The 56,387-nt window shown below is 70.9% G+C and carries 53 protein-coding genes (2 of these 53 running past the window's edge); 32 read left to right on the top strand and 21 right to left on the bottom strand.

What is annotated here, in order from left to right:
• Window positions 1–1,050, bottom strand: the 5' portion of a protein-coding gene (locus ACZ66S_RS09105; protein ID WP_469900734.1) for a 3-oxoacyl-ACP reductase. The gene continues 231 nt to the left of window position 1, outside the view; 1,050 of the gene's 1,281 nt are visible here — the first part of the coding sequence; its start codon is at window positions 1,048–1,050; its stop codon lies off the left edge, out of view.
• Between the two features lie 90 nt (window positions 1,051–1,140).
• Between ACZ66S_RS09105 and ACZ66S_RS09100 the strand changes: the two genes are divergently transcribed.
• Together ACZ66S_RS09100 and ACZ66S_RS09095 are read left to right on the top strand one after the other, a co-directional pair.
• Window positions 1,141–2,427, top strand: coding sequence for an acetyl-CoA C-acetyltransferase (locus ACZ66S_RS09100; protein ID WP_469900732.1), 1,287 nt, complete (start codon window positions 1,141–1,143; stop codon window positions 2,425–2,427).
• Window positions 2,428–2,653: 226 nt separating this feature from the next.
• The gene (locus ACZ66S_RS09095; RefSeq protein WP_469900731.1) at window positions 2,654–4,576 is read left to right on the top strand and encodes an AMP-dependent synthetase/ligase; all 1,923 of its coding nucleotides are present in this window, start codon (window positions 2,654–2,656) and stop codon (window positions 4,574–4,576) included.
• Here ACZ66S_RS09095 and ACZ66S_RS09090 read toward each other — a convergent pair.
• Window positions 4,558–4,752 (bottom strand): DUF397 domain-containing protein, encoded by a 195-nt coding sequence (locus ACZ66S_RS09090; protein WP_469900729.1) that lies wholly within the window; start codon window positions 4,750–4,752, stop codon window positions 4,558–4,560. The two genes, ACZ66S_RS09095 and ACZ66S_RS09090, sit on opposite strands and share 19 nt — an antisense overlap.
• Entirely contained in the window at window positions 4,749–5,603 is an 855-nt protein-coding gene (locus ACZ66S_RS09085; protein WP_469900727.1) for a helix-turn-helix domain-containing protein, read from the bottom strand. Before ACZ66S_RS09085 ends, ACZ66S_RS09090 begins: the two co-directional genes overlap by 4 nt.
• Before the next feature lie 117 nt (window positions 5,604–5,720).
• On the opposite strand from ACZ66S_RS09085, the gene ACZ66S_RS09080 reads away from it, so the two are divergent.
• Window positions 5,721–6,137, top strand: coding sequence for an ATP-binding protein (locus tag ACZ66S_RS09080; RefSeq protein ID WP_469900725.1), 417 nt, complete (start codon window positions 5,721–5,723; stop codon window positions 6,135–6,137).
• Window positions 6,138–6,159: 22 nt separating this feature from the next.
• Here ACZ66S_RS09080 and ACZ66S_RS09075 read toward each other — a convergent pair whose 3' ends face one another.
• Complete coding sequence (locus tag ACZ66S_RS09075) at window positions 6,160–7,050, bottom strand: LysR family transcriptional regulator (protein ID WP_469900724.1); 891 nt, start codon at window positions 7,048–7,050, stop codon at window positions 6,160–6,162.
• 164 nt (window positions 7,051–7,214) lie between these two features.
• Here ACZ66S_RS09075 and ACZ66S_RS09070 point away from each other — a divergent pair, with 164 nt between their 5' ends.
• Window positions 7,215–7,769, top strand: a complete 555-nt coding sequence (locus ACZ66S_RS09070; protein WP_469900722.1) for a DUF6817 domain-containing protein — start codon at window positions 7,215–7,217, stop codon at window positions 7,767–7,769.
• Between the two features lie 74 nt (window positions 7,770–7,843).
• Here ACZ66S_RS09070 and ACZ66S_RS09065 read toward each other — a convergent pair whose 3' ends face one another.
• Together ACZ66S_RS09065 and ACZ66S_RS09060 are read right to left on the bottom strand one after the other, a co-directional pair.
• Entirely contained in the window at window positions 7,844–8,140 is a 297-nt protein-coding gene (locus ACZ66S_RS09065) for an AzlD domain-containing protein (RefSeq protein ID WP_469900909.1), read from the bottom strand.
• 14 nt (window positions 8,141–8,154) lie between these two features.
• Window positions 8,155–8,823, bottom strand: coding sequence for an AzlC family ABC transporter permease (locus ACZ66S_RS09060; RefSeq protein WP_469900721.1), 669 nt, complete (start codon window positions 8,821–8,823; stop codon window positions 8,155–8,157).
• 68 nt (window positions 8,824–8,891) lie between these two features.
• Here ACZ66S_RS09060 and ACZ66S_RS09055 point away from each other — a divergent pair, with 68 nt between their 5' ends.
• Window positions 8,892–9,443, top strand: coding sequence for a helix-turn-helix domain-containing protein (locus ACZ66S_RS09055; protein WP_469900719.1), 552 nt, complete (start codon window positions 8,892–8,894; stop codon window positions 9,441–9,443).
• A 109-nt stretch (window positions 9,444–9,552) separates the two neighbouring features.
• Here the strand turns inward: ACZ66S_RS09055 and ACZ66S_RS09050 are convergent, their stop codons facing one another.
• Entirely contained in the window at window positions 9,553–9,756 is a 204-nt protein-coding gene (locus ACZ66S_RS09050) for a cold-shock protein (RefSeq protein WP_003992177.1), read from the bottom strand.
• A 285-nt stretch (window positions 9,757–10,041) separates the two neighbouring features.
• On the opposite strand from ACZ66S_RS09050, the gene ACZ66S_RS09045 reads away from it, so the two are divergent.
• From ACZ66S_RS09045 to ACZ66S_RS09025, 5 genes are all read left to right on the top strand, one after another.
• Entirely contained in the window at window positions 10,042–10,890 is an 849-nt protein-coding gene (locus ACZ66S_RS09045; protein ID WP_469900718.1) for a menaquinone biosynthetic enzyme MqnA/MqnD family protein, read from the top strand.
• 38 nt (window positions 10,891–10,928) lie between these two features.
• A complete protein-coding gene (locus ACZ66S_RS09040) occupies window positions 10,929–12,749 on the top strand; it encodes a serine/threonine-protein kinase (protein ID WP_469900716.1) in 1,821 nt (606 codons plus the stop codon).
• The gene (locus tag ACZ66S_RS09035; protein ID WP_469900714.1) at window positions 12,746–13,474 is read left to right on the top strand and encodes a prepilin peptidase; all 729 of its coding nucleotides are present in this window, start codon (window positions 12,746–12,748) and stop codon (window positions 13,472–13,474) included. The genes ACZ66S_RS09040 and ACZ66S_RS09035 overlap by 4 nt, the downstream gene beginning before the upstream one ends.
• A 71-nt stretch (window positions 13,475–13,545) precedes the next feature.
• A complete protein-coding gene (gene mqnC, locus ACZ66S_RS09030) occupies window positions 13,546–14,745 on the top strand; it encodes a cyclic dehypoxanthinyl futalosine synthase (protein ID WP_469900713.1) in 1,200 nt (399 codons plus the stop codon).
• Between the two features lie 7 nt (window positions 14,746–14,752).
• Entirely contained in the window at window positions 14,753–15,301 is a 549-nt protein-coding gene (locus ACZ66S_RS09025; protein WP_469900711.1) for an amidohydrolase family protein, read from the top strand.
• 57 nt (window positions 15,302–15,358) lie between these two features.
• Here ACZ66S_RS09025 and ACZ66S_RS09020 read toward each other — a convergent pair whose 3' ends face one another.
• A complete protein-coding gene (locus tag ACZ66S_RS09020) occupies window positions 15,359–16,387 on the bottom strand; it encodes a chitinase (RefSeq protein WP_469900709.1) in 1,029 nt (342 codons plus the stop codon).
• A 368-nt stretch (window positions 16,388–16,755) separates the two neighbouring features.
• Between ACZ66S_RS09020 and ACZ66S_RS09015 the strand changes: the two genes are divergently transcribed.
• Genes ACZ66S_RS09015 through ACZ66S_RS09000 form a run of 4 tightly spaced genes read left to right on the top strand, consistent with a single transcriptional unit; the run spans window position 16,756 to window position 21,405 of the window.
• Complete coding sequence (locus tag ACZ66S_RS09015) at window positions 16,756–17,040, top strand: hypothetical protein (protein WP_469900708.1); 285 nt, start codon at window positions 16,756–16,758, stop codon at window positions 17,038–17,040.
• Window positions 17,041–17,057: 17 nt separating this feature from the next.
• A complete protein-coding gene (locus ACZ66S_RS09010) occupies window positions 17,058–19,361 on the top strand; it encodes a bifunctional polysaccharide deacetylase/glycosyltransferase family 2 protein (RefSeq protein ID WP_469900706.1) in 2,304 nt (767 codons plus the stop codon).
• Window positions 19,361–20,713 (top strand): acyltransferase family protein, encoded by a 1,353-nt coding sequence (locus ACZ66S_RS09005; RefSeq protein WP_469900705.1) that lies wholly within the window; start codon window positions 19,361–19,363, stop codon window positions 20,711–20,713. The genes ACZ66S_RS09010 and ACZ66S_RS09005 overlap by 1 nt, the downstream gene beginning before the upstream one ends.
• Entirely contained in the window at window positions 20,710–21,405 is a 696-nt protein-coding gene (locus ACZ66S_RS09000; RefSeq protein ID WP_469900703.1) for a demethylmenaquinone methyltransferase, read from the top strand. The genes ACZ66S_RS09005 and ACZ66S_RS09000 overlap by 4 nt, the downstream gene beginning before the upstream one ends.
• Window positions 21,406–21,423: 18 nt before the next feature.
• Here ACZ66S_RS09000 and ACZ66S_RS08995 read toward each other — a convergent pair whose 3' ends face one another.
• A complete protein-coding gene (locus tag ACZ66S_RS08995) occupies window positions 21,424–21,741 on the bottom strand; it encodes a PASTA domain-containing protein (protein WP_469900702.1) in 318 nt (105 codons plus the stop codon).
• 110 nt (window positions 21,742–21,851) lie between these two features.
• On the bottom strand, window positions 21,852–22,376 hold the full coding sequence (locus tag ACZ66S_RS08990) for a GNAT family N-acetyltransferase (protein WP_469900700.1): 525 nt from the start codon (window positions 22,374–22,376) through the stop codon (window positions 21,852–21,854).
• Window positions 22,377–22,499: 123 nt separating this feature from the next.
• Between ACZ66S_RS08990 and ACZ66S_RS08985 the strand changes: the two genes are divergently transcribed.
• The gene (locus tag ACZ66S_RS08985; protein ID WP_356587867.1) at window positions 22,500–23,786 is read left to right on the top strand and encodes a geranylgeranyl reductase family protein; all 1,287 of its coding nucleotides are present in this window, start codon (window positions 22,500–22,502) and stop codon (window positions 23,784–23,786) included.
• A gap of 163 nt (window positions 23,787–23,949) precedes the next feature.
• Here the strand turns inward: ACZ66S_RS08985 and def are convergent, their stop codons facing one another.
• Both def and ACZ66S_RS08975 read right to left on the bottom strand, forming a co-directional pair.
• Window positions 23,950–24,585: a peptide deformylase gene (gene def / locus ACZ66S_RS08980; RefSeq protein ID WP_469900697.1), complete on the bottom strand. Its 636-nt coding sequence runs from the start codon at window positions 24,583–24,585 to the stop codon at window positions 23,950–23,952.
• A 135-nt stretch (window positions 24,586–24,720) separates the two neighbouring features.
• Window positions 24,721–25,527 (bottom strand): C40 family peptidase, encoded by an 807-nt coding sequence (locus ACZ66S_RS08975; RefSeq protein WP_469900696.1) that lies wholly within the window; start codon window positions 25,525–25,527, stop codon window positions 24,721–24,723.
• A 734-nt stretch (window positions 25,528–26,261) separates the two neighbouring features.
• On the opposite strand from ACZ66S_RS08975, the gene ACZ66S_RS08970 reads away from it, so the two are divergent.
• The 14 genes from ACZ66S_RS08970 to nuoN are packed head-to-tail and all read left to right on the top strand — an operon-like array spanning window position 26,262 to window position 42,300.
• A complete protein-coding gene (locus ACZ66S_RS08970) occupies window positions 26,262–26,621 on the top strand; it encodes an NADH-quinone oxidoreductase subunit A (protein ID WP_007383963.1) in 360 nt (119 codons plus the stop codon).
• A 14-nt stretch (window positions 26,622–26,635) separates the two neighbouring features.
• Complete coding sequence (locus ACZ66S_RS08965; protein WP_007383964.1) at window positions 26,636–27,190, top strand: NuoB/complex I 20 kDa subunit family protein; 555 nt, start codon at window positions 26,636–26,638, stop codon at window positions 27,188–27,190.
• On the top strand, window positions 27,187–27,930 hold the full coding sequence (locus ACZ66S_RS08960; RefSeq protein WP_469900694.1) for an NADH-quinone oxidoreductase subunit C: 744 nt from the start codon (window positions 27,187–27,189) through the stop codon (window positions 27,928–27,930). The genes ACZ66S_RS08965 and ACZ66S_RS08960 overlap by 4 nt, the downstream gene beginning before the upstream one ends.
• Entirely contained in the window at window positions 27,927–29,249 is a 1,323-nt protein-coding gene (locus tag ACZ66S_RS08955) for an NADH-quinone oxidoreductase subunit D (protein ID WP_469900693.1), read from the top strand. Before ACZ66S_RS08960 ends, ACZ66S_RS08955 begins: the two co-directional genes overlap by 4 nt.
• Complete coding sequence (nuoE, locus tag ACZ66S_RS08950; RefSeq protein WP_469900692.1) at window positions 29,246–30,106, top strand: NADH-quinone oxidoreductase subunit NuoE; 861 nt, start codon at window positions 29,246–29,248, stop codon at window positions 30,104–30,106. Before ACZ66S_RS08955 ends, nuoE begins: the two co-directional genes overlap by 4 nt.
• Window positions 30,106–31,452 (top strand): NADH-quinone oxidoreductase subunit NuoF, encoded by a 1,347-nt coding sequence (gene nuoF, locus ACZ66S_RS08945; RefSeq protein WP_469900691.1) that lies wholly within the window; start codon window positions 30,106–30,108, stop codon window positions 31,450–31,452. The genes nuoE and nuoF overlap by 1 nt, the downstream gene beginning before the upstream one ends.
• On the top strand, window positions 31,449–33,953 hold the full coding sequence (locus ACZ66S_RS08940; protein WP_469900689.1) for an NADH-quinone oxidoreductase subunit G: 2,505 nt from the start codon (window positions 31,449–31,451) through the stop codon (window positions 33,951–33,953). The genes nuoF and ACZ66S_RS08940 overlap by 4 nt, the downstream gene beginning before the upstream one ends.
• Window positions 33,950–35,314: an NADH-quinone oxidoreductase subunit NuoH gene (gene nuoH, locus ACZ66S_RS08935; RefSeq protein WP_469900688.1), complete on the top strand. Its 1,365-nt coding sequence runs from the start codon at window positions 33,950–33,952 to the stop codon at window positions 35,312–35,314. Before ACZ66S_RS08940 ends, nuoH begins: the two co-directional genes overlap by 4 nt.
• Window positions 35,307–35,948, top strand: a complete 642-nt coding sequence (nuoI, locus tag ACZ66S_RS08930; protein WP_020120587.1) for an NADH-quinone oxidoreductase subunit NuoI — start codon at window positions 35,307–35,309, stop codon at window positions 35,946–35,948. The genes nuoH and nuoI overlap by 8 nt, the downstream gene beginning before the upstream one ends.
• Window positions 35,945–36,802 (top strand): NADH-quinone oxidoreductase subunit J, encoded by an 858-nt coding sequence (locus ACZ66S_RS08925; protein ID WP_469900686.1) that lies wholly within the window; start codon window positions 35,945–35,947, stop codon window positions 36,800–36,802. Before nuoI ends, ACZ66S_RS08925 begins: the two co-directional genes overlap by 4 nt.
• Entirely contained in the window at window positions 36,799–37,098 is a 300-nt protein-coding gene (nuoK, locus tag ACZ66S_RS08920) for an NADH-quinone oxidoreductase subunit NuoK (protein ID WP_003974374.1), read from the top strand. Before ACZ66S_RS08925 ends, nuoK begins: the two co-directional genes overlap by 4 nt.
• Window positions 37,099–37,112: 14 nt before the next feature.
• Window positions 37,113–39,077: an NADH-quinone oxidoreductase subunit L gene (nuoL, locus tag ACZ66S_RS08915; RefSeq protein ID WP_469900685.1), complete on the top strand. Its 1,965-nt coding sequence runs from the start codon at window positions 37,113–37,115 to the stop codon at window positions 39,075–39,077.
• Between the two features lie 5 nt (window positions 39,078–39,082).
• Window positions 39,083–40,654: an NADH-quinone oxidoreductase subunit M gene (locus ACZ66S_RS08910; RefSeq protein WP_469900683.1), complete on the top strand. Its 1,572-nt coding sequence runs from the start codon at window positions 39,083–39,085 to the stop codon at window positions 40,652–40,654.
• Window positions 40,651–42,300: an NADH-quinone oxidoreductase subunit NuoN gene (gene nuoN, locus ACZ66S_RS08905; RefSeq protein ID WP_469900682.1), complete on the top strand. Its 1,650-nt coding sequence runs from the start codon at window positions 40,651–40,653 to the stop codon at window positions 42,298–42,300. The genes ACZ66S_RS08910 and nuoN overlap by 4 nt, the downstream gene beginning before the upstream one ends.
• A gap of 72 nt (window positions 42,301–42,372) precedes the next feature.
• Here the strand turns inward: nuoN and ACZ66S_RS08900 are convergent, their stop codons facing one another.
• Entirely contained in the window at window positions 42,373–42,933 is a 561-nt protein-coding gene (locus tag ACZ66S_RS08900) for a hypothetical protein (protein ID WP_469900681.1), read from the bottom strand.
• Window positions 42,934–43,180: 247 nt separating this feature from the next.
• Between ACZ66S_RS08900 and recQ the strand changes: the two genes are divergently transcribed.
• A complete protein-coding gene (gene recQ, locus ACZ66S_RS08895) occupies window positions 43,181–45,193 on the top strand; it encodes a DNA helicase RecQ (RefSeq protein ID WP_469900907.1) in 2,013 nt (670 codons plus the stop codon).
• 164 nt (window positions 45,194–45,357) lie between these two features.
• Here recQ and ACZ66S_RS08890 read toward each other — a convergent pair whose 3' ends face one another.
• The 8 genes from ACZ66S_RS08890 to fahA all read right to left on the bottom strand — a co-directional run bounded on the left by ACZ66S_RS08890 (window position 45,358) and on the right by fahA (window position 54,767).
• Window positions 45,358–48,147 carry a fumarate reductase/succinate dehydrogenase flavoprotein subunit gene (locus tag ACZ66S_RS08890; protein WP_469900679.1) on the bottom strand — a complete coding sequence of 930 codons (2,790 nt, stop codon included), beginning with the start codon at window positions 48,145–48,147 and terminating at the stop codon, window positions 45,358–45,360.
• 11 nt (window positions 48,148–48,158) lie between these two features.
• Window positions 48,159–48,926, bottom strand: a complete 768-nt coding sequence (locus ACZ66S_RS08885; RefSeq protein WP_469900678.1) for an ABC transporter ATP-binding protein — start codon at window positions 48,924–48,926, stop codon at window positions 48,159–48,161.
• Window positions 48,910–49,791 carry an ABC transporter permease gene (locus ACZ66S_RS08880; RefSeq protein ID WP_469900677.1) on the bottom strand — a complete coding sequence of 294 codons (882 nt, stop codon included), beginning with the start codon at window positions 49,789–49,791 and terminating at the stop codon, window positions 48,910–48,912. The genes ACZ66S_RS08885 and ACZ66S_RS08880 overlap by 17 nt, the downstream gene beginning before the upstream one ends.
• Entirely contained in the window at window positions 49,788–51,125 is a 1,338-nt protein-coding gene (locus tag ACZ66S_RS08875; protein WP_469900676.1) for an ABC transporter substrate-binding protein, read from the bottom strand. The genes ACZ66S_RS08880 and ACZ66S_RS08875 overlap by 4 nt, the downstream gene beginning before the upstream one ends.
• Before the next feature lie 16 nt (window positions 51,126–51,141).
• Window positions 51,142–51,369 (bottom strand): 4Fe-4S dicluster domain-containing protein, encoded by a 228-nt coding sequence (locus ACZ66S_RS08870; RefSeq protein WP_053852588.1) that lies wholly within the window; start codon window positions 51,367–51,369, stop codon window positions 51,142–51,144.
• Between the two features lie 65 nt (window positions 51,370–51,434).
• Complete coding sequence (locus tag ACZ66S_RS08865) at window positions 51,435–52,220, bottom strand: GntR family transcriptional regulator (protein WP_469900674.1); 786 nt, start codon at window positions 52,218–52,220, stop codon at window positions 51,435–51,437.
• 214 nt (window positions 52,221–52,434) lie between these two features.
• On the bottom strand, window positions 52,435–53,376 hold the full coding sequence (locus tag ACZ66S_RS08860) for a M56 family metallopeptidase (protein WP_053852586.1): 942 nt from the start codon (window positions 53,374–53,376) through the stop codon (window positions 52,435–52,437).
• Window positions 53,377–53,531: 155 nt separating this feature from the next.
• Window positions 53,532–54,767 (bottom strand): fumarylacetoacetase, encoded by a 1,236-nt coding sequence (gene fahA / locus ACZ66S_RS08855; protein WP_469900673.1) that lies wholly within the window; start codon window positions 54,765–54,767, stop codon window positions 53,532–53,534.
• 275 nt (window positions 54,768–55,042) lie between these two features.
• Between fahA and ACZ66S_RS08850 the strand changes: the two genes are divergently transcribed.
• Both ACZ66S_RS08850 and ACZ66S_RS08845 read left to right on the top strand, forming a co-directional pair.
• Window positions 55,043–56,281, top strand: a complete 1,239-nt coding sequence (locus ACZ66S_RS08850; protein WP_469900671.1) for a carboxylate--amine ligase — start codon at window positions 55,043–55,045, stop codon at window positions 56,279–56,281.
• Between the two features lie 50 nt (window positions 56,282–56,331).
• On the top strand, window positions 56,332–56,387 hold the 5' portion of the coding sequence (locus tag ACZ66S_RS08845; protein WP_469900670.1) for an FAD-dependent oxidoreductase. The gene runs 1,147 nt beyond the window's last position; only the first 56 of its 1,203 coding nucleotides appear in the window; the start codon lies at window positions 56,332–56,334; the stop codon falls past the right edge of the window.

The raw sequence follows: 56,387 nt of genomic DNA, 5'->3' as shown, positions 1-56,387 counted from the left end.
AAGCGCCCGGGGTGCCAGGGAGCGCACCAGTCCGACGACACCGGCCTTGCTCGCGCCGTAGTTCGTCTGCCCGGCATTGCCGGCGAGCCCCGCGATGGACGCGGTGGCGACGATCCGCGCGCCCCGCCGCAGCGTGCCCGTCCCCAGCAGCGCGTCCGTCGTGCGCAGCACGCTCGCCAGGTTCACGTCGAGCACCGAACTCCAGCGCTCCGCGGGCATGTTGACCAAACGCCGGTCCCGGGTGACGCCCGCGTTGTGGATGAGCACGTCCAGGCCGTCGGGCAGCGCCTCGGCGATCCGCGCGCCCGCGTCCGGAGCCGTGATGTCCAGCGCGAGGGCGCTGCCCCCGAGCCGCCCGGCCAGCCGCTCCGCGTCCGCCGCCGCCCCCGGCACGTCCAGTACGACCACCCGCGCCCCGTCCCTCGCCAGGGTCTCGGCGACCGCCGCGCCGATGCCCCGCGCCCCGCCGGTCACCAGGGCCGTCCGCCCGGCGAGCGGCAGGTCCCGGTCGAACTCGGCCTCCTGCGGCTGCCCGACCTCGATCACCTGGCCGCTGACGTACGCCGACTTGGGGGAGAGCAGGAACCGCAGGGTCGACTCGGCGGCGGACGCGTCGGTCAGCCGGACGAGGTTGACCGTGCGGCCCCGCCCGATCTCCTTGCCGAGCGAGCGGGTGAACCCCTCCAGGGCCTGCTGGGCGGCGGCCTGGTGGTGGTCGGCGGGATCGAGCGGTGCGCCGAGGACGACGACCCGTCCGCTCGCGGCGACCGAGCGCACGACCGGGTGCAGGGCCGCGTGGACCTCGGCGAGTCCTTCGACGTCCCGCACCCCGGTGGCGTCGAGGAGGACCGCGGCGGGCGTGTCCGACGGGGCCGGGAACTCCGGCCCGGAGAGCTCCGACTTGCCGGCCGTGAGGTGCAGCACCCCGCCCTCGAACCCGGGGGACTCCGGTGACCAGCGGCGCAGCGCCGCCGGTTGCGGAAGCCCGAGGCGCCGGGTGAGGAACCGACCCGGCGCGGTACCGGTGAAGCTCAGATAGCGGTCGGCCATGTCCATCTCCCGGGTCGGTCGCAGATTCCTTACTCTGGAGTAAGGTTACCGTAGGTAAGCCGATGTCCGTGGTGAGGAGCTGGTGGAAAAATGAGCCCCCTGGAGCCGCCGGTGGCCCGGCGTGTGGCGATCGTCGCCGGGACCCGTGTCCCCTTCGCCCGCTCGGACGGCCCGTACGCCACCGCCTCCAACCAGGAGATGCTCACCGCCGCCCTCGACGCCCTCGTGGAGCGCGAGGGGCTCCAGGAACCGGGCGCGGTCGGGGAGTTCGTCGCCGGTGCCGTCCTCAAGCACGCCCGGGACTTCAACCTCGCCCGTGAGACGGCCCTCGGCTCGAAACTGGACCCGCGCACCCCTGCCTACGACATCCAGCAGGCGTGCGGGACCGGACTCCAGGCCGTCATCGCCGCCGCCAACAAGATCGCCCTCGGCCAGACCGAGTCCGCGATCGCGGGCGGCGCGGACACCGCTAGCGACGCGCCCCTCGGTGTCAACGACGACCTGCGCCGCATCCTGCTGGAGGCCCGGCGCGCGAAGTCGGCCGGCGCCCGCCTCAAGGCGCTCGCCCGCATCCGTCCCGCCCACCTCGTGCCCGACATCCCGCGCAACGCCGAGCCCCGCACCGGTCTGTCGATGGGGGAGCACGCCGCCGTCACCGCCCGGGTGTGGGGCGTGAGCCGCGAGGCCCAGGACGAACTGGCGGCCACGAGCCACCAGCGACTCGCGGCGGCCTACGAGCGCGGCTTCTTCGAGGACCTGGTGGTCCCCTTCCGGGGCCTGGCCCGCGACCAGAACCTCCGCCCCGACTCGACGGCCGCCAAACTCGCCGCGCTCAAGCCGGTGTTCGGCCTCAAGGACCCCGAACCGACCATGACGGCCGGGAACTCCACCCCGCTGACGGACGGCGCGGCGGTCGTGCTGCTGGCGTCGCAGGAGTGGGCCGAGGCGCGCGGCCTGGAGGTGCTGGCCTACCTCACGGCGTACGAGACGGCGGCCGTGGACTTCGTGCGAGGGGATGTGGCCCAGGGGGAGGACGGGCTGCTCATGGCCCCCGCCCACGCCGTCCCCCAAATGCTGGAGCGGGCCGGGCTCGGGATCGAGGACTTCGACCTGGTCGAGATCCACGAGGCCTTCGCCTCCCAGGTCCTGGCGACCCTCGCCGCCTGGGAGAAGCGGGGCCTGGCCCCCGTCGACCGGGCGCGGCTCAACGTCACCGGGTCCTCGCTCGCCACCGGGCACCCCTTCGCGGCGACCGGGGCGCGGATCGTCGCCACGCTCGCGCAACTGCTGGCCGAGCGAAAGGGCCCGGGCCGCGGCCTGATCTCGGTGTGCGCGGCGGGCGGCCAGGGGGTGACGGCGATCCTGGAGCGGCCCTAGGCCCTGGAGCGGATAGCTGACAAATTCTCACTTTGCGGTCGACATTGCACAGTCCTGGCTCCGGACCATCAACGAACCCGCACAGAGTCGCCACTTGAGCCACTTAGGATCACCGTCCTACCCCTGGTAACCCTTCCCGGCGCACTCGCGGGTGAACGCCCCGGTACGTCCCCTGCGTACCTCATGCAGCGGAGCGGTACCGAGCTGCACGTCCCAGGAGCTGACCATGTCCCTCTCGTACGTGTCCGGCCACGACTACGACGGCGCACCCGTGCTCGTGGAACCAGAGATCGTGCGGCTGGACGGTGAGGTCCGCGAGGTGTCGGTGCCGCCGCTGGTGCCGCCGGTGACCCACGGCTCGCTGGCCGACCTGCCGTTCGACAACGCGGAGGCGGCGCCGGAGCAGCGGGTGATGAGCCGCCGCACCGAGGACGGCCGCTGGATCGACCTCACGGCGGCCGAGTTCGCCCAGCAGGTGCTGGCGACGGCCAAGGGCCTGATCTCCGAGGGCCTGATGCCGGGCGACCGGGTCGCGATCATGGCGCGTACGACGTACGAGTGGACGCTCCTGGACTTCGCCGCCTGGGCCGCGGGCCTGGTGACGGTCCCCATCTACCCCACGTCCTCCGTCTTCCAGACCCGGTTCATCCTCCAGGACTCCGGCGCGGTCGCCCTGGTCACGGAGACGGCCGCCCAGGCCGCCGCCCTCGGCCCCGAGCTCAGCCGCCTGCCCGACCTGCGCCACATGTGGGTCATGGAGAAGGGCCATGTGGACCGGCTGGCCGAGCTCGGCCGGGCCGTCCCGGAACAGGAGATCGGCGTACGGCGGGGCATGCTGGGCCCGGACACGGTCGCCACCGTCGTCTACACCTCCGGCACCACCGGCCGCCCCAAGGGCTGTGTGCTCAGCCACGGCAACTTCCTCGCCGAGATCGACAACGCGGTCGAACTCCTCTACCCCGTCTTCAAGTCGAAGTCGGAGGAGGCGGACCTGGCGACCCTGCTCTTCCTGCCCATCTCGCACGTCTTCGGCCGCATGGTCGCTGTCGCCTGCGTCCGCGCCCGGGTCCGCCTCGGGCACGCGCCGAGCCTCCAGGCCGAGGACCTGCTGGCCGACCTGGCGAGCTTCAAGCCGACCTTCCTCCTCGTGATCCCCTACATGCTGGAGAAGGTCTTCAACAACGCCCGCGCCAAGGCGGAGAGCGGCGGCCGGGTCGCCGTCTTCGACCGCGCGACCAATGTCGCCGTGCGCTACGGCGAGGCGACGGAGTCCCGCAACGCGGGCACCGGCTCCGGCCCGGGGGCGGCCCTGCGGGCGGCCCGCACCTTCTACGACCCGCTGGTGTTCCGCCGGATCCGCAACGCCATGGGCGGCCGGATCCGGCACATCATCTCCGGCGGCTCCCCGCTCGGCCGCCGACTCGCGGCCTTCTACGCGGGCGCGGGCATGGAGATCTACGAGGGCTACGGCCTGACCGAGTCGACGGGCGCGGCCACGGTGACGCCCCCGCTCAAGTCCCGCCTGGGCACGGTGGGCTGGCCCCTGCCCGGCACCCGGGTCCGCATCGCGGCGGACGGCGAGATCCTGCTGAGCGGCGGGCAGGTGTTCCGCGGCTACTGGGACCCCTACGGCGAGGGGGTGGCCCCCGCCTCCGCCGACGGCTGGTTCCCGACCGGTGACATCGGACAGTTGGACGACGAGGGCTATCTGACGATCACGGGCCGCAAGAAGGAGATCCTGATCACGGCCGGCGGCAAGAACGTCGCCCCGGCCCCGCTGGAGAACTGGCTGCGCTCCCACCCCCTGATCTCGCAGTGCATGGTCCTCGGCGACCGCCGCCCCTACATCTCGGCCCTGATCAGCCTCGACATGGACGGCGTCCACCACTGGCGCCAGATGAACGGCAAGCACCCCGTCCCGGCGGAACTCCTGGTCGACGACGCGGAGTTGCGGCAGGTCCTCCAGCGCGCGGTGGACGAGGCGAACAAGATGGTCTCGCGCCCCGAGTCCATCCGCCGCTTCGCCGTCCTGCCGACCGACCTCACCGAGGCGGCCGGCCATCTGACCCCCTCGATGAAGCTGCGCCGGGAGGCGGTCATGCGGGACTTCTCGGGCGAGATCGAGGGGCTCTACGAGCGCGAGCGCTGAGCGGCCCGGGCGACGAAGGCCGACCAGGCCCTGGGGGAGAGGGTGAGGTGAGGGGCGGTGGGGTGCTTGGAGTCGCGGAGGTGGACGGTGCCGGGGCCTACGGCGACCTCCAGGCACTGGCCGCCTTCGCCGCTGCTGTAGCTCGACTTGAACCAGTGCAACTTCTCTATGGTCATCGCTCTTCCAGCATCCTCTCGATCAAGTCCAGGGACTCGTACGGGTTGAGGGCCTGAGCTCGGATGATCCCATAGCGGGCGGCGAGGATGCGCACTTCTTCCCGGTCAGTGATCAGCCGCGGATATCCCTGGCTCTCCATGTACACAACCTGCTCCTTGCCCCTCGGGGTCAGCAGCGTGAACGAGTTGTCCAGACAGGGGTGTTCTGCCCGTGCGGTCGGCATCACCTGAAGCTGGACGTTCCGCATGCGCCCGAGGTCCAGCAGCCGTCGTAGCTGACCCGCGTGCACCGACGGACCGCCGATCGGCCGCTCCAGCACGGCCTGTTCGAGGACGAAGCTGCATTCCGGTGGCGGCCACTTCTCGAAGAGCTGCTGGCGGGAGAGCCGGTCGGTGACACGCTTGTCGATGGTCTCCTCGTCGAGCGGTGGGTGCCGTTGCGTGAACACGGCCCGGGCGTACTCCTCCGTCTGGAGCAGGCCCAGCACGCCCATGGTGCTGTAGTCGTAGAGCGACACCGCCTCCGCCTCCAGCCCGGCGTAGTTGCGATACCACTCCGGATGACGGGTCCGTGTCTTCGTCATCGCCTCCTCGACCTCGGGGACGACCTCCTTCAACAGGCCCCCCGCGTCCAGCAGTTCGTCCGCCTTCAGCAAGACCTCCGGCCGGAGTGTCCGTACGCCCCGCTCCATCGCCGAGACCGCGTCGGGGCCGTACCCCACCAGTTCCCCGAACTCCTTCTGCGTCAGCCCCTTCCGCTCCCGCAGCAGCCGCACCATCTTGCCCAGCGCGACGAAGAGCCCCGCCGTCCCGTCCGCCTCCGCAGGCGTCTCCGGCTTCCGCCCACCCATGCGCTTCACCCCTCCCGCCCGACAACCCGTACACCACACGCCACGCATCCGTACAGCTACTCAGTGTCGCCGAGTCGCCCCTGGTCAGCGTAGAGACAACCCAGCACGCTCAGTCACGTGAACGCCGAAACTTCCACCCCCACCGACGAACTGACCCAGCGTCTGAGCGCGACCCCGCGAGGCGCCCGACTGGCCCGCAGGCTCACCGCCGCACAGCTCGCGGAGTGGGGGCACCCTCATGACACCGAGGTCAACGACACCGCGCAGCACCTCGTCGCCGAACTCGCCGCCAACGCGGTGACCCACGGCCGGGTCCCCGGACGGGACTTCGAGCTGCGTCTGTTCCTGCTCCCGGGGAACACGCTCCGTATCGAGGTGAGCGACCCGCGGGGGGACCGTGCCCTCCGGTTCCGCCGCGAGGAGGACGGTGAGCACGGCCGGGGGCTGATCCTCGTCACGCTCCTCGCCCGCACCTGGGGCGTCTCGGAGCGGGACGTGGGCAAGACGGTGTGGGCCGAGATCGGGCTCGGGTGAGGACGGGCAGCGCGCCCGTGGATCAGCTTTGGCAGGTGTCCGCCACCGTGTCCGCGAACGCCCGGGCCGGCGGCGACAGCGCGTCCCAGCGGCGCACCGCCCAGCCGACCGAGAGCGGGCGCAGTGCGGGCAGGGGCACCAGGCGCAGGTCGCCCCGGTCGCCGGGCACGGGCAGGCCGGGAAGGGCGGGCACCACCGCCCGGCCCAGGCCCAGTTCGGCCAGCAGCAGGGCCGTGTCCCAGTCGGCCACGCTGGTGTCGAAGGCGAACCGGACGCCCAACTCCGCGCAGGCCGCGTCCAGATGGGCGGCGGAGGTGGAGTTCGGGGGCAGCCGGATCAGTCGTAGCTCGCAGAGGTCGGCCGCCTCCACGTGCGCGCGCTCCGCGAGAGGGTCGTCGGCCCGTACCGCCAGCACCCACGGCAGCTCCATCACCGGCCGCTGCTCGACGCCCCGGACCGGCGGGCCCAGGGTGATCCAGGCCAGGTCGAGACTGCTGTCGGCCAGCGCGTCGAAGCAGGCCCGGCTGGAGCTCTCGGTCCGGAACTCCAGGCTGACCCGGGGGTGTCGCTGCCGGAAGGCGACGACCGCGTCCGACATGAAGTGCCGTACGGTCGTCGCGCCGGTGGCCACCCGCACCGAGCCGCTCTCCCCGTCGACCAGTTCGCGCAGCCGCCGCAGGGCGAGGTCCAGCCCGGCGATCCCCTCCGCGGCGGCGGCCTCCAGCACCCGCCCCGCCTGCGTCGGCACGACCCCCCGGGGCTGCCGTTCCAGGAGACCGACCCCGGTCTCCCGCTCCAGCCGCTTCACGTGCTGGCTCACCGCGGACTGGGTGCAGTCCAGCTCCCGGGCCACCGCGCTGAGGCTGCCCGCCCGGCACACGGCCACGAACACCCGTAGGTCGTCGAGGGTCATGGCACCCAAGCTAACACTGGGGTCCAGCGACACATCCTTAGGATTGACTGGGGCGAGTGCGCGTACGACGATTTCCCCAGGGCCCGGGCGGCAACCCGCTCCCGCACCCGGGGAGGAGCGGGTGCCGACCCAACCACCGCAGCACGTCGAGGAGTTCGGTGACCGTGCGGACGACCCCTGCGGAAGAAGCCACCGCCCTGTTGCGGCGGCTCGGCGCCGACCGCGTCCACCATCCCGGCGGCACCCTCCTCGCCCACCTCGAACGCGTCCACGTCCGGCTCGCTCTCTGGGACGCCCGCCCCGACCTCCGGGTCGCCGGCCTCTGCCACGCCTTCTACGGCACCGACGGCTTCCCGACCGCCCTGCTCCCGCTCGACCGGCGTACCGACCTCGCGTCCGTCATCGGACCGGACGCCGAGGCGATCGTGCACTTCTACGCGAGCTGCGACCGCGAGGCGACCTACCCGCACCTGCCGGAGCCCCGCTTCCGGGACCGGTTCACCGGGCGCACGTACGCCCCGGACCCCCTCCGGTGCCGGGACTTCGCCGAGCTCACCGCCGCCAACGAACTCGACCTCGCCCGCCAGGACCCCGCCTTCCGCGAGCGATGGGGCCCCGAACTCCTCGCCCTGCTGACCCGGTTCAGGCCCCTCCTCAGCGAGCCCGCCTGGCAGGACACCCTCGCCGTCCTCCACGCCCCCCGTTCCTTGGGGGCCTGAACGGGAGTGATTCCTGAGTGGGTGGGTGCGGGTGCGCGGGGGCTGGTCGCGCAGTTCCCCGCGGCCCTGGTGGGTCACGGCAGGCCGAGGCCTCGTAGAAGTGCCGTCGTCGCGGCTGCGCCCAGTACCACCACCACGAACGGTGCCCTGCGCCACGCCAGTGCGGCCCCTGTCAGGACTCCGGCAGGGCGCGCCCACCCAGCGAAACCGCCGCCCTCCGTCAGCGCTCCCGTCGCCAGCAGGGCCACCAGGAGGACCACGGCGCCCGCGGCCAGCAACTCCTGGACCCGTGGGGGCAGTTCCACCCGGCCGTGCAGCATCGGTCCGACCAGCCGGAAGGCGTACGTGCCGACCGCCAGGGCCAGGATCATGGCGATCGTCGCGTTCACGCCGGCCTCCTGCCGCGGTGGAGGACCAGCCCGGCCAGTGCCACCAGCACCGGTACGCCCGCCGGGACGGCCGGGGTCACCGCCAGGGCCAGTCCGGCGCCGAGCAGCGCGGAACGCCGTACGGCCGGGTCCGCGCGCAGGACGGGCAGCACCAGCGCGACGAGGACGGCCGGGAAGGCCGCGTCCAGCCCGTAGGTGCCGGTGTCGCCCAGCGCGCCCCCGGCGAGGGCCCCGGCCAGGACGCCCAGGTTCCACACGGCGAACAGCCCGAGTCCGGAGATCCAGAACGCCGCCCGGCGCCGCGCCGGATCCGGCTGGGCCAGCGCGAAGGCCACCGTCTCGTCGGTCACCAGGTGCGCCCCGGCCAGCCGCGCCCAGCGGCCCCCGCCGAGGATGTCGGCCACCGCCAGGCCGTAGGCGACCGTACGGGCGTTCAGGAACAGACCCGTGGCCGCCGCGGCGACCGGACCGCCCCCGGCCAGCAGCACGCCCACCGCACTGAACTGCGCGGAGCCCGCGTACACCACCAGGGACATCACCACCGGGACCCACACCGGCAGACCGCCGGTCACGGCGATCGCGCCGAAGGAGACGCCCACGACCCCGCTCGCGAGCCACACGAGCGCACTGTCACGGACCAAGGCTGTTCGCTCTGCCGTACGCATGTTCACTACAGTGGACGGGAAGAGTCATGTTCGTCAAGGCGAACGATCGTACCGATGGAGCGAACAGCATGCCCGAACGCCCCCTGGACTGGATCGCCGCCGCGCTCCGCCGTGAACGCACCCGCGCCGGCCTCTCCCTCTCCGAGCTGGCCAAGCGCGCCGGAATCGCCAAGTCCACGCTGTCCCAGTTGGAGGCCGCGAGCGGCAACCCGAGCGTGGAGACGCTGTGGGCGCTGGGCGTGGCGCTGGGCGTGCCGTTCAGCACGCTGGTGGAGCCGCCGGTGTCGTCGGTACGGGTCGTCAGGGCGGGACAGGGCCCGACCGTGGCCTCGGAGCGGGCCGACTTCGCGGCCACCCTGCTCGCGGCCAGCCCGCCCGGGGCGCGCCGGGACATCTACCACCTACGGGCCGAACCGGGCGCGGTACGGGAATCGGAGCCGCACATTCCAGGAACCGTGGAGCACCTGGTCGTGAGCTCGGGACGGGTGAAGGCCGGACCGGTCGGCGAGGAGGCCGAGCTGGGTCCCGGCGACTACATGACGTACCGCGGAGACGTGGCCCATTCCTACGAGGCGCTCGACCCCGGCACGACCTTCGTGCTCGTCATGCAACACGTGTGAAAAGCGGGAGCGGACAAGGCAGGAGCCCCGCTGCCGTGCGGCGCGGGGCTCCTTGGGTACTGCATTCAGGTCCGGATCAGAGGCTGGAGCGCCTATGAGACGGGATCGCTCAGACGGGGGTGACGTTCTCCGCCTGCGGGCCCTTCGGGCCCTGGGTCACGTCGAAGGAGACCTGCTGGTTCTCCTCCAGCGAACGGAAGCCGCTCGCGTTGATCGCGGAGTAGTGGACGAAGACGTCGGGGCCGCCGCCCTCCTGGGCGATGAAGCCAAAGCCCTTTTCGGCGTTGAACCACTTCACGGTTCCGGTAGCCATAAGCCCTCCTTGGGCCCAAAAGGGTTGCCCTGCTCCAGAACCTGCAAGTGTGAAAACAGTGCCGCACAACTGCATTCTTCTGAAAACGACTAGAGCCCGCGGTTACATGCTCCGCAGGCTCTGTACTGCAAGGGAAACCAAACTGCAACTTGCGGCGAGCCTAGCACGCAGGCAGCCGAAAGCAATAGAGGCCAAGATCACGTCACCCGGATGTTTGAAGATCGCAAAGGCGTTGACCCAGGGGCCGGAGTCCGAAGCGTACCCCAAGGGGTCTAGTGTCGCGATGTGGACAATTCTCGCACCCGGCCGCGCGTCGGCCACATCCAGTTCCTGAACTGCCTGCCCCTGTACTGGGGGCTCGCGAGGACGGGCACGCTCCTCGACTTCGAGCTCACGAAGGACACCCCGGAGAAGCTCAGCGAGAAGCTGGTGCAGGGAGATCTCGACATCGGGCCCATCACCCTGGTCGAGTTCCTCAAGAACGCGGACGACCTGGTCGCCTTCCCCGACATCGCCGTCGGCTGCGACGGCCCGGTCATGTCCTGCGTCATCGTCTCGCAGGTCCCGCTGGACGAACTGGACGGGGCGCGGGTGGCCCTCGGGTCGACCTCGCGCACCTCCGTCCGTCTCGCCCAGCTCCTCCTCGCCGACCGCTACGGCGTCCGGCCCGACTACTACACCTGCCCGCCCGACCTCAGCCTGATGATGCAGGAGGCGGAGGCCGCCGTCCTCATCGGGGACGCGGCCCTGCGGGCGAACCTCCTCGACGGCCCGAAGTACGGCCTCCAGGTCCATGACCTCGGCGCGCTGTGGAAGGAGTGGACCGGCCTGCCGTTCGTCTTCGCGGTCTGGGCCGCCCGCCGCGACTACCTCGCCCGCGAGCCGGTCATCACCCGCAAGGTCCACGAGGCCTTCCTCGCCTCCCGGAACCTCTCCCTGGAAGAGGTCGGCAAGGTCGCCGAACAGGCCGCCCGCTGGGAGGACTTCGACGAGAAGGTCCTGGAGAAGTACTTCACGACCCTGGACTTCCGCTTCGGCGACCCGCAGTTGGCCGCGGTCACGGAGTTCGCCCGCCGCGTCGGACCCACCACGGGTTTCCCCGCGGACGTGAAGGTGGAACTGCTTCGGCCCTAACCTGCATCTGAACCTTGGGGCCTTACGGGGGAGGCAGCATGCAGCCGCTGGGAGTGGACGAGCCCACCGTCGTGGGTCCCTACCGGCTGCTCGGCCGGCTGGGGTCCGGTGGCATGGGCCGGGTCTACCTCGGCCGCAGTGCGGGGGGCCGCACGGTCGCGGTGAAGATCGTGCACCCGCACTTCGCGCTCGACGAGGAGTTCCGCGCCCGCTTCCGGCGCGAGGTGGACGCGGCGCGCAGAGTGGGCGGCGCCTGGACCGCGCCGGTCCTCGACGCCGACCCGGAGGCCGCCGTGCCCTGGGTCGCCACCGGGTTCGCGGCGGGTCCCTCCCTGGCCTCGGCGGTCAGCGACGGGGGACCGCTGCCCGAGCACTCGGTACGGGTCCTGGGCGCCGGGCTGGCCGAGGCGCTCGCCGCCGTGCACGAACTGGGGCTCGTCCACCGGGACGTGAAGCCCTCCAACGTCCTGCTCACCGTCGACGGCCCCCTCCTCATCGACTTCGGCATCGCCCGCGCCACCGACGGCACCGCGTCCCTGACGTCGACGGGGGTCTCGATCGGCTCGCCCGGCTACATGTCCCCCGAGCAGATCCTCAGCAAGGGCGTGTCGGGCGCGGCGGACGTCTTCTCGCTCGGCGCGGTCCTGGCGTACGCGGCCACCGGGGCCCCGCCCTTCCCGGGGGACTCCTCGGCCTCCCTGCTCTACAAGGTCGTCCACGAGGAGCCGGAACTCGGTTCGCTGAGCGGTGAGTTGCGGGCCGTCGTGGAGGAGTGCCTGGGCAAGTCGGCGCAGGACCGTCCGGCTCCGGGCGAGGTGGCCCGCCGGCTGGCTCCGCAGGGCGCGGCCCGGCTGGTGGCGGCGGGGTGGCTGCCGGGGGCCCTGGTGGAGCAGGTGGGGCGCAGTGCCGTGGAGCTGTTGAACCTGGAGGCGGTGGGCGAGCAGCCGTCGGGGCCGGTGGGGTTCAGCAGTCCTTCGGTGGGCGGGGGTTCGGCGTATCCGGTCGGCGCGTTCGGGCCGCCGCCGGTGATGCCGCTGGTGTCGCCGGGGGCCCCGCCGGCTCCCGCGACCGGGCCCCCGGCGTATCCGGTCGTGCCACCGGCTCCCACGGGCACTCCCACCGGGTCCTTCGTGCCGGAGCCCCGGGACGCGGCGCCCCACGAGACGGTGGTGCCCTCGGACACGCGGTCCGGACCCGGAAGGCTCTCCGTCTCCGTGGCCGCCACGTCCAGCGACAACGGCCGCGGGCGTCGGCTGAGTTGCACCGTGGCGCTGGCCGTCGCGGGCGCGATGGCGGCCGTGACCGTGGGGTCGGTGCTGGTGTTCGACCTGCTGCCCGGGCGCGGCGACGACGACTCGGCGAGTTCCCCGCCCGGCAGCGACGCGTACTCCTCGGCGCCGACGTCCGTACCGTCGGCGTCCTCCTCCGCCTCCCCGTCGGGCTCCCCGCCGGGCTCGCCGTCGTCGTCGGGCGAGGCGTCGGGCGAGGCGTCGGGCGGCCCGTCCGAGGTCCCGGCCCGTTACCTCGGCACCTGGGAGGGCCCGGGCACGGGTCTCGGCGGGAGCCTGCCGATGGGGACCTTCCGGATCACCGTCAAGAAGGTGCGCGTCGGCGAGGAGCTGGGCCGCCTCCGGCAGACCGACGCGATCGGCGCGGTCTGCACCGACGTCCTCACCCTGAAGAAGGTCACCGGCACGGAGCTCGTCACCACGGCCGTCGGCGCCGCGGACAACCACGCCGGCTGCAACCCCACCGCCCACACGGTCCGCCTCACCACCGTGGGCGACGACCTGAAGTACACCTCGGAGAGCGAGGCGGAGGGATACCCCGAGGCCCGGATGTCGAAGGTCGGCCGGTGACGGAGCTGCTCGTCGCCGTGGCCGCGCTGTGGGGAGCGGCCGCGGGCGCTCTGCTGCCCCGCGCCGCCCACCGCTTCTCCGTCCCGCCCGAGCACCCGTGGCGCGACACCTGTCCCGACGGACACCCCCTGGGGGGCTGGCTCGGCCGGGCGAGGTGCCGGACCTGCGGCACGCGGCGGTCGTACGGCAGCGGGGCCCTGCTCCTGCCCACCGTCACCGCGCTCGGCTGCGCCGCCCTCGCCGCCGCCACCGGCACCCGCCCGGAGATCGCCGTCTGGCTGCTGCTCGCCCCCGTGGGCGTCCTGCTGGCGGTCGTCGACCTGCGCGTACGACGGCTGCCCGACCCGCTGACCCTGCCTCTCGCCGCTGCCGCGCTCGTGCTGCTCGGGCTGGTCTCCTTCGTGCCGGAGCACACCGGCACCTGGTCGCACGCCTTCTTCGGCGCCCTCGCCCTGGGCGTCGGCTACTACCTGCTGTGGCGGATCAACCCCGGCGGCATGGGCTTCGGCGACGTGAAGCTGGCGCTCGGCGCGGGCGCGGTCCTCGGCTGGTACGGCTGGGACACCGTGCTGCTGGGCACCTTCGCCGGCTTCCTGCTCGGCGCGCTGTACGGCGGTGTCCTGGTCCTGCTGGGCAGGGCGGGGCGCGGGACGGCGATCCCGTTCGGGCCGTTCCTGATCGCGGGGGCGTACGCGGGACTGCTGGTCGGTGCGTACACGGCCTGACATCCGGCTTGTCCGAGGGCTGGCGTAGGCTGGCCCAGACCGCCCGAACCCTTGACGAAAGGCACGCCCCGGTGACCGAGAAGGCCGACCTTCAGTCCGTCCTCGACCGTGCCGCCGAGGGTGGGCGCATCACTCCGGAGGAGGCGCTCGACCTCTACCGCGACGCCCCGCTGCACGCGCTGGGCTCGGCGGCGGACGCCGTGCGCCGCCGCCGGTACGCGGGCACGGAGCACATCGCGACGTACATCATCGAGCGGAACATCAACCACACCAACGTCTGCGTCACGGCGTGCAAGTTCTGCGCGTTCTACGCCCCGCCCACCGCGAAGGACAAGGGCTGGACCCGCGACCTGGACGACATCCTGCGCCGGTGCGCGGAGACCGTCGAACTCGGCGGCACCCAGATCATGTTCCAGGGCGGCCACCACCCGGACTACGGCGTCGAGTACTACGAGAAGCACTTCGCCGCCATCAAGAAGGAGTTCCCCCAGCTTGTGATCCACTCGCTGGGCGCGTCCGAGGTCGAGCACATGGCCCGGATCTCCGAGGTGAGCGTGGAGGAGGCGATCCAGCGCATCCACGCGGCCGGTCTCGACTCGTTCGCCGGCGCGGGCGCCGAGCTGCTGCCCGAGCGCCCCCGCAAGGCCATCGCGCCGCTCAAGGAGTCCGGCGAGCGCTGGCTGGAGATCATGGAGACCGCGCACAACCTGGGCGTGGAGTCCACCTCCACCATGCTCATGGGCACCGGCGAGACCAACGCCGAGCGCATCGAGCACCTGCGGATGATCCGTGAGGTCCAGGACCGCACGGGCGGCTTCCGGGCCTTCATCCCGTATCTCTACCAGCCGATGAACAACCACCTGAAGGGCCGCACCCAGGCCACGATCTTCGAGTACCTGCGGATGATCGCGATCTCCCGGCTCTTCATGGACAACATCGCCCACATCCAGGGCTCCTGGCTGACCACCGGCCAGGACGCGGGCCAGTTGACGCTGCACTACGGCGCGGACGACCTCGGCTCGGTCATGCTGGAGGAGAACGTCGTCTCGGCGGCGGGTGCCAAGCACCGCTCCAACCTCCAGGAAATGATCGACATGATCCGCACGGCGGGCCGTGTCCCGGCTCAGCGCGCGACGACGTACGAGCACCTGGTGGTCCACGACGACCCGGCGGACGACCCGGTCGACGCGCGCGTCCAGTCCCACATCTCCTCGACGGCGATCGAGGGCGGCACGGCCCACCCCGAGCTGAAGATCCTCGCGTCCAACTAGGCCCGCCGTGCTGACGATCCACACGGCCGACGTCGTGGTCCCGGGCGGGGAGAGGCCCTCGCTGCCCGGCGGGGCGGTACTGGTCGAGGGCCGTCGGATCGCGGCCGTGGAGGCGTACGACGACCTGGTGGCGGCCCACCCGACGGCACGCGTGCGCCGCTGGCGCGGCCGCCTCGCCCCCGGCCTGCTCAACCCGCACGGCCGTGAGCTGCTGGAGCAGTCCTACCACCCGGACCCCCGCGAAGACCTGGGCGACCAACCCCTCACGGGCGAGGCCCTGTCGGCCCTGGCCATGACGGACACCCGGTGGGGCGCGAGCGCGAGACGCGGTGTGCAGCGGTTGCTGGCGCAGGGGACGGTGGCGGTCGTCGGCCCCTTGCAGCGTCCCGCGGTGATCGACGCCGTGCACAGGTCGGGCCTGAGGATCGAGCGCGGCTTCACGGAGGAGCCCCTGATCCCGCTGCTCCCGGGCGCGGACGCGACCTTCGTGGTCTTTGCGGCACCGGAGTGCGTGGCTACGGTGATCAGGGGCCGCTTGCTGCACAGGCGCAGGTAGTTTCCCCAGGGGCGCGGGGAACTGCGCGACAAGCCCCCACCGGCCGGTACCCGGGAATCAACCGGAGAGCGCCTCCCCGAACGCCCCGGCAGACTGAGAAACGCCACTGCAATTGGTCAACGGGTCGTCCTCATCGGAATCCCCCGACTCGCACTGCTGATCCCGGAACGTCGACCACATCGACACCCACGCCACCTCCTTCAACTCCGCGAACTCCCGCACCTGCGCCGCGTCGGACAGCGTGAGCGTCTCCCCGTCCACGTCGTTCGTCCCGATCATCGACGTGAGCGCCATGGCCCGCCACGCGGTGGCGTCGGACGTACCGAAGACCGACTTCAACTGCGCCTGCGTCGCCTTCGCCGAGGTGATCGCGTAGTCCCCCATGTCCCCGTCGTACGACTCCCCGTAGTTCATCGTCATGATGTTGACCGTCGACACCTGGACCGCGTTGTTGTTCGCGGACTCCAGCAGGGCGACGCTGTCGTCGTCGAGCCCGGACGGCATCACGGGAAGCGTGAACGAGACGCGCAGATCGCTCCGTTCCCGCTGAAGCAGTGCGATCGCCTCGGAGCGCAGGTCCACCGAGTCCGAGTCGGTCAGCGCGTCCCCCTCGACGTCGAAGTCGGCCAGCGAGGAGTCGGCCGCGTCCAGCGCCTTGCCGTACGCGGCGGCCAGTTCCGTGGCGCTGGAGCATGTCTCGGCCAGCTCCTTGCCGGACGCCCCTCCGAAGGAGACCCGCACCTCGGCGCCGTCCTCCTTCAACGCGCTGATCCGGGACGCGACGGACGAGTCCCCGATGGCGGTCGTGCCGTTCCAGGACGGTGTGCAGTCGCTGCCGTCGGCGATCACGAACGCGAGGTTGTACACCGAGGGCGAGCCCGCGGAGTCGTTGTCGGAGGCCTCGGTCGCGCTGACGTAGGGCGCGTAGGAGGTGACCGACGACGTGGACGGCGAGGCCGACGGTGACGTGCCGCCCCGATCCGACGGCTTCGCGTCCGAGGTGCCGTCCGATTCCGCGGAGCACCCCGCCGTGGCCAGGGCGATCAGACAAGTGAGCCCGGCCATCGGCTTCAGGAAACTCCGCATTTCGCATGCACCCGCTCTCGTGAGGTCACTTTCGGAGAGCGAATGTCTCACACCCGGCTGGGGCTCACGAGGACAGTCCCTGAACAGCGAACCCACGGACGAGTTGGGTGGTAAGGAGCGAATCGGCCGCGCAAGGCGGGCATTTGGCCCCCCTCACCCGGCGGAGCGGCGCGCAGGGTTTCTGGGAACCTCTCAGGAAACAGACAGCATAAGAGGTTTCTCATATGCACCTCACAAGAACGCCAAATCTGGACACATAAAGACTCCCTAATGTCTGGGGAATGCATTCCGAGCCTGCCACCGAAAACCGCGCCGACTCGCGCGGTCGCCGCCGCAAACGCGGCAGTAACGGGTCCGCCGAGGGGCCCGTGTTCGTTGACAACTCCGGACGCCGCTCCAAGCTGCTGCGCCGGATCGGCCTCCTCCTCGGCGTCCTGTCCCTCGGCTACGCCGTCGTCCTGGGCCTGGCCTTCATGGGCATCGGCGTCTCCAGCACCACGCTGCTGCCCTTCGCGGGCGGCCCCGGCAACTCCTCGAACTCCGGCCCCGGCGGCATCCAGCCGCAGGGCGGTATCGGCACCCCGCCGGCACTGCCCACCGGCACTCCGCCGAGCGCCGCCCCCACCGCGACCGCCTCCGCGGCCTCCAACTGACCGGAACGGCCCACCACATGACCACGACGACGCCCTCCCGCGGCCGCCGGCGTGCCCCCTCCCGCATCGAGCGGGCGGCGGGCAAGGCCGCGGCGCTGCAGAAACCGCGGGTGATCCTCGCCCTGCTGCTCCTGCTCGGTCTGACCAGCGTGATGCTGCTCGACGGCTATCTGCGCGCCGAGGTCGGCGGCGACCAGCGGGTGCGCGACGGCGCCAGCTCCAGCAAGGTCCCCGACAAGATCATCAACGGCGGGCCGATCATCAGCTTCCGGGGCGGCCAGGCGACCACGACCTCCGTGCCGGACAAGACGATCGCGCTCACCTTCGACGACGGCCCCAACCCGACGTACACGCCCCAGGTGCTGGAGATCCTGGAGAAGTACGACGTCCCGGCGACCTTCTTCGTGGTGGGCTCGATGGTCTCGCGCTACCCGGGGATCGTGAAGGACATGGTCGACCAGGGCAATGAGGTGGGCATCCACACCTTCACCCACGTCGACCTCTCCTACCAGAGCGACGCCCGCATCCGGCGCGAGATGACCCAGACGCAGCTCGCCCTCGCGGGCGCGGCCGGCATCACCACGACGCTGTTCCGGGCGCCGTACTCCTCGGAGACGGACGCGATCGACAACTACAGTTGGCCCGTCTACAAGAAGCTCGGCGAGGAGGGCTACACCAGCGTCTTCGTCGACACCGACAGCGACGACTGGAAGAAGCCGGGCGTCTCGAAGATCGTCAAGTGGGCCACCCCGTCCGGGACCTCGGGCGCCTCCGTGCTGATGCACGACGCCGGTGGCGACCGCGAGCAGACGATCAAGGCGCTGCCGGAGTACATCGAGAAGATGCGGGCGAAGGGCTACACCTTCACCACCATCAGCGGGGTCGTCGAGGCGCAGAACACGGGCGCCGCGGCCGGACAGCAGACGAACGCGCCGGCCGGCGCCACGGCCGGACAGCCCCAGAACGGCGACCTGAACGGCACCGCGGGCGGTGACCTGAACGGCACCGGCCGCCTCCAGGCCGCGCACCGCGAGGCCACCGGCACGACCCTGTACGAGGGCAAGGCGCTCGTCGTGGCCGTCGCCGTCGCCGAGTACACCGTGCCCGCGCTGTCGGCCGGACTCGTGGTCGTGGGTGTGGCCGTCATGGGTCGGTTCGGGATGATGCTGATCCTCGCCCGCCGCCACTACCGGCAACGCAACAGACGCCGCTTCTCCTGGGGGCCCGCGGTCACCCGGCCGGTGACCGTGATCGTCCCGGCGTACAACGAGAAGGAGTGCATCGCCAACACCCTGGAGTCGCTGGCGAAGAGCACCCATACGATCGAGGTCATCGTCGTCGACGACGGCTCCTCGGACGGCACCTCCGAGATCGCCCGCGAGGCGGCCCGCGCCCTGGGCATGACGAACGTCCGGGTCATCCGCCAGGAGAACGCGGGCAAGCCGGCCGCCCTCAACAACGGTGTCCGCAGCGCCAGTCACGACATCGTCGTGATGATGGACGGCGACACCGTCTTCGAGCCGGACACCGTACGGCAGCTCGTGCAGCCCTTCGCCGACCCGGAGGTCGGCGCGGTCGCCGGCAACGCCAAGGTCGGCAACCGCAACACCGTCATCGGGGCCTGGCAGCACATCGAGTACGTGATGGGCTTCAACCTCGACCGCCGGATGTACGACCTGCTGCGCTGCATGCCCACCATCCCGGGCGCGATCGGCGCGTTCCGCCGCGAGGCGGTCCTCCAGGTAGGCGGCATGAGCGAGGACACCCTCGCCGAGGACACCGACATCACCATCGCGATGCACCGCGCGGGCTGGCGGGTCGTCTACCAGGAGCACGCCCGCGCGTGGACCGAGGCACCGGGCTCCCTCAAGCAGCTCTGGTCGCAGCGCTACCGGTGGTCGTACGGCACGATGCAGGCGCTGTGGAAGCACCGCAAGTCCCTCACCGACCGGGGACCCTCGGGCCGCTTCGGGCGGGTCGGCATGCCGCTGGTGGTGATCTTCCAGATCGTCACGCCGGTCTTCGCCCCGCTGATCGACGTGTTCACCGCCTACTCGATGATCTTCGTCGACTTCCAGGCGGCGCTGTACGCGTGGCTCGCGGTCCTCGCCGTCCAGCTCGTGTGCGCGGCGTACGCCTTCAAGCTGGACAAGGAGCAGTACCGCTATCTGCTGATGATGCCGCTCCAGCAGCTCGCCTACCGGCAGATGATGTACCTCGTCCTCATCCACTCCTGCATCACCGCGCTCACCGGCGGCCGTCTGCGCTGGCAGAAGCTGAAGCGCACCGGCGAGGTCGGTACCCCGGCGGGGGTCGGCTGATGAGCTGGGAGCAGCAGGGGTACCCGCACCAGGGGTACCCGCAGGGGTATCCGCAGCAGTACCAGGGATACGGGCCCGAGCACGGGTACCCGGAGTACGCGCAGCAGCCGTACCCGCAACAACTGCATCCGCAGCAGCCGTATCCGCAGCAGTACGTGGAGAACGGGCAGCGCGCGGACCCGGTGCCGGACGCGACAGCCCCCTTGCCGGTGGTGGAGCCGGAACCGGAGCCACCGGTCCCCGCTGCTCCCACCGACGCCGAGGCGGAGGAGGAGAAGCCTCCGTCTCGGCCCCCCGGCCGGGACCGCTACTTCGACACGCTGCGGGCCGTCGCCCTGATCCGGGTCGTCAGCTATCACACGTTCGGGTGGGCCTGGGCCGGCATGGTCTTCCCCTCCATGGGCATCATGTTCGGCCTGGCCGGCACGCTCATGGCGAAGTCCCTGGAGCGCCCGGCGGCCACGGTGGTCCGCAGCCGGATGCGCCGCCTGCTGCCCCCGTTCTGGTTCTGGGGCGTCTTCGTGGTCCTCGCGATGCTGGTCCACGACTGGATGCCGGGCTGGCAGATCGTCTTCTGGGTCGTGCCGCTCGGCGACCCGCCCGGCAACGCCTGGGGCGAGCAGGCCTGGGAGATCCTCTGGTACCTGCGCACCTACCTGTGGTTCGTCCTGCTCTCCCCGGTGCTGCTGAGGGTGTTCCGGCTGGCCCCGGTGCCGGTCCTGCTGGCGTCCCTGGCCCCGATCGTGGTGTTCCAGTTCCTGTGGGAGCCGCCGGACAACCGCCTCGGCAGCGCGCTGACCGACCTCGCGATCTTCCTGTTCTGCTGGATCCTGGGCTTCGCTCACCGGGACGGGGTCCTGGAGCGGTTCAAGCCGGTCGCCGTCGTGGTGCTCTCGCTCGCCGCGATCGGGTTCGGCGGCTGGTACGCCCTCACCCACCAGGCCGAGACGGGCTCGTACGACCTCGACGACATCCCCCTCGCACAGGCCTTCTGGTCCGCCGGGTACGTGACGCTGCTGATGTGGGCCAAGTCGTACTTCGGGATCGACTTCGCCTGGCTCACCCGCTTCCGGCGGACCGACCGGATCGTGACGGTCTTCAACTCCCGCGCGGTGACGATCTACCTGTGGCACGAGATCGCGCTGATCCTCGCGGTGCCGCTGATCGACCAGTTCTGGAACGTGCCCGCGTTCGAGAAGTGGCTGCCGCTGGAGAGCCAGTGGTTCATGTTCGGCGTCGGCTGGATCCTGATCGCGGTGTTCGTGCTGCTGTGCGGATGGGTGGAGGACGTGGCCGGGAAGAAGAAGCCGCAGCTTCTTCCGGGAGGGCGGCCTGCAAGAATGGGGACGTGACCCGCGCTTCCCTGAACAAGCAGCCGCACGAAGTCGCCTCGATGTTCGACGACGTGGCGGAACGGTACGACCTGACCAACGACGTGCTGTCGCTGGGCCAGGACCGGGTGTGGCGCAAGGAGGTCGCCAGGGCCGTCGACGCCCGCCCCGCCCAGAAGATCCTGGACCTGGCGGCGGGCACCGCCACCTCGTCGCTGCCCTTCGCCCGCACCGGCGCCTACGTCGTGCCCTGCGACTTCTCGCTGGGGATGCTCCGGGTCGGCAAGCGGAACCACTCCTGGCTGCCGTTCACCGCGGGCGACGCGACCAGGCTGCCCTTCAAGGACGACACCTTCGACGCCGTCACCATCTCCTTCGGGCTGCGCAACGTCCAGGACACCGACTCCGCGCTGCGCGAGATGTACCGGGTGACCCGGCCCGGCGGCCGGGTCGTGATCTGCGAGTTCTCCCACCCGACCTGGGCGCCCTTCCGCACGGTGTACACCGAGTACCTGATGCGTGCCGTGCCGCCGGTGGCCCGCGCGGTCTCCTCCAACCCCGACGCGTACGTCTACCTCGCCGAGTCGATCCGCGCCTGGCCCGACCAGCCGGCCCTCGCGGAGCGCCTGCAGAAGGCGGGCTGGTCGAAGGTGGCGTGGCGGAACCTCACGGGCGGGATCGTGGCCCTGCACCGGGGCGTCAAGGCGGGCTGACCGGCGCGGCGCGCCGGCTCAGAGTCCCGTCACACAGCGGACCACGTACGGATCGCCCGGCTCGTCCAGCTCGCGCTGGAGACCGCCGCTCGGGGGCCTGGGGACGCGGGGCTCGCGGATGCCGCCGCCGCCCTCGCCCGGACCGAGGTCGAACCACACGTACACCACCGAGTCCCGCGGCACCTCCGCGCCGGCCTGCGGGTACTGGCGTACGACGTAGTCCACGACGGCCTGGTGGAAGTCCTTGCGATCCGGCGCGCTGACGAACAGGCCCTGCGCTTGGGCCGTCTCGCGCGCGTCCATGGCCATGAGTCCGACCAGACGCGGTACGCGCACTTCGGGCGTCTTGGGTGTTATGCGCACAGATGTCACCCCCAGCGGTACTGGCAGGGTAACTCCGGCCCGGGGCGGGCCGGAAGTGCCGGGTGTCTTTCTGTAGCAGATCGCTACTCTGGGTAACCCCCCTGGAGGGGGAGCCGGAAGCAGAGCGCCTCTTCCTGGAAGAGAGGGTGCGGATAGGTCTCCGCGAGTTCCATTCCGAGGCGCTTGGTGACCGCGATCGACCGTTCGTTGCCGGGTCTGACCATCGCCACCACGTTCGTGACACCCGCCGCCCGGAGCCGCTCCAGCGTCATCCGCGCGGCCACCGTGGCGTATCCCCGGCCCCAGTACGCCCGGCCGAGCCGCCACCCGATCTCGATCTCGCCCGTCGGCCCCCAGTCCCGCGGCCACGGCTGGGCCCCGGTGAAGCCGATGACCTGCCCGTCCTCGCCGACCATGGTCCACAGGCAGAAGCCCCGCTCGGCGTCGTGCCGGCGCTGCCGCGCGGTGAGCTCCTCGTAGACGGACAGCTCCGCGGGCCTGCCGCCGTGGAACTCCATGACGTCCGGGTCGTCGAAGAGCCGGTGCCAGGCGACGGCGTCCTCGTCGGTGGGCACACGCAGCCGTACTGCGGGCAGAGCTCGGTTCACTGGGGGCAGCCCTTCAGCCGGGTGATCAATTCTGCTGAATAGACTGCCCATGTCCAGTGCCGGTCGGCACGCGGATTCAGAAGTTGATTCCGAACTTGATTCCGAGCCTGGGGAGAGCCTGCCGTGACCGAGCCCCTGTCCGAGAACACCGCCGATGTCATCGTCGTCGGCGCGGGGCCGGCCGGCTCCACGACCGCGTACCACCTCGCCAAGTCCGGCCTCGACGTGCTCCTCCTGGAGAAGACCGAGTTCCCGCGCGAGAAGGTCTGCGGTGACGGCCTCACGCCCCGTGCCACCAAACAGCTCGTGGCCATGGGCATCGACATCTCCGAAGAGGCCGGCTGGCTGCGCAACAAGGGCCTGAGGATCATCGGCGGCGGCGTACGCCTCCAGCTCGACTGGCCCGAACTCGCCTCCTTCCCCGACTACGGCCTCGTCCGCAAGCGCGACGACTTCGACGAGCAGCTCGCCCGCCAGGCCCAGAAGGCCGGGGCCCGGCTCTACGAGCGCTGCAACGTCGGCGCCCCGATCGTCGACGACCGCACCGGCCGCATCACCGGCGTCCACGCCAAGCTCGGCGAGGAGAAGCGCGAAGTCACCTTCCACGCGCCCCTCGTGGTCGCCGCCGACGGCAACTCCACCCGGCTCTCCCTCGCGATGGGCCTGCACCGCCGCGAGGACCGCCCGATGGGCGTCGCCGTACGGACGTACTTCGAGAGCCCCCGGCACGAGGACGACTACCTGGAGTCCTGGCTGGAGCTGTGGGACCGCCGCGGCCCCGGCGAGGACCGGCTGCTGCCCGGCTACGGCTGGATCTTCGGCATGGGCGACGGCACCTCCAACGTCGGCCTCGGCGTGCTGAACACCTCCGACTCCTTCAAGGAGCTCGACTGGCGCGAGGTGCTGAAGGCGTGGTGCGCCTCCATGCCGGAGGACTGGGGCTACACCCCGGACAACATGACCGGCCCGATCCGCGGCGCCGCCCTGCCGATGGCCTTCAACCGCCAGCCGCACTACACCAAGGGCCTGCTCCTGGTCGGCGACGCCGGCGGCATGGTGAACCCCTTCAACGGCGAGGGCATCGCCTACGCCATGGAGTCCGGCCAGATCGCCGCCGACGTCATCGTCCAGGCCCACGCCCGCGCGACGCCCGCCCAGCGCGAGATCGCCCTCCAGCGCTACCCGCAGGTCCTCAAGGACACCTACGGCGGCTACTACACGCTCGGCCGCGCCTTCGTGAAGCTCATCGGCAACCCGAAGGTCATGAAGATCGCGGCCCAGCGCGGCCTGACCCACCCGCTGCTGATGAAGTTCACCCTCAAGATGCTCGCCAACCTCACCGACCCCACGGGCGGCGACGCGATGGACCGGATCATCAACGGGCTGAGCAAGGTGGCGCCGAAGGCGTGACGACGGGCCCGCACCGGAGCACCGTGGAGGCATGGACGCAGGGCTCGCGCTGACCGTGTTCGTCATCCTCATCGCGGTGTCGGTGTGGGCCCTGGTCCACGCCCTCAGGCGCTGAGCGAGCCCTGAGCGCCGCTCAGCGCCCCGGTGTCGTCCTGAGCGCCGCTCAGCGCCTCGGGGCCCTCAGCGCCGCGACGTTGGCCGCCCGGCGGGCGTACACCTCCTCCCGCCGGTCCGCGCTCTGCCGCAGCGCCTCCTTGCGGTCCCGCCGGGACAGCCGGTCCAGATACACGTGCCCGTTCACATGGTCGGTCTCGTGCTCCAGGCACCGCGCGAAGTAGCCGGTCCCCTCGATCACGAGCGGCTCGCCGTCCCGGTCGAACCCCCGGACCACGGCCCGGTCCGGACGCGGTACGTCCATGACGGCGCCCGGCACCGACAGGCACCCCTCGCTGTCGTCGAGCAACCTGCGGCCGGCCGGGTCCAGTTGGTCCAGCACCGGGTTGACGACGTGTCCGACATGCCGGACTCCGTCGTCGTCCGGGCAGTCGTACACGAAGAGCCGCAGATCGACGCCGACCTGGTTGGCCGCCAGGCCGGCCCCCTCCGCGATGTACATCGTCAGGAACATGTCGTCGATCAGCGCGGCGAGATCGGGTCCGAACTCGGTCACGTCCCGGCAGGGCTTGTGCAGCACCTCCTCGCCGACCTCGGTGACGCGTCGGACCTGACCGCGCCGGGCCTCGGGGGCGAGCCGGGGATACGAGTCGGTGGGCCTGCCTTGCACGAACACACTGGGCATGCGGATGTCTCCTGTCCGGTAGGGGCGGCGCGGACGCGCACCGCGGACACTCATCCAACCCCCTGCACGGCAGAACGGAAGGGCCGCAGCCCCCGAGCGGCTGCGGCCCTTCCGTGCGTTCGTGCTGTCCCGGTGTCAGAGCACCCGCACCGCGCCGGTCGGCGGGTCGTAGGACAGCGGCTTCTCGACGACACCCGTCGAGGGGTTCTGCGCGCCGACGAACATGCCGTCGCCGACGTAGACCCCCACGTGGTACGCGCTGCCCGCGCTGCCCCAGTACAGGATGTCGCCCGGCTGGAGGTTGCTCAGCGAGACCTGGGTGCCGGCGGTCGACTGGGCCTGCGAGACGCGCGGCAGGTCGATGTTGATCTGGCTGAACGCCGCCTGGACGAGGCCGGAGCAGTCCCAGGAGTTGGGGCCGGTGCCGCCGGAGACGTAGGCGTCGCCGATCTGGGCCTTCACGAAGGCGATGACGGCCGCGGCCGAACCGGTGGCGGTGGACGAGCTCGTGGAGACGTCGGCGCTCGCGGAGGCGGACAGCGTGGTCCGCTCGGAGCTGCGCGAGGCAGCCTCCTCGGCGGCGGCCCTGCGGGCCTCCTCGGCCTTCTTCTTGGCCTCGGCCTTCTTCTTGGCTTCCGCGAGGTCCGCCTTGGCCTGCTTCGCGGCCTTCGCCGCGGCCGCGTCACGCTCGGCCTGAAGCTGGTAGTCGGCGGCCGCCTGCTGCATCGCGTCGGCGGACTCGGCGACCTGGCTGCCCAGGTCGGCCGAGAGGGTGGGCAGTTCGAGGGTCTGCGTCGTCGACTCGGCGGCGAACGCCGTGGCCGACGCGCCCGCCGCTGCCATGCTGAGCACGCCACCGGCGACTCCGGCACGCACGGCGATCGAAGTCGTCGCGCTGCGGCGGGGTTTCCGGTGGCTGCGTATGTGAGCGGTGTGGGACATGAGACCAACTGGTATCAGGGGCTCCTCCATACCTTCAAGAAACGTGGGCTGCGCCACAGTTGTTCAATCGACGGCCCGAATTCCGGTCGTGCCGCTCTTTATTGACGCCGTAACGGACATTGCGGACTCTCGTGATCATGGCCGTGATCATGGACTTTCGCTGTTACGTCCGAATTGCCCCGCAGCTACCACCGGTTGGCCCGGATGGCCAAGCCCCCTTCTTATGGATCTCTCATGCATGTGGCGGAGGTCACGCAACGGTTACAGGGGCGGCTGCGTCCGGAGCGGTTCGACGCTCGTGAACGTGTGCACGCGTCCACACCCGTCCTCGGACCTCCCTCTGATGTGTGAACGCGGTCCACTATCAAGCAGTCCGGTCCAGCGCCAATTTGCATGCAGAAGAAGCCTCTTGATATGGAGACGCCTCTCCCGACCTGCGCCGACTAGCGGAAATGTCACCTCTGGTGATCACTCGGACGCTTCTCGTGTGAAGATCACCGCTGATCCGACTTCATGATCCTTCGTCTGGTGGTGGAGATCACAAAGCTTGTGCAATACCCCGTGTCGCAGATCACAGACCGGCGGGCATAAGATGCGGGTCAGTTGGGCTTGTGACCTGCTTCACATGTTCGCGATCTTCGTCGGGACGGACGGAGGTTCAGGGGACGTATGAGTCGGGTGTGAGTCCGATGCCATCGCCAGCAGTCAGTGCCGACTGAGAGGAGCGAGGAGCGGTGAACGCTTATGCGCCCATCCTCGTACTGGGAGCCCTCGGGGCAGGCTTTGCGATCTTCTCCGTGGTCATGGCCACGCTGATCGGTCCGAAGCGGTACAACCGGGCCAAGCTCGAGGCCTACGAGTGCGGGATCGAGCCGACCCCCACGCCGGCCGGCGGCGGGCGCTTCCCCATCAAGTACTACCTGACGGCGATGCTCTTCATCGTCTTCGACATCGAGATCGTCTTCCTCTACCCCTGGGCCGTCACCTTCGACGCCCTGGGTGTTTTCGGGCTCGTGGAGATGCTGCTCTTCGTGCTCACCGTCTTCGTCGCGTACGCGTACGTATGGCGGCGCGGCGGCCTGGAATGGGACTGAGGGGCCTTTAACTCATGGGACTCGAAGAAAAACTGCCGAGCGGCTTCCTGCTGACCACCGTCGAGCAGGCCGCGGGCTGGGTGCGCAAGGCGTCCGTCTTCCCGGCCACCTTCGGCCTGGCCTGCTGTGCCATCGAGATGATGACCACGGGCGCCGGACGCTACGACCTGGCCCGCTTCGGCATGGAGGTCTTCCGCGGCTCACCCCGCCAGGCGGACCTCATGATCGTCGCCGGCCGGGTCAGCCAGAAGATGGCGCCGGTGCTCCGGCAGGTCTACGACCAGATGCCGAACCCCAAGTGGGTCATCTCCATGGGGGTCTGCGCCTCCTCGGGCGGCATGTTCAACAACTACGCGATCGTGCAGGGCGTCGACCACATCGTCCCGGTCGACATCTATCTGCCCGGCTGCCCGCCACGGCCGGAGATGCTGATGGACGCGATTCTCAAGCTCCACCAGAAGATCCAGTCCTCCAAGCTCGGCGTGAACGCCGAGGAGGCCGCCCGCGAGGCGGAGGAGGCGGCGCTCAAGGCCCTGCCCACGATCGAGATGAAGGGGCTGCTGCGGTGAGCGACGCGAACGGCACCAACGGAGCCAACCCGGAGAGGGATCTCAGCGGCTCCAACCTCCCCGGCCAGCGCGGCGAGGGCGGTGAGGAGATCCGCGTCCAGCGCGGCATGTTCGGCGCCGACAACGGCGGCGACACCACCGGTTACGGCGGGCTGGTCCGCTCGATCCGCCTCCCGGGACCGGCCGCCCGCCCCTACGGCGGCTGGTTCGACGAGGTCGCCGACGAGCTGGAGGGCGCCCTGGAGGAGCAGGGGCTGCTCCCGGACAACGCCATCGAGAAGACGGTCGTCGACCGCGACGAGATCACCTTCCACATCGAGCGCGAGCACCTGCTGCGCGTCGCCCGGACCCTGCGCGACGACCCGGCCCTGCGCTTCGAGCTCTGCACCGGCGTCAGCGGGGTCCACTACCTCCACGACAAGGGCCGCGAGCTGCACGCCGTCTACCACCTGCGCTCGATCACCCACAACCGGCTGATCCGCCTGGAGGTCAGCGCCCCGGACGCGGACCCGCACATCCCGTCCCTGGTCTCCGTGTACCCGACCAACGACTGGCACGAGCGCGAGACCTACGACTTCTTCGGGATCGTCTTCGACGGTCACCCGGCCCTGACGCGGATCATGATGCCGGACGACTGGCAGGGCCACCCGCAGCGCAAGGACTACCCCCTCGGCGGCATCCCCGTCGAGTACAAGGGCGCCCAGATCCCGGCTCCGGACCAGCGGAGGTCGTACTCATGAGCACTTCCCACGCCTCTCCCCGGGAGACCACCGAGGGGACCGTCTACACGGTCACCGGCGGCGACTGGGACGAGATCGTCCAGGCCGCGGCCCGTGCCGACGACGAGCGCATCGTCCTCAACATGGGCCCCCAGCACCCCTCCACCCACGGAGTGCTCCGTCTGATCCTGGAGATCGACGGCGAGACGGTCACCGAGGCCCGCTGCGGCATCGGCTACCTCCACACCGGCATCGAGAAGAACCTCGAGTTCCGCACGTGGACGCAGGGCACCACGTTCGTGACGCGCATGGACTACCTGACGTCCTTCTTCAACGAGACCGCCTACTGCCTCGCCGTCGAGAAGCTCCTCGGCATCGAGGACCAGATCCCCGACCGGGCCGAGATCATCCGGGTGCTCCTGATGGAGCTCAACCGGCTCTCCTCGCACCTGGTGTGCATCGCCACCGGCGGCATGGAACTCGGCGCCACCACGATCATGATCTACGGATTCCGCGATCGTGAAATGATTCTCGACATCTACGAGCTCATCACGGGCCTCAGGATGAACCACGCGTACATCCGCCCCGGCGGACTCGCGCAGGACCTGCCGCCCGGCGCGGTGGACCACATCCGCGAGTTCGTGAAGAAGATGAAGAAGAACCTCCCGGAGTACGACAAGCTCGCCACCGGGAACCCCATCTTCAAGGCCCGTATGCAGGACGTCGGCTACCTCGACCTGGCCGGCTGCATGGCCCTCGGCGCCACCGGCCCGATCCTGCGCTCCACCGGCCTGCCGCACGACCTGCGCAAGGCCCAGCCCTACTGCGGCTACGAGACCTACGAGTTCGACATCCCGACCGCCGACACCTGCGACTCCTACGGGCGCTTCCTGATCCGCCTGGAGGAGATGCGCCAGTCGCTTCGGATCGTCGAGCAGTGCCTGGACCGGCTCCAGCCCGGCCCGGTCATGGTCGCCGACAAGAAGATCGCCTGGCCCGCCCAGCTCGCGCTCGGCCCCGACGGGCTCGGCAACTCCCTCGACCACATCAAGAAGATCATGGGCACCTCCATGGAGGCCCTGATCCACCACTTCAAGCTGGTCACCGAGGGCTTCCGCGTCCCGCCCGGCCAGGCGTACGCGGCCGTCGAGTCGCCCAAGGGCGAACTCGGTGTGCACGCCGTGTCCGACGGCGGCACCCGCCCCTTCCGGGTCCACTTCCGCGACCCGTCCTTCACCAACCTTCAGGCCATGGCGGCGATGTGCGAGGGCGGCCAGGTCGCCGACGTCATCGTCGCTGTCGCGTCCATCGATCCCGTGATGGGAGGCGTCGACCGGTGACCACCAGTTCTTCCGAGCGGGGCGTCAGCCTGGGCATGCCCGAACTGCCCGCCCCCGCCTACCCGGACGACGTCCGAGCCCGACTGGAGGCGGACGCGCGCGAGATCATCGCCCGCTACCCGGACTCCCGCTCGGCGCTCCTGCCGTTGCTGCACCTCGTGCAGTCGGAGGAGGGGCACGTCACGCGCACCGGGATGCAGTTCTGCGCGGACGTGCTGGAGCTGACCACGGCCGAGGTCACCGCGGTGGCCACCTTCTACACCATGTACCGGCGCAGGCCCTCCGGTGACTACCAGGTCGGCGTCTGCACCAACACCCTCTGCGCGGTGATGGGCGGCGACGCGATCTTCTCCGAGCTCCAGGAGCACCTGGGCGTCGGCAACGGAGAGACCACCGAGGACGGCAAGGTCACCCTGGAGCACATCGAGTGCAACGCGGCCTGCGACTTCGCGCCGGTCGTGATGGTGAACTGGGAGTTCTTCGACAACCAGACCCCGGACACCGCCAAGCGGCTCGTCGACGACCTGCGCGCGGGCCGTCCGGTCGAGCCCACGCGCGGGGCGCCGATGTGCACCTTCAAGGAGACCGCGCGGATCCTCGCCGGCTTCCCCGACGAGCGGCCGGGGGCCGTCGAGGCGACCGGCGGCGCCGGACCCGCGTCACTGGTGGGCCTCCGCCTGGCCAGGGGAGAGACCGCACCCGCGCGCGTGGTCCACCCGCGTGAGGGAGCACCGCAGGACCGGGACGTCCACGAGCCGTCCCCGTCGGAGCACCTGAGCTCACACGACGCGCCACAGGACACGTCGGCCTCCGACCCGGCCCACCCGGCCGGGCCCGCCGCCGAGGAGGGGGAGTGATGACCTTGGCACCCGAACTGAAAGACACCAGCCCCGAGAAGCTGCTCGCACCCGTGCTGTCGGCCTTCTGGGACGAGGACAAGTCCTGGACGCTGGACGTCTACAAGAGGCACGACGGCTACGAGGGACTCCGCAAGGCGCTCGCGATGTCGCCGGACGACCTGATCGCGTACGTCAAGGACTCCGGTCTGCGCGGCCGCGGCGGCGCCGGCTTCCCCACCGGGATGAAATGGCAGTTCATCCCCCAGGGCGACGGAAAGCCGCACTATCTGGTTGTCAACGCCGACGAGTCGGAGCCGGGCACCTGCAAGGACATCCCGCTCCTCTTCGCGAACCCGCACAGCCTCATCGAGGGCATGATCATCGCGTGCTACGCCATCAGGTCGTCGCACGCCTTCATCTATCTCCGCGGTGAAGTCGTCCCCGTCCTGCGGCGGTTGCACTCGGCCGTGAGCGAGGCCTACGCGGCCGGCTACCTCGGACAGGACATCCTGGGCAGCGGCCTCGATCTCGACATCACCGTGCACGCCGGGGCCGGGGCGTACATCTGCGGTGAGGAGACCGCACTGCTCGACTCGCTCGAAGGCCGCCGTGGCCAACCGCGGCTGCGTCCCCCCTTCCCCGCGGTCGCGGGCCTCTACGCCTGCCCCACTGTGGTGAACAACGTGGAGTCGATCGCGTCGGTTCCCGCGATCCTGCAGAAGGGCAAGGACTGGTTCAGGTCGATGGGCAGCGAGAAGTCCCCGGGCTTCACGCTCTACTCGCTCAGCGGCCATGTCGCCAGTCCCGGCCAGTTCGAGGCCCCGCTCGGCATCACCCTCCGCCAGCTCCTAGAGATGAGCGGCGGCATGCGGCCCGGTCACCGGCTGAAGTTCTGGACGCCGGGCGGCTCCTCCACGCCGATGTTCACCGACGAGCACCTCGACGTCCCCCTCGACTACGAGGGCGTCGGCGCCGCCGGCTCGATGCTCGGCACCAAGGCGCTCCAGTGCTTCGACGAGACGACCTGCGTCGTCCGCGCCGTCACCCGCTGGACCGAGTTCTACGCCCACGAGTCCTGCGGCAAGTGCACCCCGTGCCGCGAGGGCACGTACTGGCTCGTGCAGTTGCTGCGCGACATCGAGGCCGGCAAGGGCGTCATGTCCGACCTCGACAAGCTCAACGACATCGCCGACAACATCAACGGCAAGTCGTTCTGCGCCCTCGGTGACGGCGCCGCCTCGCCGATCTTCTCCTCGCTCAAGTACTTCCGCGAGGAGTACGAGCAGCACATCACGGGCCGCGGCTGCCCCTTCGACCCGGCCAAGTCGACGGCCTGGGCCGACCGCACGGAGGTGAACGCATGACTGTGACCACCAACGCTCCCTCAGGCGGGGGAGAGGCGGCGGTCCCGCCGGAGGATCTCGTCTCGCTGACGATCGACGGCGCCGAGATCAGCGTGCCCAAGGGCACCCTGGTCATCCGGGCCGCCGAGCAGCTCGGCATCGAGATCCCCCGGTTCTGCGACCACCCCCTCCTCGACCCGGCCGGCGCCTGCCGCCAGTGCATCGTCGAGGTCGAGGGCCAGCGCAAGCCGATGGCCTCCTGCACCATCACCTGCACCGACGGAATGGTGGTGAAGACCCACCTCACCTCGCCGGTCGCCGAGAAGGCCCAGCACGGTGTGATGGAGCTCCTCCTCATCAACCACCCGCTGGACTGCCCGGTCTGCGACAAGGGCGGCGAGTGCCCCCTGCAGAACCAGGCCATGTCCCACGGGCAGGCCGAGTCCCGCTTCGAGGGCAAGAAGCGGACCTACGAGAAGCCCGTGCCGATCTCCACCCAGGTGCTGCTCGACCGCGAGCGCTGCGTGCTGTGCGCCCGCTGCACCCGCTTCTCCAACCAGGTCGCGGGCGACCCCATGATCGAGCTGATCGAGCGGGGCGCGCTCCAGCAGGTCGGCACCGGCGAGGGCGACCCCTTCGAGTCGTACTTCTCCGGCAACACCATCCAGATCTGCCCGGTCGGCGCGCTCACCTCGGCGGCGTACCGGTTCCGCTCCCGCCCCTTCGACCTGGTGTCCTCCCCGAGCGTGTGCGAGCACTGCTCCGGGGGCTGCGCCACCCGCACCGACCACCGGCGCGGCAAGGTCATGCGCAAGCTCGCGGCCGACGACCCCGAGGTCAACGAGGAGTGGATCTGCGACAAGGGGCGCTTCGCCTTCCGGTACGCGCAGCAGCGGGACCGGCTGGAGCACCCGCTGGTGCGCAACCCCGAGGGTGAGCTGGTGCCGGCGTCCTGGCCGGAGGCGCTCCAGATCGCGGCCCAGGGGCTGCTCGCCTCCCGCGGCCGGGCCGGCGTCCTCACCGGCGGCCGCCTCACCATCGAGGACGCCTACGCGTACAGCAAGTTCGCGCGCGTGGCGCTCGACACCAACGACATCGACTTCCGCGCGCGCGTGCACAGCAGCGAGGAGGCCGACTTCCTGGCCGCACGGATCGCCGGCCACGGCCGCGACCTCGACGGTACGGGCGTCACGTACACCGCGCTGGAGAAGGCGCCGGCGGTCCTGCTGGTCGGGTTCGAGGCCGAGGAGGAGGCGCCCGGCGTCTTCCTGAGGCTGCGCAAGGCCTGGCGCAAGCACGGCCAGAAGGTCTTCTCGCTCGCCACCTACGCCACCCGCGGTCTGGAGAAGGCGGGCGGCACGCTGCTGCCCGCCGCCCCCGGCACCGAGACCGAGTGGCTGGACGCGCTGGCCGGCGGGGTCGGCCTGGAGGACGACGGCAGCAGGGCCGCCGAGGCGCTGCGCACCGCGGGCGCGGTGATCGTCGTCGGCGAGCGGCTGGCCGCCGTGGCCGGGGGCCTGACCGCCGCCGCACGGGCCGCCTCCGCCACCGGCGCACAGCTCGTGTGGATCCCGCGGCGGGCCGGGGAGCGCGGTGCCGTCGAGGCGGGCGCGCTGCCCTCGCTGCTGCCGGGCGGGCGTCCGGCCACCGACCCGCGCGCGCGTGAGGAGGTCGCCTCCGTGTGGGGCGTGGCCGAACTCCCGCACCGCTACGGCCGGGACACCGGTCAGATCGTCGAGGCCGCGGTGTCCGGCGAGCTCCAGGCCCTGGTGGTCGCGGGCGTCGAGATCGCCGACCTGCCCGACCCGGCACGTGCGCGTGAGGCGCTGCGGGAGGTCGGGTTCGTGGTGTCGCTGGAACTGCGTCCCGGTGAGGTCACCGAGCACGCGGACGTCGTCCTGCCGGTGGCCGCGGTCGCCGAGAAGGCCGGCACCTTCCTCAACTGGGAGGGCCGGGTGCGCTTCTTCGAGGCCGCGCTCAAGCCCGACCAGATGACCCGCCGCCTCGCGCCCACCGACGCGCGGGTGCTCCAGATGCTGGCCGACGCCATGGACGTGCACCTGGGCCTGCCCGATCTGCGCACGGTGCGCGCGGAGATCGACCGGCTCGGCCCCTGGGACGGACCGCGCGGCACCGAACCCCTGGAGACCGGGGCCCAGTTGCCGCGGCCCGCCGCCGGAGAGGCCGTCCTGGCCGGACACCGGCTGCTGCTCGACCAGGGCCTCCTCCAGCAGGGCGACGAGGCGCTCGCCGGGACCCGGCACGCGGCACGCGCGCGTGTGTCGGCCGCGACGGCCGCCGAGGTGGGCGTCGCGGAAGGCGACCTCCTCGCCGTCACCGGCAAGACCGGAGTCGTCGAACTGCCGCTGCAGATCACCGAGATGCCCGACCGCGTGGTCTGGCTCCCGCTGAACTCCGCCGGCGGGGGTGTCGCCTCCGACACCGGGGCGCTGCCCGGCGCCCTCGTCCACATCGGCCCGGCGACGCTCGCAGCCGAAGCTCCCAAGGAGGTGGAGGCATGAGCCCGTACCTCGCCGCGGAAGACCTCTCGATGTTCGGCACCGATCCCTGGTGGCTCGTCGTCATCAAGGCCGTCTTCTGCTTCGCCTTCCTGATGGTGACCGTGCTGTTCTCCATCGTGTGGGAGCGCAAGGTCGTGGCCTGGATGCAGTTGCGCATCGGCCCCAACCGGCACGGCCCCTGGGGCATGCTCCAGTCGCTCGCCGACGGCATCAAGCTGATGCTGAAGGAAGACGTCATCGTCAAGCGCGCGGACAAGGTCGTCTACGTCCTCGCGCCGATCGTCGCGGCCATCCCGGCCTTCATGGCGATCGCGGTGATCCCCTTCGGCCCGTCCGGCAACGAGATCTCGATCTTCGGCCACCGCACCGCGATGCAGCTCACCGACCTGCCGATCGCGATGCTCTACATCCTCGCGGTCGCCTCGGTCGGCATCTACGGCATCGTCCTCGCGGGCTGGAGTTCCGGGTCGACCTATCCGCTCCTGGGCGGTCTGCGCTCCTGCGCCCAGATGATCTCGTACGAGATCGCCATGGGCGCCGCCTTCGCCTCGGTGTTCCTCTACTCCGGGTCGATGTCGACCTCGGCGATCGTCGAGGCGCAGCAGGACCGCTGGTACATCGTCCTGCTGCCGGTCTCCTTCATCATCTACGTCATCACGATGGTCGGCGAGACCAACCGCGCCCCCTTCGACATGCCGGAGTCCGAGGGCGACCTGGTCGGCGGCTTCAACACCGAGTACTCCTCGATCAAGTTCGCGATGTTCATGCTCGCCGAGTACGTGAACATGGTGACGGTCTCGGCCGTGACGACCACGCTCTTCCTCGGCGGCTGGCGGGCTCCCTGGCCCGTCAGCACCTTCTGGGAGGGCGCCAACCACGGCTGGTGGCCGCTGCTCTGGTTCGTGATCAAGGTGCAGCTCCTGCTGTTCTTCTTCATCTGGCTGCGCGGCACGCTCCCGCGGGTGCGCTACGACCAGTTGATGAAGCTCGGCTGGAAGGTCCTCATCCCGGTCTCCGTGGTGTGGCTGATGCTCGTCGCGACCGTGCGGACCCTGCGCAACGAGAACTACGACTTCGCCGACATCGCCCTGTACGTCGGCGGCGGAGTCCTGGTCCTGCTGCTGCTCTCCTTCGTCGCGGACATGTTCCGCGAGAAGTCGAAGGCCGCGGCGGAGCCCGCCGAGGAGCCGGTCGCCTTCGACCCGACGGCGGGCGGGTTCCCCGTCCCGCCGCTGCCCGGACAGGAGTTGCCGCCGGTGCCGAGGCGCCGCTCGCGCCAGGAGCGGGAGCTGATTGTCAGTGGCGGGCCCGATACTCAGAGTGACGGATCTCTGGATGGAAAGGAGGCGTCCGATGGCTGAGGAGCCCAAGGAGACCAAGCCCGGTTTCATGAACCCCGTCGCCGGCTTCGGCGTGACCTTCAAGGCCATGTTCAAGAAGCGGCTGACCGAGCAGTACCCGGAGCAGCAGAAGACCACCGCTCCGCGGTTCCACGGACGGCACCAGCTCAACCGCCATCCGGACGGCCTGGAGAAGTGCGTCGGCTGCGAGCTGTGCGCCTGGGCCTGCCCCGCCGACGCCATCTATGTGGAGGGCGCCGACAACACCGACGAGGAGCGCTACTCCCCGGGCGAGCGGTACGGCCGCGTCTACCAGATCAACTACGCCCGCTGCATCCTGTGCGGCCTGTGCATCGAGGCGTGCCCCACGCGCGCGCTGACGATGACCAACGAGTTCGAGCTGGCCGACTCCAGCCGCGCCAACCTCATCTTCACCAAGGAGCAACTGCTCGCCGGTCTCGAGGAGGGCATGGTCGACTCGCCCCACGCCATCTACCCCGGCACCGACGAACAGGACTACTACCGGGGTTTGGTGACCGAGGCCGCGCCCGGCACCGTGCCCCAGGTCGCGGTCTCCAAGGGCGAGGTGGTCCAGGAGGCCGACTCCACCTTCGGTGCGGACGAACCGGCGTCGGAGAAGGTGATCGGGCGATGACCGCACCTCTCCAGCTCGCCGCCACGGCCACCCTGGCCGCCGACACCTCCACCGGCGAGGCCTTCCAGTTCTGGGTCCTCGGCACCGTCGCCGTGATCGGCGCCCTGTGCACCGTCTTCATGAAGAAGGCCGTGCACAGCGCGCTCTGCCTGGCCGGCACCATGATCATCCTGGCGGTGTTCTACCTCGCCAACGGCGCCTACTTCCTCGGCGTCGTCCAGATCGTCGTCTACACCGGCGCGATCATGATGCTGTTCCTGTTCGTGGTGATGCTCGTCGGCGTGACCGCCGCGGACTCCCTCAAGGAGACCATCAGGGGCCAGCGCTGGCTGGCCCTGCTGTGCGGACTCGGCTTCGGCGTCCTGCTGTTCGCCGGCATCGGCAACGCCTCCCTCCACCAGTTCAACGGCCTCGCGCAGGCCAACGCCGGCGGCAATGTGGAGGGCCTCGCGACCCTCATCTTCACCAAGTACGTCTTCGCCTTCGAGATCACCGGCGCGCTGCTGATCACGGCCGCCGTCGGCGCCATGGTGCTCACCCACCGCGAGCGCACCGAACGCGCCCTGACGCAGCGCGAGATGGCCGAGAAGCGCGTCCGCGACGGCAAGCACGTCCCGCCGCTGCCCGCCCCCGGCGTCTACGCCCGGCACAACGCGGTGGACATCGCGGGCCTGCTGCCCGACGGCACCCCGTCGGAGCTCACGGTCAGCAAGACCCTGCGCGAGCGCGGCCAGATCCGTGACGTCTCCGCCGAGGCGCTCAACGACCTCAAGGCGCTGGAACAGCGCGCCGAGGAGCGCCTGGAGCGGACCGAGATCGAACCGGCCACCTTCAAGAGGGAGGCGTCGAAGTGAATCCCGTCAACTACCTCTACCTCGCCGCCCTGTTGTTCACGATCGGCGCCACCGGCGTACTGATCAGGCGCAACGCCATCGTCGTGTTCATGTGCATCGAGCTCATGCTCAACGCCTGCAACCTCGCGTTCGTCGCCTTCTCCCGGATGCACGGCAACCTCGACGGCCAGATCATCGCCTTCTTCACGATGGTCGTCGCCGCCGCGGAGGTCGTGGTCGGGCTCGCGATCATCGTGTCGCTGTTCCGTTCCCGCCACTCGGCCTCGGTCGACGACGCCAGCCTGATGAAGCTGTAAGGGGTCGCTGAATCGTGGAAAGCCTCATCGCGCTGCTCATCGCGGCGCCCCTGCTCGGAGCGGCGGTCCTGCTGACCGGCGGCCGGCGGCTGGACGCCGTCGGCCACTGGATCGGCACCCTGCTCGCCGGCGCCTCCTTCGTCTTCGGCGCCATCCTCTTCGCCGACCTGCTCGGCAAGGACGCGGAGCACCGCACGCTCACCCAGCACCTGTTCAGTTGGGTGCCGGTCGAGGGCTTCCAGGCGGACGTCGCCTTCCGCCTCGACCAGTTGTCGATGACGTTCGTGCTGCTGATCACCGGCGTCGGCTCGCTGATCCACCTGTACTCGATCGGGTACATGGAGCACGACGAGCGGCGCCGCCGCTTCTTCGGCTATCTGAACCTGTTCCTCGCGGCGATGCTCCTGCTCGTCCTCGCTGACAACTACCTGTTGCTGTACGTCGGCTGGGAGGGCGTCGGTCTCGCCTCCTACCTGCTGATCGGCTTCTGGCAGCACAAGCCCAGCGCGGCCACCGCGGCGAAGAAGGCCTTCCTGGTCAACCGCGTCGGCGACATGGGCCTGTCGATCGCGATCATGCTGATGTTCACGACCTTCGGCACCTTCGCGTTCGGCCCGGTGCTCGGCAGCCACGAGGAGCCCGGACTCGTCACCGGCGCCTCCGAGGCCACGCTCACCGGCATCGCCCTGATGCTGCTGCTCGCGGCCTGCGGCAAGTCCGCCCAGGTGCCGCTGCAGTCCTGGCTCGGGGACGCGATGGAGGGCCCGACCCCGGTCTCGGCCCTCATCCACGCGGCCACGATGGTGACCGCGGGCGTCTACCTGATCGTCCGCTCCGCCAACATCTTCAACCTCGCGCCGGACGCCCAACTGGTCGTCACCGTCGTCGGCGCGGTCACGCTGCTGTTCGGTGCGATCGTCGGTTGCGCGAAGGACGACATCAAGAAGGCCCTGGCCGGCTCGACCATGTCGCAGATCGGCTACATGGTCCTCGCCGCGGGCCTCGGCCCCATCGGCTACGTCTTCGCGATCATGCACCTGGTAACGCACGGCTTTTTCAAGGCCGGGCTCTTCCTCGGCGCCGGTTCGGTCATGCACGGCATGAACGACGAGGTCGACATGAGGAAGTACGGCGGCCTCAGGAAGTACATGCCGGTCACCTTCGTGACGTTCGGCCTCGGCTACCTCGCCATCATCGGCTTCCCTGGCCTGTCCGGCTTCTTCTCCAAGGACAAGATCATCGAGGCGGCCTTCGCCAAGGGCGGCACCGAGGGCTGGATCCTCGGCGCCTGCGCCCTGCTGGGCGCGGCCATCACCGCCTTCTACATGACGCGCGTGATGCTGATGACGTTCTTCGGGGAGGAGCGCTGGAAGAACCAGCCCACCCGCTCCCCGGAGGCCCCGAGCGCCGAGCCCGCCGCCGAGCACCACGGCGAGCACGCCGAACCCCACCCGCACGAGTCGCCCAGGTCCATGACGATCCCCATGATCGTGCTGGCCTTCGGATCGGTCTTCGCGGGCGGTTTCTTCAGCATCGGCGACCGGTTCCTGCACTGGCTGGAGCCCATCACCGGGCACAGCCACGGAGACGCGCCGATCAGCGCGGCCACGGTCACGGCGGCCACCGTGACCGTGATGGTGATCGGCGTCGCCATCGCCTGGCTCCAGTACGGCAGGCGTCCGGTCCCGGTCGTCGCCCCGCGCGGGTCGCTGCTCACCCGGGCCGCCCGGCGCGACCTGCTCCAGGACGACTTCAACCACGTCGTCCTGGTCCGCGGCGGGGAGCACCTCACGCGGTCCCTGGTCTACGTCGACCACACCCTGGTCGACGGAGTGGTCAACGGCACGGCGGCCTCGGTCGGCGGCCTCTCCGGGCGGATGCGCAAGCTGCAGAACGGCTTCGCGCGGTCGTACGCGGTCTCGATGTTCGGCGGCGCGGCGATCCTCGTCGCCGCGACCCTGCTGATGAGGGCGGTCTGATACCGATGTCCTTTCCTCTGCTGACAGCGACGGCGGTGCTCCCGGCGATCGGGGCCATCGCCACGGCCGCCGTGCCGGCCGCGCGGCGCACCGCCGCCAAGTGGCTGGCACTGCTCGTCTCGCTCGCCACGCTCGCCCTCGCGATCGCCGTCCTGGTCCGCTTCGACCCGGACGGCGACCGCTACCAGCTCACCGAGTCGCACGCCTGGATCGCCGACTTCGGGGTCCGCTACGAACTGGGCGTGGACGGCATCGGGGTGGCGCTGCTCGCGCTGACCGCGCTGCTGATCCCGTTCATCATCCTGGCGGGCTGGCACGACGCCGACCCGCTGGAGACCGGAAGCAGGCGGTGGCGGCCGACGCAGGGCTTCTTCGCCCTGATCCTGGCCGTCGAGGCGATGGTGATCATCTCCTTCGAGGCCACCGACGTCTTCCTCTTCTACATCTTCTTCGAAGCCATGCTCATCCCGATGTACTTCCTCATCGGCGGCTTCGGGGACCGGGCCCACGCCGGCTCCGACGAGAACGCGGCGGCCCAACGCTCGTACGCCGCCGTGAAGTTCCTCCTCTACAACCTGGTCGGCGGCCTGATCATGCTGGCCGCGGTCATCGGCCTCTATGTCGTCGCCGGGAACTTCAGCCTCCAGGAGATCGCCGAAGCGCGGGCCAACGGCACGCTCGACATGGCGACCAACACCGAACGCTGGCTGTTCCTCGGGTTCTTCTTCGCCTTCGCGGTGAAGGCGCCCCTGTGGCCGCTGCACACCTGGCTGCCCAACGCGATGGGGGAGGCCACCGCCCCGGTCGCCGTCCTCATCACGGCGGTCGTCGACAAGGTGGGCACCTTCGCGATGCTCCGCTTCTGCCTCCAGCTCTTCCCGGAGGCCAGCAAGTGGGCGACGCCCGCGATCCTCGTCCTGGCGGTGATCAGCATCATCTACGGGGCACTGCTCGCGGTCGGCCAGCGGGACATCAAGCGGCTGGTGGCGTACGCGTCGATCTCGCACTTCGGCTTCATCATCATGGGCATCTTCGCGATGACCAGCCAGGGCCAGTCCGGCGCGACGCTCTACATGGTCAACCACGGGATCTCGACGGCCGCGCTGATGCTGGTGGCCGGCTTCCTGATCTCGCGGCGCGGCTCGCGGCTCATCGCCGACTACGGCGGGGTCCAGAAGGTCGCCCCGGTGCTCGCCGGCACCTTCCTGATCGGCGGCCTCGCGACCCTGTCGCTGCCGGGGCTCGCGCCCTTCGTCAGTGAGTTCCTGGTCCTGGTCGGCACGTTCGCGCGCTACCCGGTGATCGGCATCATCGCCACCTTCGGCATCGTGCTCGCCGCGCTCTACACCCTGGTCCTCTACCAGCGGACGATGACGGGCCCGGTGAAGCCGGAGGTCTCGGCCATGCCCGACCTGCGGATGCGTGAGCTCGTGGTCGTCGCCCCGCTGGTCGTTCTGCTGATCTTCCTGGGCGTCTACCCGAAGCCGGTCACCGACATCGTCAACCCGGCGGTGAAGTCGACCATGTCCGACGTACACAAGAAGGACCCCAAGCCCGAGGTGGAGGCGGCCAAGTGAGCGCAGTAGCCGTCCACAGCCTGTGGACAAACGCGGCCGACCCGATCTCGAAGATCGACGCGCCGAAGATCGAATACGGGCAGTTGTCGCCGACCCTGATCGTCGTGGGCGCGGCGATCATCGGAGTCCTCATCGAGGCCTTCGTCCCGCGCAAGTCCCGTTACTACGCCCAGCTCTTCGTCTCCGTCGTGGCCCTGTGCGCCGCCTTCGCGGCGGTCGTCGCCCTGGCCGCCGACGGGTACGCCACCACCAAGGCGGGCATCGCGGCCATGGGCGCGATCGCCGTCGACGGCCCGGCCCTGTTCCTCCAGGGCACGATCCTGCTGGCGGCCCTGGTGGGCCTGTTCACCTTCGCCGAGCGGCGGCTCGACCCCGAGGCACACGGCAGCCGCGTCGACTCGTTCGCCGCGCAGGCCGCCTCGGTGCCGGGCAGCGACAGCGAGAAGGCGGCCGTGAAGGCCGGGTTCACCACCACCGAGGTGTTCCCGCTGCTGCTGTTCGCCGTCGCCGGCATGCTGATCTTCCCGGCCGCCAACGACCTGCTGACGCTGTTCGTGGCCCTGGAGGTCTTCTCGCTGCCGCTGTACCTGCTGTGCGCGCTGGCCCGCCGCAAGCGGCTCATGTCGCAGGAGGCCGCGGTCAAGTACTTCCTGCTCGGCGCGTTCGCCTCGGCGTTCACCCTGTTCGGCATCGCGCTGCTCTACGGCTACGCGGGCTCGGTGTCGTACGGCACCATCGCGCAGGTCGTCGACGGCACCATCGGCACCGTGGACCCGGCACTGGCCGACACCATGGGCAACGACGCGCTGCTGCTGATCGGCGCAGCGATGATCGTCATGGGCCTGCTGTTCAAGGTGGGCGCGGTGCCGTTCCACATGTGGACGCCGGACGTCTACCAGGGCGCGCCGACCCCGGTCACCGGCTTCATGGCGGCGGCGACCAAGGTGGCCGCCTTCGGCGCGCTGCTGAGGATCCTCTACGTCGTCCTGCCGGGTCTGCGCTGGGACTGGCGGCCGGTCATGTGGGCCGTCGCGATCGTCACCATGCTGGGCGGCGCCATCGTCGCGATCACGCAGACCGACATCAAGCGGCTGCTGGCGTACTCGTCGATCGCGCACGCCGGGTTCATCCTCGCCGGTGTCATCGCGACCACGCCGGACGGGGTGTCGTCGGTCCTCTTCTACCTGGCCGCGTACTCGTTCGTGACGATCGGCGCGTTCGCCGTGGTCACGCTGGTCCGGGACGCCGGCGGCGAGGCCACGCACCTGTCCAAGTGGGCGGGGCTGGGCCGTCGTTCACCGTTGGTGGCGGCCGTGTTCGCGGTGTTCCTGCTGGCCTTCGCCGGTATTCCGCTGACCTCCGGCTTCGCCGGGAAGTTCGCCGTGTTCAAGGCGGCGGCGGAGGGCGGCGCGGCGCCGCTCGTCGTGGTCGGTGTGATCTCGTCGGCCATCGCCGCGTTCTTCTACATCCGCGTGATCGTGCTGATGTTCTTCAGCGAGCCGCGGCCGGAGGGTCCGACGGTCGCCGTGCCGTCGCCGCTGACGATGACGGCGATCGGGGTCGGCGTGGCGGTCACGCTGGTCCTCGGTGTCGCGCCGCAGTACTTCCTGGACCTGGCGAACCAGGCCGGAGTCTTCGTGCGCTGACCCGACGCCCCGACCCGGTTCATGCCGCGGGCCCCGGTTCCCTTCGAGGGAGCCGGGGCCCGCGGCATGCGCTCACACGTCCAGGTCCAGATCCGGGGTCAGGTCCAGATCCAGGTCCGGGATCGAGTCCGCGTCCGAGTCCGAGTCCGTCGAGCACGTCACGGCGGCGTGCGTGGCGCTGAAGAGACCGCCGGGGTTCGTCTTGTAGATCCAGGCGCGCAGGGTGTAGCTGGAGCCCACCTCCGGCAGCTCGACCGGCTGCTGGAAGGTCTGGCCGAACATCGCCGGAGCGGCGGCACCCGACTCGGCCTTCACGACCCACTCCACGCCGATGAGCCGGCGCCCGTACGGGCCGTCCTCGTAGAGGAGGGCCGCGGGCTTTTCCGCGTCGGTCTGACCGACGTTCGCCTGGTTCACGTACCGGTAGCCCGTGCCGGGCGCGCAGGCCGTGGGGGCGAAGCCGTCGGCGACGGCGTACGGCTCGTAGGCGTAGGCCGCGGTGGCCCCGTACGTATGTGACAGTTCCGTCCAGACGGACGGGTCCAGGTCGGCTGCCTGCGCGGGCGCGGCGGTCAGTGAGAAGGCCGCTGCCGCCGCGACGGTGAGCACTGCCTTCAGGGGCCGAGAGGCCATGGTCGTTCTCCTTGAGGCGCTTGAGGCGGGAGGGGCGCGCGGGTGAGGCGCCGTCCGTCGGAGGAGCGGGCCTCCCCAGCCCGCCCCAGCAGCATGTCCCCGCATCGAACGAGTGCGCCATGTGACATCCGCCGATCGGATGAGCACGCAACGTCACCGGCCCGGCCTGTGGATAACTCCGACGCTGTCGGTCCCGACCCCTATCGTGGAGGCAGTGGTCGAGGGACGACGTACGGGGGACGGGACTATGGGCGGGATGGGCGGTATCAGCGAGATGCCAGGGATCACCGGGACATCGGGCGCGAGCGACAGCGAGGCACTGGCCACGCTGCACCGGGTCTTCGGATACGACGCCTTCCGCGGCGAGCAGGAAGAGATCATCGAGCATGTGGTGGCCGGCGGGGACGCCGTCGTCCTCATGCCGACCGGCGGCGGCAAGTCGCTGTGCTACCAGATCCCCTCCCTGGTCAGACCCGGCACGGGCGTCGTCGTCTCACCGCTCATCGCCCTCATGCAGGACCAGGTGGACGCGCTCCGGGCGCTCGGCGTGCGCGCCGGGTTCATGAACTCCACGCAGGACTTCGACGAGCGCCGCGTGGTGGAGGCCGAGTTCCTGGCCGGGGAGCTGGACCTGCTCTACCTCGCGCCGGAGCGGCTGCGCCTCGACGCCACGCAGGACCTCCTGTCCCGGGGCAAGATCTCCGTCTTCGCCATCGACGAGGCGCACTGCGTCTCCCAGTGGGGCCACGACTTCCGCCCCGACTACCTGACGCTGGCGGTGCTCGGCCGGCGCTGGCCCGACGTCCCCCGGATCGCGCTCACCGCGACGGCCACGCATGCCACGCACCAGGAGATCACCGAGCGGCTGGACATGCCGACGGCCCGGCACTTCGTGGCGAGCTTCGACCGGCCCAACATCCAGTACCGCATCGTCCCCAAGGCCGACCCCAAGAAGCAGCTCCTCGCCTTCCTGCGCGAGGAGCACCCCGGTGACGCGGGCATCGTGTACTGCCTCTCCCGCAAGTCGGTGGAGGCCACCGCCGAGTTCCTCTCCCGCAACGGCGTCGAGGCGGTCCCGTACCACGCCGGGCTGGACGCGGGCACCCGCGCCGCCCACCAGTCCCGCTTCCTGCGCGAGGACGGCCTGGTCGTGGTGGCGACCATCGCCTTCGGCATGGGCATCGACAAGCCGGACGTCCGCTTCGTGGCCCACCTCGACCTGCCCAAGTCGGTCGAGGGCTACTACCAGGAGACGGGCCGCGCCGGGCGGGACGGACTGGCCTCCACGGCCTGGATGGCCTACGGCCTCAACGACGTCATCCAGCAGCGCAAGATGATCCAGTCGAGCGAGGGCGACGAGGCGTTCCGGCGCCGGGCCGCCGCCCACCTGGACTCGATGCTCGCGCTGTGCGAGACCGCGCAGTGCCGGCGCGGGCAGCTCCTGAACTACTTCGGCCAGGAACCGGGGGCAGCGGGCTGCGGCAACTGCGACACCTGCCTCACCCCGCCCGAGACCTGGGACGGCACGGTGGCCGCCCAGAAGGTGCTGTCGACGATCGTGCGGCTCCAGCGGGAGCGGGGGCAGAAGTTCGGGGCGGTGCAGATCGTCGACATCCTGCTCGGCAGGCGCACGGCCAAGGTCATCCAGTTCGACCACGACCAGCTCTCCGTGTTCGGCATCGGCGAGGAGCTCTCCGAGGGCGAATGGCGAGGTGTCGTACGGCAGTTGCTGGCCCAGGGACTGCTCGCGGTCGAGGGGGACTACGGCACGCTGGTGCTGACCGAGGCCAGCGGGGCGGTGCTGCGGCGGGAGCGGGACGTGCCGCTGCGCAAGGAACCGAAGAAGCCGGCGACCGCCAGGTCGAGCTCCTCGTCCGGGCGCGGCAAGACCAAGGCCGCGGTGGCCGAGCTGCCCGAGGCGCTGGTGCCGGCGTTCGAGGCCCTGCGGGCCTGGCGCGCCGAGCAGGCCCGTGAGCAGGGCGTCCCGGCGTACGTCATCTTCCACGACGCCACGCTCAGGGAGATCGTCTCGGCGTGGCCCACCTCGGTGACGCAGCTCGGAGGCATCGGCGGGGTCGGCGAGAAGAAACTCGCGACCTACGGCGAGGGCGTGATCGGGGTGCTCGCCGGCCTGTCCGACGGCGGTGGGGCCGCGAAGGAGGCACCGAGCCGGACCGACGACACCACCGACGCCGATCCCGGCGCGGACCACTGGCCCGAGATGGACGCGGAACCGGCGCCCGAGGACGACTGGATATAGCCGCCCCCGGGCTTCGGGGAGGAAGCGTCCCCCGGTGCGGCACCGGCGTCCCCGGAGGTCGCACGGCCGCTCCCGGGTGTCGCACCGGCCGCTCCCGGGTGCCGCACGACCGTTCCCGGGTGCCGTACCCGGCGTCCTAGGTGCCGCACGGGAGTCGGGGCACGTCACAGGGCCCGTGCCGCATACGCTCTCACGTCCGCGTCCGAGTCCGTCGTCGCCGTGGCCAGGGCGGCGCGGGCGCCGTCGGTGCTCGGGTGCCGGGTCAGGGCCAGGACGGCGGCCTTGCGGACGTCGGCGTTGGGGTCGGCGAGGGCCTTGGTGAGGGCGGGCACGGCCACGTCCGGGTCGGCCGCGGACAGTGCTCTCGCGGCACCCGACCGGACCTGCCAGGCGGCGGCCGACAGGGCGGCGACCGCGCGGGCGGCGAGGGGCGTGGGGCAGCCGGTGGTGCCGAGGGCTCCGTAGGCCGCTCCCCGCACCAGGGCGTCCGGGTCCTCGGTGAGGTGGGCCAGGGCGTCGAGGACGGCGGGCGGCGGGTGTTCCGCCGACACCGTCGCCAGTGCCTTGGCGATCGTCACGCGGACCTCGCGGGAGGGCTCGGCGCGGGCCGCGCGGGCGAGTTCCTCGGCGGCGTCCACCGAGACGAGGGCACGGACCGCCTCGACGCGGACGGCGATGTCCGTATCGGTGAGGGCGCCGGCGAAGAGGTCGGTGTCACCGAGGCGCAGGGCGCGCAGGACGTCCAGGGCGGCGGCGCGGACGACCGGATCGGACCCGGTCAGGGCGGTGGCGAGGCCGTCTCGGAGGGCGGGTTCGGGCGGAAGCGTCTCGACGAGTTCGCGCAGGGACGCGGCCGCGGCGGCGCGGACACCGGGATCGTGGTCGGTGAGGGCCTGCGCGAGGACCGGGCCGGTCCCGGGTGGCGCGGTCTCCGTCAGGACACCGACGGCCGTGCGGCGGACAGCGGGGTCGGGATCGGCCAAGTAGGTCCGCAGAGCGGCGAGTTCAGGCTCCTGTTCGGCGAGGGCCAGGAGGCCGAGCAGCCGGGGGGAGACGGAGGCGGGGGCGGCCGGAGCGTCCGTCAGTGTGTCGGCACCGGGACGATCGCCCGTGCCGCCGGCGCCCGCCCCACCGGGCCGCCCCGCGGCGACCGGGGCCAGCTCGCGTGCCCCTGCCGTGGCCACCTCCTCGGCGTGCACCTCGCCGAGGTGCCGGGAGGGGCCGCCGACCGGGGTGAACTCGTCGATCGGGACCAGATAGGGAGCCACGGGCCGGGCCGTGAACTCCATCGCACCGGAGGGGGACTTGTGCAGGTCGAGATGGTGGAACCAGGAGGCGTCGTCGCGCTGGGGGTGGTCGAGACGGTCGTGGTAGAGACCCCAGCGGGACTCGGTGCGGGCCAGGGAGGCACGCGCGGCCATCTCCCCGCAGTCGCGGATGAAGGAGACCTCGGCGCAGCGCATCAGCTCGTGCGGGGTGCGGGCACCCATCGCGGCGATGTCCGCCCGCATCCGCTCGAAGGACTCCAGGGCCAGCGAGAGCCGGGCGCCGGACTTCGGCGGAGCCACGTAGTCGTTCACGAAGCGGCGCAGCTTGTACTCGACCTGGGACTGCGGCGGGCCGTCCGGGTTGCGCAGCGGGCGGTAGATCAGTTCGTGCGCCTCGCGGATCTGGTCGGGCGGCAACTCCCCTTCGTACGGCGTGTACCGGGAGGCGTCCGCGCCCGCGAGGTCGCCGAAGACGAACGCGCCGATCATGTAGTTGTGCGGGACGCAGGCCAGGTCGCCGGCGGCGTAGAGACGGGGCACGGTGGTGCGGGCGTGGTCGTCGACGCGGACGCCGGAGGCCGAGTGGCCGCCGCACAGGCCGATCTCGGAGATGTGCATCTCGATGTCGTGGGTGCGGTAGTCGTGACCGCGGCCCTCGTGGAAGGTCCCGCGGGTGGGCCGTTCCGTGGAGTGCAGGATCGACTCCAGGGACGCGATCGACTCCTCGGGGAGGTGGCTCAGCTTCAGGTACACCGGGCCCCGGTCGGAGGCGACCTCCGCCGAGAACTCGGCCATCATCTGGCCGGACCAGTAGTCGGAGTCGACGAAGCGCTCACCGTGCCGGTTGACCTGGTAACCGCCGAAGGGGTTGGCGACGTAGGCGCAGGCGGGACCGTTGTAGTCCTTGATCAGCGGGTTGATCTGGAAGCACTCGATGCCGGTCAGTTCGGCGCCCGCGTGGTAGGCCATGGCGTAGCCGTCGCCGGCGTTGGTCGGGTTCTCGTAGGTCCCGTACAGGTAGCCGGAGGCGGGCAGGCCCAGGCGGCCGCAGGCGCCGGTCGCCAGGATCACCGCGCCCGCGCGGACGGTGACGAACCCGCCGGTGCGCGTGTTGAAGCCGACCGCGCCCACCGCGCGCCCCTCGGCCGTCAGCACCCGCACCGGCATCACCCGGTTCTCGATGCGGATCCGCTCGCGCATCTCGCGCCGCCGCAACTGCCGGTAGAGGACCTTCTTGACGTCCTTGCCCTCCGGCATCGGCAGCACGTACGAGCCGGAGCGGTGGACCTGGCGGACCGCGTAGTCGCCGTGCTCGTCCTTCTCGAACTTCACGCCGTACGACTCCAGGCGCTGCACCATGCCGAAGCCGCGGGTGGCGGTCTGGCGGACGGTGGACTGGTCGACGATGCCGTCGTTGGCGCGGGTGATCTCGGCGACGTAGTCGTCGGGTTCGGCACGGCCGGGGACGACCGCGTTGTTGACGCCGTCCATGCCCATGGCGAGGGCGCCGGAGTGCCGGACGTGCGCCTTTTCCAGCAGCAGCACGTTCGCGCCGTGCTCGGCGGCGGTCAGGGCCGCCATGGTGCCGGCGGTGCCGCCGCCGACGACGAGGACGTCACAGGTGATCTCCTCGGCGTCGGTCGGGGCGGGGATCGCGAGCGGCGGGTTCAGGGAGGGCGTGGTCACCGGGGGGCCTTTCAGGAACCGAGCGAGGAGAGGACGTCGCGCCGCAGCGCCACACGCGCGGGATCGTCGTGCGCCGACCGGTCGCGCGGGCGCGGGACGTCGCGTACGGCGGTGAGGCGGCCGCCGCCGAGGAGCGCGACGCGGTCACCGAGGAAGAGGGCCTCGTCCACGTCGTGGGTGACGAAGACGACGGTGGCGCCCGTGCCGCGCAGCACCCGCACCAGGAGGTCCTGCATGCCGGCCCGGGTCTGGGCGTCGAGGGCGCCGAAGGGCTCGTCCATGAGGACGGCACGGGGTGCTCCCGCGAGGGCGCGGGCCAGTTGGGCCCGCTGGCGCTGCCCGCCCGAGACGCGGTGCGGCAACTGCCGGGCCTGGTCGGCGAGTCCCACGCGGTCCAGCCAGGCATCGGCCTGCGCGCGGCGCTCGGTGCGCGGCACGCCCTTGACGGCCAGGGGCAGTTCGACGTTGGCGCGCAGGGTGCGCCAGGGCAGCAGGGCGTCCTCCTGGAAGATCAGCGCGCGGTCGGCGGAGGGGCTGGTCAGGGCGCGGGCGTCCTGGGTGACCTGGCCGGACAGGGGGGCCAGGAGGCCGGCCAGGGTGCGCAGCAGGGTCGACTTGCCGCAGCCGGAGGGGCCGACGACGGTGAGGATCTCACCGGGTGCCACAGCGAGTTCCTCCACGTCGAGCACGGGTGCGTCGGGCCGTCCCAGAGCGGCGCCGCGCAGGGCCAGTGCCGCACCGGTGCCCGAGGGGGCGTGCGTGTCAGACGAGCTGGTCATGGGGGATGCCCTCCTTGGTCCTGGGGCTGACCGGCACGGCGGCCCGGGTGCCGCGGGCCCGCCGTGGGGTGCGGCCGCCGACGTAGGACGTTCTCGGCAGCCACCGGGTCAGGCGGCGGCCGAGCACCTCCACGGCGGTGGAGGTGAGCCAGCCGAGGACGCCGATGGTGACCATGCCGACGAAGACGCCCGCGTAGTCGACGACGGTGTAGTCCTGCCAGGTGCGGTAGCCCACGCCGTACTGACCGGAGATCATCTCGGCGGAGATGACACAGATCCACGAGACGCCGATGCCGACGGACAGGCCGCCGAAGATGCCGGGCAGGGCGCCCGGCAGGACGACCGAGGCGAGGATCCGCCACCGGCCGCCGCCCATGGTCAGCACCGCCTCCTCCCACACGGGGGTCAGCGCGCGGACCGCGTGCCGGGTGGAGACCAGGACGGGGAAGAAGGCGGCGGTGAAGGTGATGAAGACGATGCCCTGCTCGTTGGAGGGGAAGAGCAGGATCGCGACGGGGACCAGGGCGATCGCCGGGATCGGGCGGACGACCTCCAGGACCGGACCGAGGAGGTCCTCGGCGAGCGGGGACCGCGCGACGAGCACGCCCGTCGCGACGCCCAGCACCGCGGCGAGCAGGAAGCCGGTGAGGATGCGGGTGAGGCTGGCGGTGAGGTCCGTCCAGTAGTCGGGGCCGGCGAGGCGGTCGGCGAAGGTGCCCGCCACATCGGTGACCGTGGGGAACTGCGAGAAGCGCAGCCACAGGTCGATGTCCAGGCCGGTCAGCAGTTGCCACCCGCCCAGGGCGACGGCCAGGGAGGCCGCTCTGAGCGCGTATCGGCCGGCTTTCGGCAGGGGGCGGCTCACGACGCCTGCTCCAGTGCGTCGGCGTACGTGACGACCCGGGCGCCGCCGTGCGCGGAGACGTACGACCGCGCGGTCTCCGGGGCGACGAAGGGCAGGAGCCGGTCGCCGTCGGCCACCCAGACCGCCTTGTCGGCGAACCAGGGGGTGCCGGTGGTCGCGTCGGGGACGTAGGCGGCGCGGATGCCGTCCTGGTGCGCGGAGACGTAGGCGAGGAGCTCGGTGGGCGTCCTGAAGGTCCGGGTCCCGGCGGCGCCCTTGGGCCAGACCTCGCTCGCGGCGGCGGGCGGAGCGGCGGTGAGGCGCTTCGCGTAGTCGGCCCCGAGGGCCTTCTTGACGTACTGGTCGTCGACGAAGGAGTCCACGTCGATGTCGCCGGTCAGCTTGGCCGCCTTCAGCACCGAGACGTCCTGCTTCAGCGCGGAGATCAGTTGCGGCTTGACCGCCGGGTCGAAGGTGGCGATGCCGTGGGCGCCGTTGTAGAGGTAGACGACCTCGGCGGGCAGACCGGTGGCCTTCGCGACCGACTCGGCGGCGGCGACCGGGTGGTCGTCGAGGTAGTCGGTGGCCTCGGCCTGGGCCTTCAGGAACGCCTCCAGGACCGCCGGGCGCTGCCGGGCGAAGTCCTCGCGGGCGGTGACGCCGTGGAAGGTGGGCAGGTCCAGTTCGGCACCGTCGTACAGGGCCTTCGCCTTGCCCTGGTAGGCGAGCAGTCCGGGCCAGGCGACGAACTGGGAGAGCGCGTCCGCGCTGCCCGCCGACAGGGCCGAAGCGCCCACGGCGGGCTGCTGGTTCAGCTTCTCGATGCCCTTGTCGGGGTCGATGCCGGCGCGTTGCAGGGCGCGTACGAGGGTGCCGTCGGCGGCGGAGCCGACGCTGGTGGAGACCTTCTTGCCGCGCAGGTCGGCGAGGGAGTCCAGCTCGGATCCCGGGGCGGTGACGATGGTGTTGAGGCCGCCGCGCAGGTTGTAGCCGGTGACCGAGACCAGGCGGGTGGGCTTGCCGAGCTGTTGTCCGCGGGCCGCGTTGATGAGGAGCGGGAAGTCGCCCATCGAGCCGATGTCGATCTTCCCTGCGGTCATCTGGGCGGTGATGGGGGCGCCGGTGGCGTAGTCCTGCCAGTCGACCTTGTAGGTGTGGCCGTCGTGGAGGGAGTTGAGCTGCTTCTCGAAGGAGCCGAGGGAGCGCAGCAGGGTGCCGGCGGTGACCGTGTTGATGGTCCTGGACTGGTAGCCGACGGTGACGGTGACCGTCGAGCTGTCACCGGCCTGGGCGCTGCCGCAGGCCGTCAGCGGTGTCAGCACCAGCAGGGCGGCGACAACGTGCTTGTGTCTCATGGGAGTTCGGGACCTCTCACCGGAGCAGATAGGGCATGTTGACCGTGACGGCTCCGGTGGGACAGCGAGCCGCGCACGGGCCGCAGTACCAGCACTCGTCGACGTGCATGTAGGCCTTGCCGCTGCTGGTGTCGATGGCCAGGGAGTCCAGCGGGCACATGTCCACGCAGAGCGTGCAGCCGTCGATGCACTTCGACTCGTCGATGGTCACGGGCACGTCGGCCCGCTGGGGCACCAAGGGCATGGCTGTCTCCGGGAAGCGGCTCGGAAGGAGGTCGGAAAAGCGGTCGGAAAGAGGTCGGGGAGAGGTCAGACGCAGCGGTGCAGCAGACCGCTCATGGTGATGCGGTCGCCGCGGAAGCGGATGAACTCCAGGTCGACCGGGCGCCCGTCGGCGAGGTGCGTCAGGCGTTCCAGCATGAGGACGGCCGCACCGCGCGGGGCCTCCAGTACGGCGGCGGAGTGCGCGTCCGCGTTCACCGCCTCCAGGGTGATCTCGGCGTGGCCGAGGCCCTGGCCGGTGATCGTCTCCAGCAGGCGGAAGACGTCGGTGTTCTCCAGGTCGGCGCCGAGCAGGGCGGCACCGAGGTCGAGCGGGAGGTAGGTGAGGTCGAGGGAGAGGGGGAGGCCGTTGAGGCGGCGCAGACGTTCGACGCAGAGGACGTCGGTGCCGGGCTCGACCTGGAGCCGCCGGGCCACCGGGTGCGGGGCGGGAGCGGGTCCCATGGTGCGGACCTCGTTGGTGACCGTGCCGTGTTCGCGCAGGGTTTCCGCGAGACCCATCAGACGGTCCAGGCCGTGGGGGTACTTCTGGCCGACGACCACGGTGCCGACGCCGGGGAGGCGTTCGACCAGACCTTCCGCGCGGAGCAGGTCCAGGGCTTGGCGGACCGTGTTGCGGGAGGCGCGGTAGTCGGCGGCGAGGGTCGTCTCGTGGGGGAGGGCGCCGTTCTCGAAGCCGCCGGTGAGGATCTGATGGCGGAGGAGGTCGGCGAGTTGGCGTGCCCGGTCCGCGCGCAGCCGGCGCCTGGCGCGGGCGGCGACGGTGGTCGCGCCCTGGCCGGCGTGGTCCCGCATGCGGTCGGTGGAAGGCATGGCTGGAACCATACCGACCTGGTAGGAAAACCTGTGTTGCCGGATTGTTGCGCCACCTGACGAGGTGACGGATACGGCGCTGACCTGCGGTTTCTCATGTCGTGGGGTGAGATGTGCCACCTGGCTGTGTGAGCGGAGGGCGGCTGCACCTGCCTAGGGGCGCGGGGAACTGCGCGACCAGCCCCCACCGGCCGAAAGCCGAGAACCAACCGCCCTACGCCAGCGCCGACAACCCCGGCCCGAAAACGATCAGCAGCGGCAACAACGGCACCAGCGCGGCCGTCGCAGAGGTCAGTGCCCGCTGCCTGCGCAGCAACCGCGGCGGCGGCTCCAGCAGGCGGTCCACCCGCTCGCCCAGCAGCCGGTGGCTGGACGCGCAGGACAGCACCCCGCGGTGCTGGTTCAGCTCGATCAGGGCCAGGGCCGTCGTCAGGTGGCCGCACCGCCGGGACGCCGTGTCGTCCGCCGCGAGTTCCACCAGCCGGTGGGTCTGGTCGCAGAAGTGGGCGAACAGCGGCACCCGCGGGAAGCCCGTGGCCAGCGCGGTCGAGAGGTGGAGCAGCCAGTCGTGGCGGGCCCGCGCGTGGCCGCGTTCGTGGGTGAGGACCGCGTCGAGCTGGTGATCGGTCAGCCGGTGCAGGGCGCCGGTCGTCACGATGAGCTGCGGCGGGCTCCCCGGCATCCACCAGGCGTCCGGGTACTCGTCCTCCAGCACCAGCAGCGGACCGCGCGTCGCCGCCCCGAGACCGGCCGGCAGATCCGGCGCGCGCTCGCGCAGGTGCTCCCGGGCCAGGCCGCGACGCCTGCGGGCCTCGACCAGTTCACGCGCCAGCATCGCCGTGGTCCACGCCGCCCCGGCCGCCAGCAGCAGGGTCGAGGCGACCGCCCAGGCCGGCGCGGCCGACAGGTCGTACGCCGCGGTCACGGCCGGCGGCGCGGGGGCGAACACATGGTCGCGGACCGTGTGGAAGACGGCCGCCGCGCCCAGCACCAGCGCGGTCAGGCAGCACAGCAGCACCGTGGCGACCAGGCACTGCCACACCCACAGCCCGACCACCGGTTCCCGTTCGGGCCACGCGGCCCGGGTGAGCGCGCGCGGCACCGGCACGGCGGCCGCCACGGCGACGGTGCTCAGCAGGAGCAGGCAGAGTGTCATGCCACGGGCTCCGGATCCTGATCGGAGACAGGGGAGGTGGGGCTGTGCGGTGCGGCGGTGCGCGGCGGTCGACACGTCGTCCCCACGCGTACCGCCCGCCGCCAGTATGCCGTGAGCGGAGCCCCCGTGGCAGGACTCCAGGGGCTCCGGATGCCTCACACCCCGCCGGACACCACCCGTCCCACCACGTCGCCCAGGCCCACCCGGACCCCGTCCGGGCCCGGAGCCCACGCCGACAGCGTCACCACGTCCCCGTCCTCCAGGAACGTCCGTTTCCCGTCGGGGAGTTCCAGCGCGTCCCGTCCGTTCCAGGTCAGCTCCAGGAGGGACCCCCGCTCGCCCGCCGAGGGCCCGCTCACCGTGCCCGAGCCGTACAGGTCGCCCGTCCTGAGCGAGGCCCCGTTCACCGTCATGTGCGCCAACTGCTGGGCCGCCGTCCAGTACATGGTGGAGAAGGGCGGCTCCGACACCACGTGGCCGTTGACGGCGACGGAGATCCGCAGGTCGTAGCCGCCCGGCTCGACGTCGGACGCGGTGTCGTCCAGGTACGGCAGCAGCTCGTGCGTCCGCTCCGGCGGCGCCACCCGGGCCTCCTCCAGCGCGTCCAGCGGGGTGATCCACGCCGACACCGACGTGGCGAAGGACTTGCCGAGGAACGGGCCGAGGGGGACGTACTCCCAGGCCTGGATGTCCCGCGCCGACCAGTCGTTGAGCAGGCACAGCCCGAAGACGTGCTCGCGGAAGTCGCCGAGCGGCACCGGCCTGCCGAGCGCGGACGGCGTGCCGACCACGAAGCCGACCTCCGCCTCGATGTCGAGCCGTACGGACGGCCCGAAGACGGGAACCGCGTCGGCGGGGGCCTTGCGCTGCCCCGATGGCCGTACGACGTCCGTGCCCGAGACCACCACCGTGCCCGCGCGGCCGTGGTAACCGATCGGCAGGTGCTTCCAGTTGGGGGTCAGGGAGTCCGCGGCGTCCGGGCGGAAGATCTGGCCGACGTTTCGCGCGTGGTTCTCCGAGGCGTAGAAGTCGACGTAGTCCGCGACCTCGAAGGGGAGGTGGAGGTCGACCGAGGACAGCGGGTGGAAGAAGCCCGCGATCTCCTCCTGGTGCGCGGGCACCGTCACCCATGCCGTCAGCGCGCGCCGCACGTCCGACCAGGCCGTGCGGCCGGCGGCGAGGAGCACGTCCAGGGAGGGCCGGGCGAGCAGGGAGGCGTACGGGGAGCCCAGGGCGGTGGCGGCCGCGCCCGCGTCGAGGACGTGGTCGCCGAGCCGGACGCCGATGGTCCGCTCGGACGAGCCCGAGGGCGAGAAGACGCCGTACGGAAGGTTGTGCGGGCCGAAGGGGTCGCCCTCGGGCAGGTCGAAGGGGACTTCGAAGGGGGGCATGGGGTGCTGCCTCACTCTCGCGCATGCCGTGCGGACCGGCTGGTCGCGGCACACGTTGCGGTCCGGGTGGTCGCGCCCACGTTACGGCCGGGACGCCGGTCACGGGAGTGCCTAAAGGGAGAGCAATGTGGCTAAAGAGTTAGCAATGTCCTGTTAAGGGACGGTCGGAGGCTTCCATTCCGGCTTAGCGTCCTTTGCGAGCACGGACGGGGTGGGTGGGGTCGCGTCCGTGGGGGGACGCGTGGGGGGACCGTGTGGCCAGGAGCGCGAGCAGTGTGCCGTTCGAAGCCGACCGTGAGGTACCGGCCCTGATCGTCAAGTTCGGCGACTACCCGCTGCACCACGGCGGGGTCGGCGCGATCCGCAGTCTGGGCCGCCTCGGCGTGCCCGTGTACGCCATCACGGAGGACCGCTGCACACCCGCGGCCGCCTCCCGCTACCTCACGCGCGCGTTCGTCTGGCCGACGACCGGCACCGAGGACCCGGACCGACTGGTCGAGGGACTGATCCGGATCGGGCGCCGCATCGGCCGCCCCGCCGTCCTCGTGCCGACCGACGAGGAGGCGGCGGTCCTGATCGCCGAGCACCAGAACGACCTGTTCGGCCGGTTCCTCTTCCCGCGCGTGGAGCCCGGACTCACCCGCCGGCTGGCCAGCAAGCAGGGCCTGCACGAACTGTGCGCGGAACACGGGATCGCCAGCCCGCAGGCCGCCTTCCCGCAGTCGTACGACGACATCGTGGCCTTCGCCGAGAAGGCCCGCTTCCCGGTGGTGGCCAAGAACCGCGAGGCGTTCGTACGGCGCCGACGGCCCGCCGTGGGCGGCACCACCCGCATCGCCACCCGTGAGGGGCTGCTCGCCCTCGCCCGTGACTGGGGCGAGCGGCCCGGGGTGATCCTCCAGGAGTACCTGCCGCGGGAGGAGGCCGAGGACTGGATCGTGCACGCCTACTTCGACGCCAACTCCGCCCCGCTGGCCCTGTTCACCGGCGTCAAGGTGCGCTCCTGGCCGCCGCACGCGGGCATGACGGCCAACGCGTACGTCGTGGACAACCCGGAACTCGCGGACCTCGCCGCACGTTTCGTCAAACAGATCGGCTACACCGGCGTCATCGACCTCGACCTGCGCTTCGACCGGCGCGACGGTCAGTACAAGCTGCTCGACTTCAACCCCCGCATGGGCGCCCAGTTCCGGCTCTTCGAGAGCGAGTCGGGGGTGGACGTCGTCCGCGCCCTGCACCTGGACCTCACCGGGCGGGCCGTCCCGGAGGGGGAGCAGCGGGCCGGTCACCGCTATGTCGTCGAGAACATCGACCTGCCCGCCCTGCTCGCCTACCGCCGCAGCGGCTATACGACCCCGCACGCGCCGGCGCGGCCCAGCGGGACCGAGCTGGCCTGGTTCGCGGGTGACGACCCGCTGCCGTTCCTCACCATGCTCGGCAGGTTCGTGCGGCCCGGCGCCAAGCACCTCTACCAGCTCTGGCAGACCAACCGCCGTGGCGGAAGGACCAGTTGAACAGCGGTACCACCACGAAGTGACGAAGTGACGTCCTGGGGAGGGACTTCGTGATCCAACCGGTAGCAGTCATCGGCGCCGGGCCCTTCGGCCTGTCGACCGCGGC

It is taken from the genome of Streptomyces sp. NPDC107471 (assembly GCF_055582845.1).
The sequence above is the reverse complement of the archived record's forward strand: the minus strand, read 5'-3'. Positions and strand labels throughout refer to the sequence as shown.

Excerpts from the sequence above, each read along its gene's own strand:
- ACZ66S_RS09100 (WP_469900732.1), top strand. The coding sequence starts at position 1,141 with ATGAGCCCCCTGGAGCCGCCGGTGGCCCGGCGTGTGGCGATCGTCGCC.
- ACZ66S_RS09095 (WP_469900731.1), top strand. The coding sequence starts at position 2,654 with ATGTCCCTCTCGTACGTGTCCGGCCACGACTACGACGGCGCACCCGTG.
- ACZ66S_RS09090 (WP_469900729.1), bottom strand. The coding sequence starts at position 4,752 with ATGACCATAGAGAAGTTGCACTGGTTCAAGTCGAGCTACAGCAGCGGC.
- ACZ66S_RS09085 (WP_469900727.1), bottom strand. The coding sequence starts at position 5,603 with ATGGGTGGGCGGAAGCCGGAGACGCCTGCGGAGGCGGACGGGACGGCG.
- ACZ66S_RS09075 (WP_469900724.1), bottom strand. The coding sequence starts at position 7,050 with ATGACCCTCGACGACCTACGGGTGTTCGTGGCCGTGTGCCGGGCGGGC.
- ACZ66S_RS09065 (WP_469900909.1), bottom strand. The coding sequence starts at position 8,140 with ATGATCCTGGCCCTGGCGGTCGGCACGTACGCCTTCCGGCTGGTCGGA.
- ACZ66S_RS09060 (WP_469900721.1), bottom strand. The coding sequence starts at position 8,823 with ATGCGTACGGCAGAGCGAACAGCCTTGGTCCGTGACAGTGCGCTCGTG.
- ACZ66S_RS09055 (WP_469900719.1), top strand. The coding sequence starts at position 8,892 with ATGCCCGAACGCCCCCTGGACTGGATCGCCGCCGCGCTCCGCCGTGAA.
- ACZ66S_RS09050 (WP_003992177.1), bottom strand. The coding sequence starts at position 9,756 with ATGGCTACCGGAACCGTGAAGTGGTTCAACGCCGAAAAGGGCTTTGGC.
- ACZ66S_RS09040 (WP_469900716.1), top strand. The coding sequence starts at position 10,929 with ATGCAGCCGCTGGGAGTGGACGAGCCCACCGTCGTGGGTCCCTACCGG.
- ACZ66S_RS09020 (WP_469900709.1), bottom strand. The coding sequence starts at position 16,387 with ATGCGGAGTTTCCTGAAGCCGATGGCCGGGCTCACTTGTCTGATCGCC.
- ACZ66S_RS09010 (WP_469900706.1), top strand. The coding sequence starts at position 17,058 with ATGACCACGACGACGCCCTCCCGCGGCCGCCGGCGTGCCCCCTCCCGC.
- ACZ66S_RS09005 (WP_469900705.1), top strand. The coding sequence starts at position 19,361 with ATGAGCTGGGAGCAGCAGGGGTACCCGCACCAGGGGTACCCGCAGGGG.
- def (WP_469900697.1), bottom strand. The coding sequence starts at position 24,585 with ATGCCCAGTGTGTTCGTGCAAGGCAGGCCCACCGACTCGTATCCCCGG.
- ACZ66S_RS08975 (WP_469900696.1), bottom strand. The coding sequence starts at position 25,527 with ATGTCCCACACCGCTCACATACGCAGCCACCGGAAACCCCGCCGCAGC.
- ACZ66S_RS08965 (WP_007383964.1), top strand. The coding sequence starts at position 26,636 with ATGGGACTCGAAGAAAAACTGCCGAGCGGCTTCCTGCTGACCACCGTC.
- ACZ66S_RS08955 (WP_469900693.1), top strand. The coding sequence starts at position 27,927 with ATGAGCACTTCCCACGCCTCTCCCCGGGAGACCACCGAGGGGACCGTC.
- nuoF (WP_469900691.1), top strand. The coding sequence starts at position 30,106 with ATGACCTTGGCACCCGAACTGAAAGACACCAGCCCCGAGAAGCTGCTC.
- ACZ66S_RS08940 (WP_469900689.1), top strand. The coding sequence starts at position 31,449 with ATGACTGTGACCACCAACGCTCCCTCAGGCGGGGGAGAGGCGGCGGTC.
- nuoH (WP_469900688.1), top strand. The coding sequence starts at position 33,950 with ATGAGCCCGTACCTCGCCGCGGAAGACCTCTCGATGTTCGGCACCGAT.
- nuoI (WP_020120587.1), top strand. The coding sequence starts at position 35,307 with ATGGCTGAGGAGCCCAAGGAGACCAAGCCCGGTTTCATGAACCCCGTC.
- ACZ66S_RS08925 (WP_469900686.1), top strand. The coding sequence starts at position 35,945 with ATGACCGCACCTCTCCAGCTCGCCGCCACGGCCACCCTGGCCGCCGAC.
- ACZ66S_RS08910 (WP_469900683.1), top strand. The coding sequence starts at position 39,083 with ATGTCCTTTCCTCTGCTGACAGCGACGGCGGTGCTCCCGGCGATCGGG.
- ACZ66S_RS08900 (WP_469900681.1), bottom strand. The coding sequence starts at position 42,933 with ATGGCCTCTCGGCCCCTGAAGGCAGTGCTCACCGTCGCGGCGGCAGCG.
- recQ (WP_469900907.1), top strand. The coding sequence starts at position 43,181 with ATGGGCGGGATGGGCGGTATCAGCGAGATGCCAGGGATCACCGGGACA.
- ACZ66S_RS08885 (WP_469900678.1), bottom strand. The coding sequence starts at position 48,926 with ATGACCAGCTCGTCTGACACGCACGCCCCCTCGGGCACCGGTGCGGCA.
- ACZ66S_RS08875 (WP_469900676.1), bottom strand. The coding sequence starts at position 51,125 with ATGAGACACAAGCACGTTGTCGCCGCCCTGCTGGTGCTGACACCGCTG.
- ACZ66S_RS08870 (WP_053852588.1), bottom strand. The coding sequence starts at position 51,369 with ATGCCCTTGGTGCCCCAGCGGGCCGACGTGCCCGTGACCATCGACGAG.
- ACZ66S_RS08865 (WP_469900674.1), bottom strand. The coding sequence starts at position 52,220 with ATGCCTTCCACCGACCGCATGCGGGACCACGCCGGCCAGGGCGCGACC.
- ACZ66S_RS08860 (WP_053852586.1), bottom strand. The coding sequence starts at position 53,376 with ATGACACTCTGCCTGCTCCTGCTGAGCACCGTCGCCGTGGCGGCCGCC.
- fahA (WP_469900673.1), bottom strand. The coding sequence starts at position 54,767 with ATGCCCCCCTTCGAAGTCCCCTTCGACCTGCCCGAGGGCGACCCCTTC.